The organism is Candidatus Symbiopectobacterium sp. NZEC151 (genome assembly GCF_025962655.1).
GTDB lineage: Bacteria > Pseudomonadota > Gammaproteobacteria > Enterobacterales > Enterobacteriaceae > Symbiopectobacterium.
This window is the reverse complement of record NZ_JAGFPE010000005.1, coordinates 115,343-173,013: the sequence shown is the minus strand read 5'-3', so window position 1 is coordinate 173,013 and position 57,671 is coordinate 115,343. Positions and strand designations below refer to the sequence as shown.

Sequence of the window (57,671 nt, the reverse complement as noted above, 5' to 3'; positions counted from 1 at the left end):
GAGGAACGCAAACACTATGAAGCACTGATGGCAGAATATCCCTCGACCCGGGAAGAAGACGCGCAGCTGGCTAATTACTGGATACAAAAAGAGCGCACCCGGGTAGGAAATTACCCCGCTTTCGCCGGATATGAGTCGCTACAACTCTTCACCTATACTGCGGGGGATAGGTTATCCGACAGCGAGACGTTTGCCCATAATCAGTGGGTAGAAAATTTCGCCACGATGACAAAGCTTCCCAAGAATGTTATAGAAGGCTTTGGGATTGCCATGGCTGCGGTCGGTGGCAGAGGTAAGGTTAAGACCCGCATTGGGAGCCCAAATCCTTCTACTAAAAAGGTGACGCAGCCAGCCGTTGATGGTAATACGCCGGGTAAGAAAGTTCCCTATATACCTAATGCAGGCGCTGTTGGTAATATCGGGGAGTTCTTTAAGCAGCCGGGTTTTGGTAGTCAAGTAAAAGAGTTAGCCAGTAAGACCAGTAAGCAATTTCAAGGACAGAGTGTTTACAAAGCAGAAAATTCAATTGGTGATTTCATTAAAAAAGGCGACCAATTTTATTTAGATGCCAGACATAGAAACCACATTGAAGTTTTTGATATGACAGGAAAAGAAGTAAGAGCGGTGCTTAACCTAGATGGGTCATATAATGATGCAAAAACCAAGGCTGCCAGAGCTGAAGGACGGAGATTACCAAAATGATTGATATCATTCTGCTAGATCAATTTAAAGATATTTATTTAGAAGTGTTAAAACAAAACATTGGAAAAGAGTTTGATAAAGATAGCCTTTATTTATCAGAAAATGACTCAATCGTTAAAAGCATTGAAGATGATGTAGCAAAGCTTAACTTAACTATCAAATTATTTTTTAAAGCAAAAGAAAATAATGATGAATTAGCAATGCAAGCAGCATTGTTACGTATATCAACATTTTTATCTGGAATCTATGGGGTTCTTTATCAAACAAGAGAAGATATTGATCTTTTTTCAAGAATTCCCAATATAGAAAATTTCCCTGAAGATTATAAAATACCAGACCATTACAATTACCCGATTAAGTAATAATGATGAAGATCCCGACCATCGAGTCGGGATTTTTTTCTCCATAACTATTACACTCATGTAAAATCAAACCATCTGGAATGGTGAGTAAATTTCAGACACGCAACAAATTAACAAATATTTCTAAACGTGAGGTGGTCATCGCGATCCCGAAAACGACATAACCCAAGCAGTGGGAACAAACCAACAAGGCCATAGTCTATGGTTCTGAGAAAAATGTGAAAGTTAAAATCACGGTGGTGAAAGAATGAATCAGGCACAAGAGCAGGGGCTTAATGCTGGCGCGCTATTTAATAACGATTTCTATTGCATTGAAACATATTCAGGTTATGGATTATTACGAGATGACCCTGAAACCAAAAGTCATCTCCTTATGCCAGAATGCAGTAATGAAGTGCTCGGAATTACCCTACTGACTGCATTATCAGCCAGCAGGGTTGTCGACCCTGATGATCATCATTTCTTCGATCGTGATAACGCAAGTATTTCATTCGACCAATGGGTGGGGGAGATGATGAATACTTATAGTTACAAAACAAAGAGGGCCCTGTTTAAAAACATGCTTCGGTGTGGCATTTGCCAACTCAATGGCATGCTCACCATAAGACCTTCCGTACATGACAGGCTCGATGGCTGGTCTGGAAATGGCATTGCGGAATCCGATTACGTTATCATTCCTGATAATAGCACTCATGAAGAAATCGGAGCCGCATTGCGCCTGGCCTTTTCACGCTGTAAAAACAAGATGTAATAACGGGTTATTCTGAGTATCAAGGGTATATGTGGCTTTCTTTAGCCACATATACCCATCATGCTTCACGTTGCAGGCAGCCAACTGCACGCAGAAGACACAACGACGGGCATACTGGCAATAGAATTGATGAGGTAACCATCCCAGCCCCTCCTTTCACCCTATGGCATTAAAAAAGGAATTCGTCATTATAAATCCTTTCACTGTATTTAGGGATCGAAAGATGAGCATCGCAAGCATGTCAGAAATAGTATCCTGTGTTACCGGTGTAGGCACTGATTCGGCCAAAGACAAAGCCATCGCTCCCCGCACACTATTAGAATACATTATGAATTTCTTTAGTTTTGGCGGTCTACGTGACACCAATGAAAGAAAGCACGATGCATTTATTCAGGCATTAACAAGCACCCTTGTCGCCGAGAGAGAAATACCCGAAATAATGACGGTCAACCATTCGGGATACACCATCACCTTCACCTCTCCTGGAAAAAACAACGAAGGCGCGCAGATAAATGTTCAGGTTGAGAAGAACGGTAAAAAGGCGCAGGGGAAAATTCAATCGTCCATCTATAAAAACGTATGTAAGTCTCTGGTATTTCGCGCCCAACATCACCTACCTCTTCCCTCATCCCCGTTGACCAATGAAGGAAAAATTGATTTACGCAATGTTAATTTAGCCACAACCTCATTAGCTAACAACAATCTCACTAACATGGATTTGAGCGGTGCGCAACTGGCAAAAACTGACTTATCCGGCGCAAATCTGACGGGATCATTGTTAGTAGGCACAAATCTGTACAAGGCTAACTTATCGGGTGCCAACTTGGCTGGAGCCTCTTTTTCCCGGGCGAACTTGTCCAAAACGGATATGGATAAGGCAACGCTCGGTGCAACCGACTTCACAGAAGCAAACCTTCAAGATGCAAAATTAGTGGCGGTGACCGGCTTTGATACCAATTTCTCACATGCCAAAGCACACAATATCATCCTGAATAGGGCTGATTTAGAGCGCGCCAATTTTTCTAACGCCAATCTGAGCAGAGCAAGTGTGGTCGACGCGAAACTCCCCAATGCCAATTTCCGATACGCAAATCTAACGAGAGCAAGATTAGACAAATCAGACCTGAAGAATGCCAGCCTGACAAACACCAAAATGTCACATACGAGTTTAAAAGATGCGATATTGACGGGCACTTTGCTTGAGCAAAACAAACAAGCGCCCATATTTACTCGTACTCCGACTTAAGCTGTCAAATAAAACGTATTTGCTAATAGAGAGACCAAGGTCGTGATTGCCCAACGCACACACGACCTTGTTTAAATCACTGTTTATCCTCCCCCGGAAACACAACCCCCCACTGCCGCCGCAATTCATCCATCTGCGCCATAATCGCCTGGCTCTCATCGAGCGGCATCAGCTCACATTCGGTTTTTCCTGCGCGCAAACATGCCATCACAGCGGCGGCCTGGTAGTTATAGCCATTGCCTTCAAGCGGGGAGGTTACCGTTATAGGTGCTTCGCCGATCACCGCCAGCGTGGCGGAGGTCGCTTTGGAGAATTCGGGAATAACGATGGTCCCTTTATTGCCGATAATCCGCGCTTCTTTTTGCGTTGGGGTGTTGATCGAGCAGGACAACACCGCCACTTGTCCATCCGGGTAGAGCAGCGTCATGGCCGAAAGGTCATCCACACCGGTTTCGTACAGGCTGGCAACGCCGGTGATCGTGGACGGAACCTGCTGGAAGACCCAGGATGCAAACGAAATAGGGTAAACCCCGACATCCATTAATGCGCCGCCGCCGCGATGCAAGCCCACTTTGCGATCCTCGGCGGGCCCTTCACGGCGAAAACCGAAATCGGCGCTGACCATACGCACCGGGCCGATAGTATCGGCATCAAGCCATTCACGGACTTGTCTATAAACCGGGAAGAAGCGCGTCCACATGCCTTCCATCAGAAAAAGATTTTTTTCACGCGCGACGCGGATAACCTCTGCGGTTTCATGACGATTCAGGGTAAACGGCTTTTCGCACAGCACTGATTTACCGTGATTCAGACATAACAAGATATTGTCTTTATGGGCGCTGTTGGGGGTGGCAATGTAGACCACGTCGACATCGGGATCGCTCACCAACGCCTCATAGCTGCCGTAGTATTTCTGCGCGGGAAAATGCTCGCCAAACTGTTCGGCATGTTGCAAAGAACGAGAACCTACGGCATAAAGCTCCGCATCGCTTAACTGGCCCAGCCCTTGTGCGAAGCTTTTCGCAATAGTGCCGGTGCCCATGATTGCCCATTTGATGGTTGCCATCTCTTTTCCTCTATCAACCTGCTCTATTTTTAAAATGCCGGTTTTTAAAATGCCAGTTTTTAAAATACCGTTTTGATTTTCGATGTATAGCAGGAAAAGTAAAAAGTGTTAGCGTGCTAGCTTTTGTCGGGGATAAAACAGAGATAAAAAAAATCCGGCGTCTGAGCGCCGGATTTTCATGCCTGCAAACCTGAAAACTTATTTTTTCTTCGCTTTCGGGTTCGGCAGGTCGGTGATGCTGCCTTCGAACACTTCAGCCGCCAGGCCAACAGATTCGTGCAGCGTCGGGTGGGCGTGAATGGTCAGCGCGATGTCTTCCGCATCACAGCCCATTTCGATCGCCAGACCGATTTCACCCAGCAGCTCGCCGCCGTTGGTACCGACAATCGCGCCACCAATAACACGGTGCGTTTCTTTGTCGAAAATCAGTTTGGTCATGCCGTCTGCGCAGTCAGACGCGATAGCACGGCCAGACGCCGCCCACGGGAAAGTAGCCGTTTCGAAACTGATACCTTTCTCTTTCGCTTCTTTCTCTGTCAGGCCAACCCATGCCACTTCCGGCTCGGTGTAGGCAATGGACGGGATCACTTTCGGATCGAAGTAGTGTTTTTTGCCCGCGATAACTTCAGCGGCTACGTGACCTTCATGCACGCCTTTGTGCGCCAGCATCGGCTGACCGACGATGTCGCCGATAGCGTAGATGTGCGGCACGTTGGTGCGCAATTGTTTGTCAACGTGGATAAAGCCGCGCTCGTCAACTTCCACGCCCGCTTTGCCGGCATCGAGGTTTTTACCGTTCGGTACACGGCCGATAGCCACCAGCACCGCGTCATAACGTTGCGGTTCAGCAGGGGCTTTCTTGCCTTCCATCGAGACGTAGATACCGTCTTCTTTGGCTTCTACCGCCGTCACCTTGGTTTCTAGCATCAGGTTGAATTTCTTGCTGATGCGCTTGGTGAAGACTTTAACGATGTCTTTATCCGCAGCCGGGATCACCTGATCGAACATTTCAACCACGTCGATCTGAGAACCCAGCGAATGGTACACGGTGCCCATTTCCAGGCCGATAATACCGCCGCCCATCACCAGCAGACGTCCCGGAACGCTTTTCAGTTCCAGCGCATCAGTGGAATCCCACACGCGCGGGTCATCATGAGGAATAAACGGCAGTTGAATCGGACGAGAACCGGCGGCGATGATCGCGTTATCAAAGTTGATCACGGTTTTGCCTTCGGCACCGTCAACTTCCAGCGTATTGGCACCGGTAAAATTACCCAGACCGTTGACCACTTTCACTTTACGGCCTTTCGCCATACCGGCCAGACCGCCCGTCAACTGGGTGATAACCTTCTCTTTCCACAGACGGATTTTGTCGATGTCGGTTTGCGGTTCGCCAAACACGATACCGTGCTCCGCCAGCGCTTTGGCTTCTTCGATAACTTTTGCTACGTGCAGCAACGCTTTAGAAGGGATACAGCCCACGTTCAGACACACACCACCCAGCGTGGAGTAGCGCTCTACCAGTACGGTTTCCAGCCCCAGGTCCGCGCAGCGGAACGCCGCAGAGTAACCCGCAGGGCCAGCACCCAGTACCACTACCTGAGCTTTAATTTCTGTACTCATCATGACCTCTTAATTGATTTCCGGCGGGTCTGTGACGTCATTATTATTGAGTCTTAACGCCCTCTTCCACCGGGACGTGTCTTTTGCCACTGTAGTTTACAAAATGGTTAACAATTTTGAAACAACAAGCGACTCACGATTTGTCCTTAATCACTGACAGCTGTAGCAAATAACAGCTTATCAGAAAAAAGCCGACCGTAAGGCCGGCTTTTTCGATTACATCACCAGGCGGCGGATGTCAGACAAGGTGTTGTTGATGATGGTGATAAAGCGAGCACCATCAGCACCGTCAATGACACGGTGGTCGAAGGACAGAGAGATCGGCATCATCAGACGCGGCGTAAACTCTTTACCATTCCAGACCGGTTCCATCGCAGACTTGGACACACCCAGGATAGCCACTTCCGGCGCGTTGACGATCGGCGCGAAGTGCGTGGTGCCGAGGCCACCGATGCTGGAGATAGTGAAGCAGCCACCCTGCATTTCGCCCGCAGTCAGCTTACCGTCACGTGCTTTCTTGGAGATAGCCATCAGTTCGCGAGACAGCTCGATGATGCCTTTCTTGTTCACGTCTTTAAACACCGGAACCACCAGACCATTCGGCGTATCAACGGCAACACCGATGTTGATGTATTTCTTCAGCGTCAGACGTTGAGCATCTTCAGACAGCGAGCTGTTGAAACGCGGCATCTGCTCAAGCGCAGTGGCAACGGCTTTCATGATGAACACCACAGGGGTGATCTTCACGTCCAGTTTACGTTTTTCTGCTTCCACGTTCTGCTGTTTACGGAACGCTTCCAGATCGGTGATATCGGTTTTGTCGAAGTGCGTAACGTGCGGGATAACCACCCAGTTACGGCTCAGGTTGGCACCCGAGATCTTCTGGATGCGGCCCAGTTCAACTTCTTCCACTTCACCGAACTTGCTGAAGTCCACTTTCGGCCACGGCAGCAGACCCGGCAGAGAACCGCCGGTTGCAGCGCCCGCAGCAGGTGCAGATTCAGCGCGTTTAACCGCGTCTTTCACGTAAGCCTGGATATCTTCGCGCAGGATACGGCCTTTACGACCGCTGCCTTTCACTTTCGCCAGGTTTACACCGAACTCACGCGCCAAGCGGCGGATAACCGGCGTTGCGTGAACGTAAGCATCGTTTTCAGTAAATTCGCCTTTGGCATCTGCCTTGGCAGCAGCCGGTGCCGGTGCTGCGGCTTTCGCCGGTTGCGCTGCCGGTGCGGCTTCTTGTTTGGCGGCCGGAGCAGCAGGCGCAGCGCCTTCTACTTCAAACACCATGATCAGCGAACCGGTTTTCACTTTATCGCCGGTGCTGACTTTGATCTCTTTCACGGTGCCCGCGAACGGTGCCGGAACTTCCATAGAGGCTTTGTCGCCTTCTACGGTGATCAGCGATTGCTCAGCGGCAATTTTGTCGCCGACTTTCACCATCACTTCAGTGACTTCAACTTCGTCGCCGCCGATATCCGGTACGTTCACTTCTTTCGGACCAGACGCCGCAGCGGCAGGCGCAGCCGCCGGAGCCGCTTGCTGGGCCGGAGCCGCCGCGCCAGCAGCGCCTGCGACTTCAAACACCATGATCAGCGAGCCGGTTTTCACTTTGTCGCCGGTGTTGATTTTGATCTCTTTCACCACACCAGCGAACGGTGCCGGGACTTCCATGGAAGCCTTGTCACCTTCTACCGTGATCAGTGACTGCTCAGCGCTTACGCTGTAGCCCACTTTCACCATGATTTCGGTAACTTCAACTTCATCGCCGCCGATATCCGGCACGGCCACTTCTTTCGCCGCGCTGGCTGCTGCCGCAGGGGCAGGCGCAGCGGCTTTGGTTTCCGCCGGAGCCGGTGCCGCTGCCGCCGCACCCTCTGCTTCGAAGACCATGATCAGTTTGCCCGTCGCCACTTTGTCGCCGACAGCCACTTTAATCTCTTTCACCACGCCAGCCTGAGGAGAAGGCACTTCCATGGAGGCTTTGTCGCCTTCCACGGTGATCAGCGACTGTTCAGCTTCTACTTTGTCGCCCACCTTCACCATCACCTCGGTGACTTCAACTTCATCTGCACCGATATCCGGTACGTTGATTTCGATAGCCATTACTCTTTCCCTCTTATGCCAAGCGCGGGTTAACTTTTTCAGGATCGATGTTGAATTTCTTGATGGCTTCAGCCACCACAGAAGCGTCAACTTCACCGCGTTTAGCCAATTCGCCCAGTGCGGCAACTACTACGTAGGACGCGTCCACTTCGAAGTGGTGACGCAGGTTTTCACGGCTGTCAGAACGACCGAAGCCATCAGTACCCAGTACGCGGTAATCGCTGGCCGGAACGTAAGTACGTACCTGCTCGGCGAACAGTTTCATGTAGTCAGTGGACGCAACAGCCGGTGCATCGTTCATCACCTGAGCGATGTACGGTACGCGCGGCGCGTCGGTCGGGTGCAGCATGTTCCAACGTTCGCAGTCTTGACCATCGCGCGCCAGCTCCGTGAAGGAGGTTACGCTGTAAACATCGGAACCGATGCCGTAGTCGTTGGCCAGAATCTGTGCCGCTTCACGAACGTGACGCAGAATAGAACCCGAGCCCAGCAGTTGAACCTTGCCTTTCGCGCCCGCTACCGTTTCCAGTTTGTAGATACCCTTACGGATACCTTCTTCCGCGCCTTGCGGCATGGCTGGCATGTGGTAGTTTTCGTTCAGCGTGGTGATGTAATAGTAGACGTTTTCCTGCGCTTCACCGTACATGCGCTCCAGACCGTCATGCATGATCACAGCCACTTCGTAAGCGAAGGACGGGTCGTAGGAAATACAGTTCGGGATAGTCAGCGACTGAATGTGGCTGTGACCATCTTCGTGCTGCAAACCTTCGCCGTTCAGCGTGGTGCGGCCAGAAGTCCCGCCGACCAGGAAGCCGCGCGCCTGTTGGTCACCCGCTGCCCAGCACAGGTCGCCAATACGTTGGAACCCGAACATGGAGTAGTAGATGTAGAACGGGATCATCGGCAGGTTGTTGGTGCTGTAAGACGTTGCCGCCGCCAGCCAGGATGAACCTGCACCCAGTTCGTTGATGCCTTCCTGCAAGATCTGACCTTTCAGGTCTTCTTTGTAGTAAGCCACCTGCTCACGGTCCTGCGGGGTGTACTGCTGGCCGTTCGGGCTGTAGATACCGATCTGGCGGAACAGACCTTCCATACCGAAGGTACGCGCTTCGTCAGCGATGATCGGAACCAGACGATCTTTGATCGACTTGTTCTTCAGCATCACGTTCAGGGCACGCACAAAGGCGATGGTAGTAGAGATTTCTTTGGTTTGTTCTTCCAGCAGAGAGCTGAAGTCTTCCAGCGTCGGCAGTTCCAGTTTTTCGTCGAAATTCGGCTGACGAGACGGCAGGTAACCACCCAGAGCCTGACGGCGCTCATGCAGGTATTTGTATTCATCAGAATCTTTGTCGAAAGTGATGAGCGGCAGTTTTTCGATGTCAGCATCAGCCACCGGCACATTGAAGCGGTCGCGGAAGTAACGCACGCCGTCCATGTTAACTTTCTTGACCTGGTGAGCGATGTTTTTGCCTTCTGCCGCGTCACCCATCCCGTAACCTTTGATGGTGTGCGCCAGAATAACGGTCGGTTTACCCTTGGTGTCTTGCGCTTTTTTCAGTGCAGCAAAGACTTTCTTCGGATCGTGACCACCGCGGTTGAGGGCCCAAATCTGATCGTCGCTCCAGTCAGCAACCAGCGCAGCCGTTTCCGGGTATTTGCCGAAGAAGTGCTCACGCACGTAGGCACCGTTTTTGGATTTGAACGTCTGATAATCGCCGTCAACGGTTTCGTTCATCAGTTGGACCAGTTTACCGCTGGTGTCTTTACGCAGCAGTTCGTCCCAACGCTCGCCCCACATGACCTTGATCACTTGCCAGCCAGCACCACCGAAGATGCCTTCCAGCTCGTTGATGATCTTGCCATTACCCGTAACCGGTCCGTCCAGACGTTGCAGGTTACAGTTGATGACAAACACCAGGTTGTCCAGTTTCTCGCGGGTCGCGATGGTGATAGCACCCTTGGATTCCGGCTCATCCATTTCACCGTCGCCCAGGAAAGCATAAACGGTTTGTTTGGAGGTGTCTTTCAGACCACGGTTTCCGAGATACTTCAGGAATTTAGCTTGATAAATGGCACCGATCGGGCCCAGACCCATAGATACGGTCGGGAACTGCCAGAAGGTCGGCATCAATTTCGGGTGCGGGTAAGAGGAGAGCCCCTGACCGTGTACTTCCTGACGGAAGTTGTTCATCTGATCTTCGGTCAGACGCCCTTCCAGGAAGGCACGCGCGTAGATACCCGGAGAGATATGGCCCTGGAAATACACCAGATCGCCGCCATCCTGTGCACTGCGTGCACGGAAGAAATGGTTAAAGCACACTTCGTAGAAAGTCGCGGAAGACTGGTAGGACGCCATGTGGCCGCCCAGATCCAGATCCTTCTTGGACGCGCGCAGCACGGTCATGATGGCGTTCCAACGAATAGCGGAACGAATGCGGCGCTCAAGGTCCAGGTTACCCGGATAGGCGGGTTCGTCTTCCACAGCAATGGTGTTTACGTAGTTGCTAACGGCACTGCCTGCCCCTACGTTTACGCCACCCTTGCGCGCTTCTGACAATACCTGATCGATCAGGTACTGCGCACGTTCAACACCCTCTTCACGGATAACCGATTCGATCGCCTGTAGCCAGTCGCGAGTTTCGATCGGATCCACGTCATTATTCAAACGTTCTGACATGGTGTATTCCTTATCTGTTTCTAATCAGTTAATTTTCTGGAGCCTGTCTTGCTGTACTCTGCCATTGTCGTCATAGCATCGACGGCTGTCATGTCATCGACGGTTGTCAAAGCACAGTAAGACAGGTCCAATCTCGTCATTTACGCGTTCAACGCCCCAATCAGAGCGCTCAATCCTTGCGTTGCTGGAGCCGACGTAGCGAACGCTCTCTTCGGCTATGTTCCCGGTTAAGATCCAGCAGTACTTCCTCAATAAACGCCAGATGACGATGCGACGCTTCGCGTGCCTTTTCAGGTTCGCGAGCGACAATCGCCTCAAAAATCCCGGCGCGATGACTGCTTACCTGGGCCAGAACTTCTCGGCTCAGATACAACAATTCAAAATTCTGTCGCACGTTCTGTTCCAGTAACGGTCCCATACAACGTAGCAAGTGTAGCAAAACCACATTGTGCGTTGCTTCTGTGACAGCCACTTGATAATGCATAACGGCTTCTGACTCTGCGACCAGATCGCCCGAGGCACGTGCCTGCTCAATCTGGGTATGGCACTCGCGGATGCGCTGGAAATCTTCTTCAGTACCACGCAACGCCGCGTAGTAGGCAGCGATGCCTTCCAGCGCATGGCGGGTTTCCAGCAGATCAAATTGAGATTCAGGATGGGTGCTCAGCAGTTCCGACAACGGGTCACTCACGCTTTGCCACAGGTTGTTCTGGACAAAGGTCCCCCCTCCCTGACGACGCAGTAGCAGGCCTTTTGCCTCCAGACGCTGGATGGCTTCTCGCAAAGAAGGACGGGAGACATCAAACTGTTTCGCCAGTTCGCGCTCCGGGGGGAGTTTCTCGCCGGGGCGCAAGGTTCCTTCGAGGATCAAAAACTCCAGCTGTTGTTCAATCACATCTGACAGTTTGGGCTGACGGATCTTGCTATAGGCCATGGTAAGTGTTTCTCTGCGAAGTGCGCGGAGTCAATTGGTAATACCAATTTCAAAAACGTGACGCTAAAGTAACAAAGTATTCACCTTCTGTCCATACGGACGTTGCGCTAAATCATGTTCTCCACCAGATTTTAACAATTGCACGATCCGATTAGGTCAAAACCCTATACTCATTAGGAAGTAGCGGCTTCAACCCTATAAATGTTTTAACTTTTATGAAACGAAAACCTGTCAATGCTGAACCGTTCAACCCACAATTAAATGAATAAAAATCCATAATTAATGAATTTAAAATCAAAGGTAAGTCATGGGACTGGAACGGGCGATACTTACTGTTAACATTCTCTCTTTTTCGAACGGTGATATTTTCAGCAACAAAAACCTATACACAACATCATCACCCTTCTCACTTTTTCCGATAAAAATCAGCTGTCACCCATCGATTTTACTCTCTCGATCTGACGATTGACATCGTTAATCGCAGTGTCACAGATCATGGATTTCATCCTGAGATTGCTCAGGTGTTCTGCGGTCTTTTCTGCCCGCCGGGTGTAAGTGCTGTGCTTTGCATCATACCCATCAATAGTCTGGACGATGTCTTTCATCAACGCCGTTCGGCAGCGTTCGGCCAGAGACACCCCATCACGGGTCCCTTTTTTCAAGGCATTTTGATACTCTTTCAACACAGCATATGCATGACAATAATCGATGAGGGTGCTCTGCCATTTCTTCCCTTGTATACTGGGTATTTCCCTTTCAATGTGTTTTCTTCGGCCACAAACGCGTTGCGTGCCAAAATATTTTTTGGCGTAAGCATCCGCCGAAAGGTGACTTTTCCATGTGGTAGGCCCACATCCAAGATCTTTAGCGCTGTAAATTTTGTTATCCACCGCCAATCGCAGAACATAATCCAGGTCAGACATTTTTTTCTGCGCATGGTGCGTAATTTCACGAAGCTGGTTATAAAGGTAAGCGACATTTTTCTTGGTTTCTGACAAATTATCGTTTGCTTTCTTTATTACCGTCTCAGCATCATCATCGCGCAATACGTTTAACTGCAAATGACACGCCTCACGTTTATGTTTGAATAAATCAGCGTTATCCACATTAAGGGCTCTGATCCCTGAGTGTTTCAAAATCTCTTTTTCAATTAATGATTTTTCAATTTTTATCTGATTTTGATTATTCCTATAACGACTGATGTAGTGCTCTCTCACATTGGGGTCCTTGGTGACCCGTTTTTTTAACGCCTCGGCTATTTCCACCAATTTTTCTTTTTTCTTGTCATAATGTTTAGATTGCTGTTTCATCAGTTTTTCGTGCAAAGGCGCAAGCCTTTTATCCACATCATGCTGGTCTCTGATGTTCATTCGTTTAAATAAATCAATGCCATTAGTGGCGAATTCTATTTTTTTCGCCACTTTCCCCATGTTGTCTAACGCCTCATGGCTTATTCTATCCTGACGGACAAGGGATAGGTAGGTAGACATAAATATATTGACATCCACAGGCTCAAATTTAATAGGCATAGCGTCGATATAATCCTGCTAAAAAGAATATTAGAAAAGCCATGATGTAATGTTATCGGCACATTGTATTCCATAAAGCGTTCATTAAATTTGGCATTTTTTATTAATCTTAAAACCAATAAAGCAGTCAGATAAATTACACCGACTTTAGCACCGCGAAGGCATCCTCCCTTTGACGTCTCGCTGGTCGCAGAGAGTGTGTCATATCGACCTGACGTCAGAACAGACGTAAACCGTTTCCATGCTGGTCTAAAAATGTACACAGGCAATATTTTCGTGGGGCCGATCGACAAATCGCGACAAGAAATCAGTGCAATCTCTTCCGCTTACCACTATTCTCTGACAAACGGTAGTCACCTGCGTATTTTCATCTGGTGAATGCCGTAAAAATAACATTACACAAACGTAAAATGACGCGAGCATCTGCATCGTGTCTGTTGCGCTCTGACAGAGGGTCACATTAATGGATGGTCAACAACACGACGGGACGCTGAAACGCGGCTTAAAAAACCGTCATATTCAGTTGATTGCCCTGGGTGGTGCCGTTGGCACCGGGCTGTTTTTAGGGATTGCTGCCACCATCAAAATGGCAGGTCCTTCCGTACTGCTGGGCTATGCCATCGGCGGTATTATCGCGTTTTTTATCATGCGCCAATTGGGAGAGATGGTCGTCGAAGAACCTGTTGCAGGCTCTTTTAGCCATTTTGCCTATAAATATTGGGGCGATTTCGCCGGGTTTGCTTCCGGCTGGAACTATTGGGTGCTCTACGTGCTGGTCGCGATGGCTGAACTGACGGCCGTGGGTATCTATGTGCAGTACTGGTGGCCCGATATTCCCACCTGGGTTTCTGCCGCCGTCTTTTTCCTGGTGATTAATGCCATTAACCTCGCCAATGTCAAAGTGTATGGTGAGATGGAGTTCTGGTTTGCCATCATCAAGGTCGTGGCAATTATCGGCATGATCGTGTTTGGCGGCTGGCTGCTGTTAAGCGGTCAGGGCGGACCGGAAGCCACGGTGACCAACCTGTGGGCGCAGGGCGGGTTCTTCCCCAATGGCGTCAACGGCCTGGTGATGGCAATGGCGGTAATCATGTTCTCGTTTGGTGGCCTGGAACTGGTGGGTATCACCGCAGCAGAAGCGGATAACCCGGAAACCAGCATTCCGCGCGCCACCAATCAGGTCATCTACCGTATTCTGATCTTTTATATCGGCTCGTTGGCCATTCTGCTGTCGCTCTACCCTTGGGGAAAAGTCGTGGAAGGGGGTAGCCCTTTTGTCATGATTTTCCACAACCTGGACAGTAATGTCGTGGCAACCATACTCAACGTTGTGGTGTTGACAGCAGCGTTATCGGTATACAACAGCTGCGTGTACTGTAACAGCCGTATGCTTTACGGCCTTGCCAAACAAGGTAATGGCCCGAAAGCGCTGTTGACCGTCGATAAACGCGGTGTACCCGTTATTGCCATCGGCATTTCTGCCGCCGCAACGGCGCTGTGCGTCCTGATCAATTACCTGATTCCGGGTAAAGCGTTCGAACTTCTGATGGCATTGGTGGTGTCTGCACTGGTGATAAACTGGGCAATGATCAGCCTGGCGCACCTGAAATTCCGCAAAGCCAAAGAGCAAGAAGGCGTGCAGACCAAATTCAAAGCGCTGCTCTATCCGCTGGGCAATTATATTTGCCTGCTGTTCCTTGCGGGCATTTTAGTGATCATGTTCTTAACCCCGGGAATTCAGATTTCCGTACTGCTGATACCCGTATGGCTGGTCGTGCTTGGCATCGGTTATGCCGTGAAACAGAAAAAACAACGGGTCGCAACCACCCGCTAAACGATATGACAACGGCACCTTCGGGTGCCGTTGCGATTCATCAGCTTAGCCAGCGCAGAATGAGTTATCGAAAGAAAGAACGCGTGCTGAGGGGGATGTTTATCGGAGTAACAGTGCCAGAACAGGTGTAACTGTATACGAAAGCTCAGGCCGAGACTGTACTTTAGTACATCTGGTATTCAGAAGTGAAAAGATTTATCGTTGCTGAATAAGAAAATCGGATAAAAAAAGTGATCCTCCGAAGAGGATCATACGCCAAATTGGCCAACACCAGGGAAAATTTTCGGCTAGTATTGCGAACAACACATATGCTGTCAATGGTTGGCTACTCGCAGTGAAATCAATTAGGAATTTTGATACACTTCATTTATCTTAAAAAAGGTAGCAAGAAATTTTCATTGTCAACAGTTTCTTATTTTAATGATACCTGCCTAAATCCTCACATATCATAAAAATCTCTTCTTTTGATAGACATACCTCACGGTAAGATAACCCGACTTGTTCAGCCTAAAGCATTACGTTTAACATCCGTAACACACCATCACGGATCATAAGAACGACATCCGAATGTTGTTATTGACAACACATGATAAATTAATGAATTTTTACCACAAAGAAAATAACGCGGATAGCATCAACATACCGCAATCAAAAACGGTCTTCTCAAATAGAGAAAATGAAATCTTATATTGGGCAAGCATTGGGAAATCATATCAAGAAATCGCTATTATTCTTGCGATCAAACCCATTAGACCTATTACGCCCTCTCACAATAGCTATCCCCTGAATAATTCGAGTGATAAGAGGGCATCAAGTGAGTGACGAACTGTCTGGAACAGCGCTGAACAAGACTTAGGCTGAACCGGAGCATGCACCTCGCAGATGAACGTCATCAATGGCTATGCACCTTGTGATATACCCCACCAGATTCAACTCAAAGCAACGTACCGTAAATCGTTAGCGCAGCCACCACCACCACCATCACCACAGACACTTTCTTCGCCAATATTACGGCAGCGCGCGGTGCATCAATCGGATCGGTGTGAGATTCGCGCACCAGAGAAAATTGTGCCAGCTGTGTAACAACCCAATAGGGAGAATGGTGCACATCTCCTAGCGATGCCAGCCAGGCAGGAAGCGCTTTTTCACCATGGCCTAGCAGCGCGTAGGTGATACCCGCCAAACGTGCCGGGATCCAATCCAACCAGCGCAACAAGGCATCTACGCCCGATTGTGCACGGACCAAAGGGGTATGATGCCGCGCCAGACAGGTTTGGCGAGCGCGTAAAATCGCATAGCCAACCAGCGCTATCGGCCCGTATGGCCCAGCGACCACAAACCAGAACAGCGGTGCCAGATAAAAGCGAAAGTTGAGCCACAGTAGTGCATTTTGCAATTCGCTCAGTTTTTCCCGCTCGGTGGCATCCAGCGGTAAGCCATGAATCAAGGCCAGCTCTTCTGCTAGCGCCTGCATCGCATCCTGTTCACCGCGTTGTGCTGCGCCAAGGTAATTCTGATAATGCTGCCGCACCTCGCCTGCACCAATACACAACAGTACGATAGCGATCCAGAGCAACAGCCCCACCAGCCCGAACAGCACCCCCTTCGCCAGCCACAACAGTGCAGCGGTTGCGGCCATCCCCAGCAACACTAACAGCAACGTCTGCAATAAAGAGGGCGCAGAGAGGCGGCGAAAAATCGTTTCCAGATGCGAGTCTATCTGCCAGCGATCGTTTTTTTTAAACAAACGCTCCCACGTCAGGGCCAGCAGCAAGGTAAACAGGGTCATGAGCGCTCACTCCTCTTATCGTCAATTTCCGGCACCTGGATCAATTGGTGATAATGCTGCCAGTCAAAGGCCGGACCGGGATCAGTTTTACGCTGAGGGGCGATATCACTGTGCCCGGTTATGCACTGTGGCGTAATGGGGTACTGGTTCAACAACAACCGAGTAATACAGGCCAACTGTTGGTATTGCTTCTGAGTAAAAGGTAGCGTATCAGTGCCTTCCAGTTCGATGCCAATGGAGAAATCGTTACACCGCTCACGGCCGGCAAACTGAGACACCCCAGCATGCCAGGCGCGTTTATCAAAAGGGACGTACTGCACAATACCGCCATCACGGCGAATCAGGCAGTGTGCTGACACCCGCAAATGGCTGATGTCACGAAAATAGGGGTGTGCCTGGGGATCGAGCGTTGCGGTGAACAGTTGGTCAATGTAGGGGCCGCCAAATTCTCCCGGCGGTAAGCTGATATTGTGTATCACCAGCAATGAAGGAGGCTCTTCGTCAGGGCGCGCATCGCAATGGGGGGAAGGCACCCGTTTTACGCCTGTTAACCAACCCGCTTCCAACTGCATACCACACGCTCCCCAATAAATGGTGTCATGCCATTATTACTCAGCTTTGGTTATTTTCCTAGCAAGGCATCTATAGAATAACCATTAACTCATTAAAATATAATAAATTTATTAAAAACCACTTATTTCTGCGATATCGATTCCAGATTTAACAAGAATCATGCAACCCGGGCCATTCTCTACGATCCGGCCTTCCAGTTATCCACATCTGCGCTCGTCCTCCCCTCGAGCCTCTTCTACCTTTATGCCAAACCTGCTGACTGAAAAGGACGATGATGAACACAGAACGCGGATTCACCCTGGTTGAGTTGATGATCGTTATCGCGATTGTCGCCATTCTCGCCTCGATTGGCATTCCGGCTTATCAGGGATACCTGCAAAAGGCTGCCATGACCGACATGCTGCAATCGCTGGCACCGTATCAAACTGCGGTCAATTTGTGCGCGTTGGAAAACAGCAGCGTTGCGCCTTGTAACGCAGGGAGCCAAGGCATTCCCGTCGCAAGAGGTTCACGCTATGTCAGCGATCTCAGCGTAACACAAGGCGTCATCAGCTTGACGGGGCAGTCTGCCTTGCAAGGGTTAAACCTGACCTTGATACCACGTTGGGATAGCGGCACCAGTTCCGTCATTTGGCGCCGACACTGTCAGGCGGCCACGCAGGCTGAGAGCTTGATAGTCGCTTGCGAACGGGTATTTCGTTTCGATGATGCCGCGGAGTAAACATGAGCACATATGCCCCGTTGGATCAAGAGCTCAAGCGCCTGTGCCAACGCTATCAGGCACGGCTGCTGGCATTGGATGAACAAACGGTCACCATCGCCATTAACGGGGATGTGGCACCTGCATTGCTGACAGCACTAAAATTTGCCAGTAATCGCCGTATCGTAGTGGAACGCTGGTCACAAGCGAGACTGGAGCAGGCTTTCCACCCCGCGCCACAGGCGGCAGAAAGCGACGCCGTGTTCAGCGTGACACCTACCACCGAGCCGACAGACGAAGAGACGTCCGTTATCCACTTTATCAATCAAACGCTGGCGCAGGCCTTTCAGCGGCGGGCTTCAGATATCCATTTTGAACCTATGGCGGATAACTATCGTGTTCGAATGCGTATTGATGGCGTGTTGCATATTTGCACATCCCCCCCGTTAGACTGGGCCGCACGCCTTACCGCACGACTGAAAATCATGGGGCAACTCGATATTGCAGAGCGCCGTCTGCCGCAAGACGGTCAGTTCTCGTTTGCGCACAATGCACAGTCGCTCTCTTTGCGTATTGCCACACTGCCCGTACTGGAAGGCGAGAAAGTGGTACTGCGCGTATTACAAACCTACCAACAGATGCTTACTCTCGACAGTCTGGGTTTATCGCCGACGGCATACGCCTGCCTGACACAGGCGTTACAGCAGCCGCAGGGCATGATCCTGGTGACCGGCCCCACCGGAAGCGGCAAAACCGTGACGCTGTACAGCGCAATATGCTGGCTTAATGAAAACCAGCGCAACATTTGCAGTGTGGAAGATCCGGTGGAAATCCCGTTGCCGGGCATCAATCAAACCGCATTAAACCTTAAGGCAGAGCTAGATTTCAGCCGCATTTTGCGTGCCTTGCTGCGTCAAGATCCTGATGTTGTCATGATCGGCGAAATACGCGATAGCGAAACAGCAGAAATTGCCGTGAAGGCGGCACAAACCGGGCACCTGGTATTATCGACGCTACATACCAATTCCGCGATTGAAACCCTGACCCGGCTCGGGCATTTGGGCATTCCCGGCTATTTGCTCGCGGGGGCGCTGACGCTGCTCATTGCCCAACGTCTGGTACGGCGTCTCTGTCCGCACTGTAAAACACCCGCATCCCAGCCATTAATGTTCCCCGATACGCTATGGGCAGCCCCCGTTCCGCATTGGGAGGCGCAAGGCTGTGAACACTGCATGAACGGTTATTATGGACGAACCGCCCTCTACGAGCTGCTGCCACTCACCCCAGCGCTACGACACGCATTGAGTCGTGGGGCCAGCACGCAAGACCTCGCGGTACTGGCCAATGACACGGGCTATGACACGCTCTGGCTATCTGCCTTGCAAAGGGTTTCCCAAGGGGAGACATCCGCCGCCGAAATGTATCGCGTCATTGGCGCATCACCACACTCTCATTGAGCCTGAGGCCATGTCACAAAAACTCTATTCCTGGCTTGCCCTCACGTCACACGGCGAATTACAGCGCGGGGAAAGCATCGGCAATGCGCGTCAGCACGTTTATCTCCGTCTGGCTCAGAAGGGATTCCAGCCGTTACGTTTACGCTACCGGCAGACCCTCACGCAACGGTACTGGAAAGCGGCGGCACGCATCGTCTTGTTTAAACAGGTTGCCGCATTGCTACAGGCTGGCCTGCCGCTGCTGAATGCACTGCGACTGCTCGCCGAACAGCATGAACTGCCGGGATGGCGATGCCTGATTAACACATTGGCCGATGACATTGCCGAGGGCGAATCCTTTTCTGACGCCCTGCGCCACCACCCACAGGTGTTTCCCACGCTTTATCCCACGCTGGTTGCCGTCGGGGAGATGACCGGTAAACTGGATGTGTGTTGCCAACAGCTAGCGATGCAGCAAGAGCAGCAGCTTCAACTGCAAAAGAAAGTGAAACAAGCGCTGCGCTATCCCGGTTTTGTTCTGGGTGTTAGCGTTACGGTGAGTATCATCATGCTGGTATGGGTATTACCCGAATTTGCCAGCTTGTACGAGACATTTGAGGCACCGCTACCGCCGCTGACGCAGCACGTTCTGGCACTGGCGGATGTGGTTGCACATCACGCCCTGCTGTTACTGATACTGCCGGTGAGCATCGTACTGGGGTATCCGGTGTGCCGCGCGCGCTCCATGGCACTACGCCGGCTGGAAGAACGTTTTTTGCTGAAAATCCCGCTACTCGGCGCACTGATGCGAGGAGAGGCATTGAGCTACCTTTTCACGCTGCTCGCGTTGACGCAACGCGCTGGGCTTACGCTGCCTGCCGGTCTGACCGCTGCCGCCACCCTTCCCTATTTTGCCTACCAGGAAGCACTACAGCCGATTCTGCGCAATATAGAACAGGGAGACTCACTGCAACAGGCGATGACACCGTATAGCGGGTTATTCCCGCCCCCTTGCACGCAACTGATTCGCGTAGGAGAAGAAACCGGCGCGCTGGACAACATGTTTAGCCAATTAGCGCACTGGCACCAACAGCAAACGGCACAGCGCGCTGAAACGCTAACCCACACGCTGGAACCGCTGCTGATCGTAGTGGTGGGGGGCATTATTGGTACGCTGGTCATCGCCATGTATCTGCCCATCTTCCAATTCGGCAATCTGATGGCGAATGCATAACGCCTTCGCCATCTTCGTGCCGTCTGCTGCCGGGCGTGCTCGCGCTAGGCGTTGCCGTTGTAAATGCGGTTTTCCTGTTCCGCCACACGAATAAACGTGGTGCGTTTGGTGAGTTCTTTCAGGCGAGAAGCCCCAACGTAAGTGCATGCCGAGCGCAAACCGCCCAGAATATCACGAACGGTATTATCGACCGGGCCGCGCAGCGGCAGCTTGACCGTTTTCCCTTCTGCGGCACGATACTCTGCGACACCGCCGGAATGGCGCTCCATCGCAGAGGCAGAACTCATACCGTAAAACAGCATCATTTTCTCGCCATTCTCTTCTACCACCCGGCCTTCACACTCATCGTGGCCCGCCAGCATGCCGCCGAGCATCACAAAATCTGCGCCGCCGCCGAAGGCTTTTGCCACATCACCCGGCATCGAGCAACCACCGTCGCTGACGATCTGCCCGCCCAAACCGTGCGCAGCATCGGCACACTCGATCACGGCAGAAAGTTGCGGATAGCCCACACCGGTTTTCACCCGCGTGGTACACACGGAACCAGGGCCAATGCCTACCTTGACGATATCCGCGCCAGAGAGAATCAGCTCTTCCACCATTTCACCGGTAACCACATTACCGGCGCAAATGACCTTATCCGGCCAGGCTTCACGCGCTTTTTGCAGGAAATTAACGAAGTGCTCAGAATAACCATTGGCAACGTCGATGCAGATAAATTTGAGCTCTGCCGACAGCGCCAGAATCTGTTTCACCTTGACGAAATCCGCCTCCGACGTACCGGTGGATACCATCACATGGCGCAATACCGTTTCAGGCGCTTCTTTAACGAACTGCGCCCACTGCTCCACGCTGTAGTGCTTATGCACCGCAGTCAGTACGTCAAACTCCGCCAGCGCACGCGCCATACGAAAGGTGCCAACAGTATCCATATTGGCCGCAATCACCGGTACACCAGACCAGGTGCTCTGAGCATGAAGGAAAGTGAATTGGCGCTCCAATTCCACGTCAGAACGACTTTTCAAGGTAGAACGCTTGGGGCGAATAAGGACATCTTTGAAACCGAGCTTCAGATCTTCTTCAATACGCATGACGGTTATCTTCCTGGTTATAGCGGCGAGTATGCCAGCAATGCGGCCACGTAAAGTACAAAGGGAGAAGGCCATTCCCAGTTACCTCATCATACGCAGTAATAATGCAACAACAAGACTGCGAATTTCCCTTTATTTGGGCTAGAATCCCATAAATTTACCTGCTCATTTTCACACAAGGCATTATGACCTATATCGTAGCCTTAACAGGTGGCATCGGCAGCGGCAAAAGTGCGGTCGCCGATGCCTTCGCCACCTTCGGGATCCCGATTGTCGATGCCGATATCATCGCTCGCCAGGTGGTAGAACCCGGTGCGCCAGCGTTATCTGCTATTCAGGCGCATTTTGGTAACGATATGCTCAATAGCGATGGCACCTTGAATCGAGCCATGCTTCGCCAGCGCATCTTTTCCTCAACAGAGGATAAAACGTGGCTAAATGCCTTACTGCACCCCTTGATTCATGCAGAAACGCGGCGACAATGGCAACAGGCGAAAGGCCCCTATGTGCTGTGGGTGGTGCCGCTGTTGGTCGAGAATGGGCTGCAATCTCTGGCGCAGCGTGTTGCGGTTGTTGATGTGGAAAGAAACACGCAGATGGAACGCCTGCTCGCGCGCGACAAGGTAAATCGCCAGCAGGCTGAGAACATACTCGCGGCACAGGCAACGCGTGAACAGCGGTTGGCCTGTGCTGATGACATTATTGATAACAACGGTCGCCCCGGGGCGTGGATGGAACAGGTTACCGCGTTGCATCAACGCTACCTCGCCCTTGCCGCCGACAACGACCGACAGGACAAGTAACAATGAGCGATGCCCTTTCCACCGTGTTGTTTGAATATCCGCTAAATGAAAAGACGCGTACCTGGCTACGTTTGGAAACGCTGCTGCAACAGTTGCATGAAAATCACAGTTGGGCAGATATGGGCAGTGCGCTCGCCTTCTTCCGCGCCGTGGTCGATTTGCTCGACGTGCTGGAACGCGGAGACATTCGTACTGAACTGCTTAAAGAGCTGGAGCGCCAGCAACAAAAGCTGCTGCAATGGAGCGATGTGCCCGGCGTCGATCATGACCGCATCCATGTACTGCGCCAGCGTTTGAAGCAATTCGCGGCCGTGCTGATGTCCGCACCGCGCATGGGGCAATTTTTGCGTGAAGACAAGCTGATTGGTATGGTGCGGCAGCGGTTGAGCATTCCAGGCGGTTGTTGCAGTTTTGATGTGCCGACGCTGCATCTGTGGCTGCATCAGTCGCAGGCGCAGAAGCAACAGGTGATCGATACCTGGCTACACTCACTGTCACCGCTAAAGAACTCGCTCGATCAAGTGCTGGAGCTGATACGCCACTCTGGTACGTTTCGGGCACAAACCAGCTTGAACGGATTCTTTCAAGATAACGCGGTGGATGCCGATCTGATTCGTTTGCAATTGGCTATCGAGCATCAGCTCTACCCTCAGGTATCAGGCCATAAATCGCGTTATGCGATTCGCTTTTTGCCATTAGACAGCGAAAATGGTCACGTGCCCGCGCGCCTGTCATTTGAATTAGCCTGTTGTTAACCAATATTGCTGTAGGAATAAACCATGGATAACGAAACCTTCACTGTTAGCTGCCCCACCTGCAAAAAGTCGGTGGAGTGGGGAGAACATAGCCCTTACCGCCCATTTTGCAGCAAACGCTGCCAGCTTATCGATCTCGGCGAATGGGCAGATGAAGAAAAACGCATCCCGAGCAATGAAGATATTTCGGACAGTGACGAATGGAGTGAAGAACCTCGCCATTAACTAACGCCTGACGATTAATCAGCGGGGTTGTTGCACCGGTTTAACAATGCGTTTCCTTCAGCCAGCGGATCATCTCTGCGTTGGCAGGAGGAAATTCATCTTCCAGCAGCGACGCGGCTTTCAGCCAGCGAGAAGGCTGCCCCTCACGCCCATAGGGTTCGCCCTGCCAGCGTTCAACCATAAAAAAGTGCAGCGTGATGATGCGCTCCTCGGTTTCCACGGTTTTGCTGTTCAGCGCAGTCGGTGCCAGCGCTTCTATCCCCGCTTCTTCACGCAGTTCGCGAATCAACGCCTGTTCAGCGGTTTCTCCCTGCTCCACTTTCCCACCGGGAAACTCCCACATCCCCCCCATGTGCACGCCCTGAGGGCGACGGGCAATAAAAAACTCGCGTTGCGCATTACGAATAATGCCTACCGCAACGTTCAGATGTTTACGCACGGCTTACTCCTTCAAATTCCAGCCAGATAAAAGGCGGTCATTGACCGCCTCTTCGTTATATCACAGTTATACGCGCCACAACTCAAACCGCAGATGCGTTCACCACGCTCATTTTGCAATTCGCATTATTTAGCGTTTAGATGACATCAGTGTTGCAAGCTGCCATGGCACTGCTTGTATTTTTTACCGGAACCGCACGGGCACGGATCGTTACGACCAATCTTGCGATCGCCCTGTCCGGCTGCCGCTGCCGCCGCGCTGATTTGATCGTCGCTTTGGTGGCTCAGCTGTTGCTGACGCGCCAGGCGTTCCGCCTCTTCGCGACGCTGTTGCTCTAATGCTTCAACTTCTTCCGGCATTCTAACCTGCACCTTGCTCAGCGTGCCGATCACTTCGTATTTCAAGGACTCCAGCATGTTGGCAAACATGGAGAAGGATTCGCGTTTGTACTCCTGCTTCGGATCTTTCTGCGCGTAGCCACGCAGGTGAATACCCTGACGCAGATAATCCATGGCCGCCAGATGCTCTTTCCACAGGGAATCCAGCGTTTGCAGCATCACGCCCTTCTCGAAGTTGCGCATCACATCGACACCGACTACTTCTTCTTTGCGCTGGTAGACATCGACGGCCTGTTGCAGGATGCGCTCACGCAGGGTTTCTTCATGCAGCGTGTGCTCTTCATCCAACCAGGCTGAAATCGGCAACTCGAGATCGAAGTCGTTTTTCAGACGCTGCTCCAGCCCTTCGATATCCCACTGCTCTTCCAGCGACTGCGGCGGAATGTGGTTATCAATCGCCAGCTTGAACACGTCTTCACGGATGCTGTTGATGGTTTCGCTGATATCCGCCACGTCCAGCAATTCATTACGCTGGGTGTAAATGGCACGGCGCTGATCGTTAGCCACGTCATCATATTCCAGCAACTGCTTACGAATATCAAAGTTGCGGCTTTCTACCTTACGCTGGGCGTTGGCGATCGCTTTGGTTACCCACGGGTGCTCAATGGCCTCACCCGGTTTCATCCCCAGTTTACGCATCATGTTGGAGACGCGATCGGAGGCAAAAATACGCATCAGCGCATCTTCCATCGACAGGTAAAAACGGGAAGAACCGGCATCCCCCTGACGACCGGAACGGCCACGCAGCTGGTTATCGATACGGCGTGACTCATGACGTTCCGTACCGATAATGTGCAAACCACCGGCGGCCAGTACTGCATCGTGACGCACCTGCCATGCGGCTTTGGCATCGGCAATCGTGGCTTCATCCGGCTCTTCCAGCAGCGCCAGCTCAGCCTGCAAGCTCCCGCCCAGCACGATATCGGTACCACGGCCCGCCATGTTGGTGGCAATGGTCACCGCGCTTGCCTGACCGGCCTGCGCAACGATATCCGCTTCCTTGGCGTGGAATTTGGCGTTCAGGACGTTGTGTTTGATGCCTGCTTTGGTCAGCGCTTCTGACACCACTTCCGATTTCTCGATGGAGATAGTCCCCACCAGCACCGGCTGGCCCTTCACGCTGCGCTCTTTAATGTCTTCGATGATCGCGTCGATCTTTTCCTGCTCGGTCATGTAGACCAGATCGGGTAAATCTTTACGGATCATCGGGCGGTTGGTCGGCACCACAATGGTATCGAGCTTATAGATAGAGCTGAATTCAAACGCTTCGGTATCGGCCGTACCGGTCATCCCGGCCAGCTTTTCATACAGGCGGAAATAGTTCTGGAAGGTGATCGACGCCAGCGTCTGGTTTTCATTCTGGATCTTCACGTTCTCTTTGGCTTCCACCGCCTGGTGCAAACCATCTGACCAGCGACGCCCCTGCATGGTACGACCGGTGTGCTCATCCACGATGATCACTTCGCCGTCTTTCACGATGTAGTCAACATCGCGAGTGAACAGCACATGGGCGCGCAGCGCGGCGGTAACGTGGTGCATCAGCATGATATTGGTTGGCGAGTAAAGCGACTCCCCATCATCCATGATGCCTTGTTTTACCAGCAGCTCTTCCACCAGCACCAGGCCGCGCTCGGTCAGGTTAACCTGACGCGCTTTTTCATCCACCGAGAAGTGTCCTTCACCTTGGAAGGTATCTGAATCTTCTTTTTCCTGACGAATCAGGTGCGGGATGATTTTGTTGACGCGAATATAGAGATCGGAGCTGTCTTCCGCCGGACCGGAAATGATCAGCGGGGTACGCGCTTCATCGATCAGGATGGAGTCCACTTCATCCACCAGCGCATAGTAAAGCTTACGCTGCACGCGCTCTTCCGGGCTGAATGCCATGTTGTCGCGCAGATAGTCAAAGCCGTACTCGTTGTTGGTACCGTAAGTGATATCGGCCGCATAGGCTTCACGCTTGGCCGGTGCAGGCATGCCCGGCAGGTTGATACCAACCGTCAAGCCCAGGTATTCAAACAGCGGGCGGTTATTCTCGGCGTCACGCTGTGCCAGGTAGTCGTTCACCGTCACCACATGCACACCACGGCCCGTCAGGGCATTGAGGTAGGCAGGCAACGTTGCGGTCAGGGTCTTACCTTCACCGGTACGCATTTCTGCGATGCAACGCTCGTTCAGCACCATGCCGCCCATCAACTGTACGTCGAAATGGCGCATACCAAACACACGTTTACTGGCTTCACGCACCACCGCAAACGCCTCAGGCAGCAACGCTTCGAGGGTTTCCCCTTTCTCAAGACGCCCACGGAATTCAGCGGTTTTCGCCTTCAGTTCATCATCCGACAGCGCTTCGATGGCCGGTTCCATACGGCTAATCACTTCAACCACTTTACGCATACGGCGCAGCGTACGATCGTTACGGCTGCCAAAAACTTTAGTCAGGATACTGGTTAACATAATGATTTTATTCTCACGTAAGCCGCTGTATCAGCGACGATACGATAGCTACTCATAATTCCTTTCATCGCGATCCGGAGATCGGCGAGAGAAGCGGTGTTCGCGTTTGCATTCAGAACAGTGACCATTGTCCCTGTTCGTCGTTATACGCCAAGAAAACGCGAGTGAAACGGCGTGTCAGGCGGAGCGTGCAGGCCCGGCGCGGATGCCACGGACTTGAGACAACCACAGCCCGGCATGATAAGGAGAAGCGGCAAAAACCAGGGTGCCGCGCGGTAAGGGATGCAACGCCGAGGGGGTTTCCGGCAGCGTCAACAGCGCATTGAGCGTATCCAGGATTACCAGCGGGTGCGCACTCAACGCCGCCTCAGCCTCCGGCAACGCGTGTGCCTGAGGCACCGTCAGCGCAAAGGAGAGATGGCGAATAACCGTGCGGATGGCATGCTGATGCCAATAATCGATACCAAACGAGGTGCGGCGATGCACCTCTTTCAAACTGGCCAGCTCGGTCAGGCTAAAAGCGACGGGATTCTGGCGGCTGATGCTGGCCGTCGCGTTTGACGCAGAGGCATGCTCGTTGGTTTCGTTAAGGCTGGTCGGCAGACCAAGGCTGGCCGCGACCATCCCCAACAGGAGATGTGGCCAAAAATAACGTCTGCCAAATTGTCGCCAACGATTTAGAATACCCATGACGAGTTTATTTGCCCACCGGAGCCTGATACCTATGCGTGATAGCCGCCCCCAATCACTGGAGTCCCTGTTCGATAGCGTGTCAGGGGGAAATAAAGGCCCCTTGCACGAGGTTCAACAGCGCGCTATCGCCTTGTTAAAACTTAATCGGGCCGTGAAAGGCTTACTGCCTTCTCAACTGCACCCATGGTGTCGCGTCGCGAATTACCGACAAGGCCACCTGATTCTGGAAACTGCCAATGCAAGCTGGTTAATGCGGTTACGTTATGAGCAACCCTCGTTACTCTCAGCATTGCGCGCTCAGATATTACCATCATTGGCATCGATCGACATCAGGATTAATCCCGCGCTGGCCGCAAAAGGGGATGAAACGGTATCGGGAAAGGATAATTTGCGCGCAGAAAGCAAAAACTCAGATACGCCGCCCCGTCAACTGAGTGAACAAAGCGCCGAGACGATCCGGCATTTAGCCAGTCACAGTCCGGAAAAATTGAGGAAGATATTAGAAAGGCTGGCTTCACTCGCCGGAGAGGGTACGAGTAAAACCAGCCAACAGAAAAAATAACCTATTACATTCGCCTGAGCGACGGCCCTAACGCCCGATGTCGGTTACGCCAGCACCGTAGAAGGCGCTTTGAACGCCAGCGGCACTTCGCGCTCGTTTTCAAAGGTGACGTATTCCCACGCTTCCTGTTTAGCCAACACCGCCTGCAACAATTTGTTGTTTAGCGCATGACCAGACTTGAACGCAGAGAACGCACCGATGATGTTATAACCGCACATGAACAGGTCGCCGATGGCATCCAGCATTTTGTGACGCACAAATTCGTCTTCAAAACGCAGACCATCTTCGTTCAGCACACGATAATCGTCTACCACGATAGCGCAATCCATACTGCCGCCCAGGCACAGGCCGCGGGATTGCAGGTATTCGATATCGCGCATGAAGCCGAAAGTACGCGCACGGCTGATCTGGCGAATAAACGCATCCGCTGAGAAATCCAGGGAATAGCGCTGTGAACCGGCATCAATCGCAGGGTGGTTAAAATCGATGGTGAAATCCAGGCTGAAACCGTTATACGGCGTCAGTTCTGCCCATTTGTCACCGTCTTCAACCCGCACAGGCTGTTTGATGCGTACAAACTTTTTGGCGCAGTTCAGCTCTTCGATACCGGCATCAAGCAACAGGTAAACGAACGGGCTGGCACTGCCATCCATAATTGGAATTTCCGGGGCATCAACATCAATGACGATGTTATCGATACCCAACCCCGCCAAGGCGGCGTTCAGGTGTTCCACCGTTGAAATACGTACGTCATGCTCGTTTACCAGGCAAGTACAGAGCATGGTATCACGCACGGATTTGGCATCAGCCGGAAAATCAACCGGTGGATTCAAGTCAGTGCGGCGATAGATGACCCCGGTATTCGCCGGTGCAGGTCGCATCGTCAGCGTGACTTTCTTGCCGGTATGCAAACCGACGCCCGTCGCCTGTACGATACGCTTTAATGTACGTTGTTTGATCATCGTATTATCTCGCAATGTTACTGAACCAACCGTCCTAGCTTACACCAGGATCGGCGGGACAGTTTAGCACAAAGAGCGGAGATTCCAATCACAAGGCGGAGGTTAGTCCGCTTGTTTGCGCAAAAATGCGGGAATATCCAAATAGTCAGGCTCTTTGTTGGTTTGTACCGTTTGGTCATTAACCACCTTGGCCGCCGGTTTTTCCTGCGTCAGCGGGGTCATACCGTGCTGCTGGTAACGGTGATCCATAACCGGTTGGCTGGCTTGCTTATTGGTCACCAGCGTAATTTCCGGGCGCTTGTCCATGCCGATACCGGTCGCCACCACGGTGACGCGCAGTTCGTCGTTCATGTCCGGATCCAACGAGGTACCAATCACCACGGTGGCATTGTCGGACGCGAACGCACGGATAGTGTTACCCACGGTTTCGAACTCATCCAGACGCAGGTCAAAGCCCGCCGTGATGTTAACCAGCACGCCGCGTGCGCCAGACAGGTCGATATCTTCCAGCAGCGGGCTGGAAATCGCCATTTCTGCCGCTTCTTCGGCACGGTCTTCACCGCGCGCCACGCCGGAGCCCATCATGGCATAACCCATTTCTGACATCACAGTGCGCACGTCAGCAAAGTCCACGTTCATCAGGCCAGGACGAGTAATCAGCTCTGCGATACCTTGGACAGCGCCTTTCAGTACATCGTTCGCTGCACCGAACGCGTCCAGCAAAGAAATACCGCGACCCAGCACTTTCAGTAGCTTGTCGTTAGGGATGGTGATCAGCGAATCCACGTGCTTGGACAGCTCGGCAATCCCCTGCTCGGCAAACGCCATGCGTTTTTTACCTTCGAAGTTGAAGGGCTTGGTCACTACTGCAACCGTCAGGATACCAAGATCCTTTGCCACTTCAGCCACGACAGGCGCAGCACCGGTACCGGTACCGCCACCCATACCGGCGGCGATAAACACCATGTCCGCGCCATCAAGCGCAGCGCGCAGCGCTTCACGGTCTTCTTCCGCCGAGTTGCGACCCACTTCCGGGTTGGCGCCTGCGCCCAGCCCTTTGGTGATGCCGCTACCAATCTGAATAGTCTGACCCACCGCGGTCTTGCGCAGTGCCTGCGCATCGGTGTTCACCGCGAAGAATTCGACGCCTTCGATGCGCTCGCGCACCATATGTTCGACGGCGTTACCGCCGCCACCGCCGACGCCGATGACTTTAATCACCGCGTCGTTGGTTAACTCCATTGGTTCAAACATAGTTTCTCTCCGTTTTGTGCCTGTACCGCGAGACCGTCAAGTGTGCCACACGATCTCTGATAAACATTAAAATTCCTTTCTCAGCCAGCTACTGATGCGTTTAAACCAATTGCCCACTGAGCCACGTTTTTCTACTTCGTGCTCACCGCCCAGGTGAGACTCTTTTCCGTAATGCAGCAGCCCAACCGCCGTTGAGTAGAAGGGCTCCTGCGCATAATCCGTTAAGCCTGTTATATTCAGTGGCTGACCGATGCGCACCTGCGTGTGGAATACGCGCTTGGCGCAGTCAACCAACCCGTCGATCTGAGCGGCACCGCCCGTCAGCACAATGCCGGCGGCTAAATGGTGCTTCACGCCCTGCTGACGTAATTGCTCCTGCAATTGCAAAATTTCATCGTTCACCAAATTGAGCAATTCGGTGTAACGCGGTTCAATCACTTCAGCCAGCGTCTGCCGTTGCAGACTGCGTGGCGGCCGACCGCCTACGCTCGGCACTTCCAGATTTTCGTCTTTGCTGACAATCGCGCCCAGTGCGCAACCGTGGCGTACCTTGATGGCTTCCGCATCCGTGGGCGGCGTGCCAAACGCATAAGCGATATCGCTGGTCACCACGTTGCCCGCGTAAGGGATCACTTTGGTGTGGCGCAGTGCACCGCCGGTATACACCGCGATATCCATGGTGCCGCCGCCGATATCCACCACGCAAACGCCCAATTCACGCTCATCTTCCGTCAGCACGGCGTAGCTGGAAGCCAGGCCGGCAAAAATCAGTTGGTCCACTTTTAAACCGCAGCGCTCTACGGCTTTGACAATATTTTTCGCCATATCGTTATGGCAGGTGATCAAATGCACCTTTGCCTGCATGCGCACGCCGGAAAGACCAATCGGGTTCTTGATCCCTTCCTGATAATCAATCGCGTACTCTTGCGGAATGACATGCAAAATACGGTGTTCATCGCGCACGCGCACGGATTTCGCCGTGTGCACCACGCTCTCGACGTCATCCTGCGTCACTTCTTCTTCCGAAATCGGCACGATACCGATTTCATTCTGGCAACTGATGTGCTTGCCCGACAGCGCCAGATAGACGGAAGAAATTTGACAATCCGCCATCAGCTCGGCCTGGTCGATGGTCCGCTGTACGCATTTTACAACGGACTCCAAATCGTTAACGCCGCCTTTATCCATCCCGCGTGACGGACAACTGCCCACGCCGATGATATTGACCATGCCATCGGGCAGAACTTCCCCTACCAGCGCAGCCACTTTTGCTGTACCGATTTCCAGCCCAACTACCAGTTTTCTGTCCGTCGACTTGATCATTGTTGTTTAGCCTGTGCCTGATTCTGTTGCTGATTACCGTTCTGTTTTTGATCAACGTCTTTTCGCTGAGCATTTCCCTGCTGCTGATCCAGCAGAGGCGGTGCCCACCCTACCGCGGCACCGGTGTCGTAACGTAAGTCCACGTAGCTGACACGTTTGTTGTCGTTCTGCGCCTGCCGCTGCAACAGCGGGTAAAGCTCAAGAAAACGTTCCAAACGCCGGGCCCGCTCATCACGCCCCAATTCCAGACGGATGTCATCTTCCAGCCCCAACTGCCACGAATGCCGTGCACTCATCGCCACCATTTTTAATGTCAGCTTACTGCTCGCCAACACCTGATTCATGGTGCGGTAGCCTTCCAGCACATCGTTTTCACTGCCTTCTGGCCCGTACAGTAGCGGCATTTTGCGATTACCGACCCGCTCGGCGGGCACGCTGAAGGAATTTCCTTCTGCATCCACCATCAGCAGGTCATTCCACCGCGCTACGGGCACATATTCAACCAGATGAATCTTTAATTCGTCAGGCCACTGCTTACGCACGCTGGCCTGTTTGATCCACGGCAGACGTTCAATCTGCTGTTGGATAACATCGACATCCTGCGTCATAAAGGTGCCCGGCGCACCCAGCGACAATATCGCCTGGCGAATATCATCATGGGTGGTGTAGTGCCGCTCACCGGTCACCACCAAGCGGGACAGCGGTAACCGACTGGCATCCTTCATCCACTGCAACACCATCCAGCCGCCCCACAGGATAGTGCCCAGTACCATCAGCAGGAACAGCAATCCGGCCAACTGCCCACCGTTACTGCGACGCCCGCCTGTTGGCTCTTCGTCGCGTCCGCGCAAATTCCGCGCCGCCTGCGACATATCAAACAGCCGAGGCCAGGATCTGCGCGACGAGCTGCGAGAAGCTCATCCCGTGCTGCCTGGCAGCCATCGGCACCAGACTGTGATCCGTCATACCGGGCGACGTATTCACCTCCAACAGGTAAAACGCACCGTCGGCGTCCAGCATCAGATCAACACGACCCCAGCCGCGACATCCCAACGCCGCGAAGGCCGCTTGCGCCAGCGCACCGATGGCCTGCTCCTGCTCAAGCGCTAACCCGCTGGGACAAAAATACTGCGTCTGGTCCGAGAGATACTTGGCCTCATAATCGTAAAACGTGCCTGCGGCCTGAATTCGAATTGAGGGCAGAACCGTGTCGCCTAACAATGCCATCGTGTACTCAGGCCCGCTCAGCCACTTCTCAACCAGCACATCGTCATCATGCACAAACGCGGTGTCCAGCGCCGTCACCAGTTCCTCTTGCTGCGTCACTTTGCTCATGCCGACGCTGGAACCTTCACGACTCGGCTTCACCATCAGCGGCAACCCGAGGTGCGCACAGGCGGTCTGCAATTGCTCGGGCGTTAACGCGTTATACTGTGCCCGCGTCAACGCAACATAAGGGGCTATCGGCAATCCCAGCGACTGCCACACCAGCTTGGTGCGCCACTTATCCATGGTCAGCGCCGATGCCATCACACCGCTGCCGGTGTAAGGCAACTGCAAAAACTCCAATACCCCTTGCAGCGTGCCGTCTTCACCGCCGCGACCGTGCAGGGCGATAAACACCTTGTCAAACCCTGCCTCTTTCAGGCGAGTGACCGGAAAATCACGCGGGTCAACGGCTTCGGCATTAATTCCCGCCGCTTTGAGCCCGGCAACCACCGCCTGCCCGGAACGCAGTGACACGTCACGCTCCGCCGATGTTCCTCCCAGCAGCACTGCGACTTTTTCCGCCATACTCACTCCGTAACCAGAGGTTGTAAGCGGGTATCCGCCAGTTTACGCGCCAGCTTGCCTACATTGCCCGCGCCTTGAATCAACACCAGATCGCCATCCTGTAGCGTCGGCGCCAACAGCGTTGCCAGCATATCCGGATCGGTAACCAGAATCGGATCGACCTTGCCGCGTCCACGAATAGTACGGCACAGCGAGCGACTATCGGCCCCGGGAATAGGACTTTCTCCCGCCGAGTACACATCCAGCATCAGCAACACATCCACTTGCGACAGCACGTGGGCAAAATCATCATACAGATCGCGTGTGCGAGTATAACGGTGCGGCTGAAACACCATCACCACGCGTTTTTCCGGCCAACCGGCACGGGCGGCTTTGATCGTCGCATCCACTTCTGTTGGGTGGTGGCCGTAATCATCCACCAGCATCACGCTGCCTGCGTTGCCATTTACCGCATCCAGCGGGAACTCTCCGAGGAAATCGAAACGGCGTCCGGTTCCCTGGAAGCTGGACAGCGCGCGCAGAATTGCTGCGTCATCAATGCCCTCTTCCGTCGCCACGGCGACCGCTGCCGCCGCGTTCAACGCGTTATGGCGACCCGGTGCATTCAGCGTAACCTGCAACAGCGGCTTACCCTGACGCGCCAGCGTAAAGTGTCCCTGCGCACCGGACTGGCGGTATTCCGCCACGCGCACATCGGCATCATCGCTAAACCCGTAGGTAGTGATATGCCGCCCCACGCGCGGCAGCAATTCGCGAATCACCGCATCGTCCACGCACATCACCGCACGGCCATAAAACGGCAGATTGTGCAAAAAGTTGATGAACGTCTGCTTTAAATTTTCAAAATCGCCCTGATAGGTATCCATATGATCTGCTTCGATGTTGGTGACAATCGCCACCATCGGTTGCAGATGCAGGAAGGACGCATCACTCTCGTCCGCTTCCGCAATCAGATAACGACTGGAGCCCAGGCGCGCATGCACACCTGCGGCTTTCACCAACCCGCCGTTGACAAAGGTCGGGTCCAAACCCGCCTCGGCATAAATACTGGCGACCATCGCGGTGGTCGTGGTTTTACCGTGCGTTCCGGCAATCGCGATGCCATGGCGAAAACGCATTAATTCGGCCAGCATTTCAGCGCGACGAATCACCGGAATACGCGCCTCGTGAGCCGCAACGATTTCCGGGTTGTCCGCGCTAATCGCGCTGGATACCACTACCACGCTGGCATCTTTCACGTTCTCAGGGCGGTGATGAAAATAGATCTGCGCCCCCAACGCGGCCAACTGCTGTGTCACCGCGTTCGGTGCCAGGTCAGAACCGCTGATGTGGTAACCTTCGTTCGCTAACACTTCGGCAATACCGCCCATGCCAGCACCGCCGATGCCGACAAAATGGATGTGCCGCACGCAATGCATTTCGGGCACGATGGAACGCAGTTTTGCCAATTGCTGTGTATTCACTTTTTCTACCGCTACCTTTTCACTTGTACTTCATTCACTTGTCATGAGGAGACAACCTTTCCCTCACGCATTTTATTCTGTCAGACGCACCTTAGTGCGCTGCGGCGGCCACTTCGGCGGCCACGCGTTCGGTGGCATCCGGCCTCGCCATGGAACGAGCACGCTGTGCCATGTCGCGCAACGTGGCGCGATCCCAACCGGACAGCACATCGCTCACTGCATCGACACTCAGTGCCGACTGCTCAATAATTTTGGCCGCACCTGCCTGTTCCAGCGGCAGCGCATTCCAATATTGCTGCCGGTCTTTGTGCTGAAAGGGCACAAACAGCGCGGGCAATCCGGCAGCGGCAATCTCACTGACGGTCAGCGCACCGGAGCGACACACCACCACATCGGCCCAGCTATAGGCTTGCGCCATGTCATCAATAAATTCGGTCACTTTATGCTGCGGTACGCCTGCCGTTTCATACGCCTGCTGCACCTCGGCCAACGCGCCTTTGCCGGTCTGGTGCCAGACAGTGACGTTAGCCCCCAACCGAGCGGCGACGTCCGGCAACGTGCGGTTTAACACCCGTGCCCCTTGGCTTCCGCCCACCACCAGCACACGGATCGGGCCTTCACGCCCGGCCAAACGCGCATCGGGTGCAGGCAACGCCAACACATCGGTACGAACCGGGTTACCCACCACGTCAGCGTTGGGAAACGCGCCGGGAAAAGCCTGTAATACCTTGCGCGCAATGCGCGACAGCCAGCGGTTGGTTAACCCCGCAATGCCGTTTTGCTCATGCAGCACCACCGGGATACCGCACAGCCACGCTGCCAGACCGCCCGGTCCGGACACATATCCGCCCATGCCCAGCACCACGTCCGGCTGGTAGCGTTTCATGATCGCTTGCGCCTGACGTACCGCGCGATAAATCCGTAAGGGTGCACACAGCTGCGCCGCAATACCTTTGCCACGCAAGCCAGAAATACTAATAAAATCAATCTCAATGCCGTTTTTTGGCACCAAATCGGCTTCCATGCGATCGGCGGTTCCCAGCCAACGAACCTGCCAACCCTGCGCCATCAAATGATGGGCGACCGCCAGACCGGGGAACACATGTCCTCCGGTGCCGCCTGCCATCACCATCAAGCGCTTACCTTCGCCACTCATTTGGCACTCCTCGTGAACGCCTGCGCCTTGGTCAGGCGCGTCTCAAAATCGATCCGCAGCAATAATACAATGGCGGTCGACATGATGATCAAACTCGAACCACCGTAACTGATTAACGGCAGCGTCAGCCCTTTGGTGGGTAACATTCCCGCAGCAGCGCCGACGTTTACCAGCGTTTGGAAACTAAACCAGATGCCGATAGAACACGCCAAAAAGCCGGAAAATCGCTGATCGATCTCCAACGCGCGCTTGCCGATGGACATGGCCCGAAAAGCGACGAAGAATATCATTAACAACGCCAAAACCACACCGATATAGCCGAGCTCTTCGCCTAAAATAGAAAAAATAAAGTCGGTATGCGCTTCCGGTAAATACTCCAGTTTCTGCACCGAGTTTCCTAATCCTTGTCCCCACAGTTCACCACGGCCAAATGCCATCAGCGACTGGGTTAGCTGGTAGCCGCTGCCAAACGGATCTTCCCACGGGTTCCAGAATGACGTCACGCGGCGCATACGGTAAGGTTCCGCCACAATCAGCAAACCGACGGCAAACATGCCGCAGCCGATGATGGCGAGAAACTGCCACAGTTTGGCGCCGGCCAGAAACAGCATCGCCAGCGTGGTGATAAACAGCACCACCACCGTTCCCAGATCGGGCTGCGCCAGCAGCAGAACAGCCAGCACCACCATCACGCCCATCGGTTTGCAAAAGCCCCAGAAATTGTTACGGACTTCCTCTACCTTGCGCACCATGTAGCTGGAGAGGTAGCAAAACAGCGCCAGCTTTGACAACTCCGCAGGCTGCACGCGCAGCGGCCCCAGCGCAATCCAGCGCGAAGCACCGTTTACCGAACTGCCTACCACCAGCACCACCAGCAGCATCACCAGTGTGAGCAACAACAATATCGGGCTGTAACGCTGCCAGACTTCCATCGGCACGCGCATGGTGATCAACGCCAACGCAAATGCCAGACCGATGTAGAACGCGTCGCGCTTGGCAAAAAAGAACGGGTCGCTGGTCAGGCGCTGCCCCACCGGCATGGATGCCGAGGTCACCATTACGAATCCAAGGACCGCCAGACCGAACGTCAGCCAGAGCAGGGTGCGGTCATACATCACGATGCTCTGCACATCGCTTTCCCGCGTTCCCATGACCCAGCCTTTCAGTCGTTCAATCACTGGCAGCCCAATAAAACGCATCAGCCAAGCTCCTCCGCCAATCGGGCGAACTCATCGCCGCGCTGTTCGAAGCTCTTGAACTGATCGAGGCTGGCACAGGCCGGAGACAGCAGCACCAGATCGCCCGGCACCACGCGCGCGGCAATCACGCGCAGGGTTTGCTCCATGGTCTCGGTTTGTTCTGCTATCTCAGGGCGCAGCGCCGCCAGTTGAGCACCATCACGCCCGAAGCAATACAGGCGAATATTGTCACCCTGAACATAACGCAGCAGCGGCGAAAAATCGGCCGACTTGCCGTCGCCGCCCAACAACAAATGCAGCGTGCCTTTGACCTGCAACCCGCTGAGCGCCGCTTCGGTGCTGCCCACGTTGGTCGCTTTGGAATCGTTAATCCAGCGCACGCCGTTACGCTGCCATACACATTGGAAACGGTGCGGCAGACCAGTAAAGGTGGTGAGCGCCGTCAGCGCCGGTGCGCGAGGAATCCCTACCGCATCCGCCAATGCCAACGCTGCCAGCGCGTTGGTGTGGTTATGTTGCCCGACCAAAGAGATCTCTTTGGTATTCAATACGCGCTCGCCTTTCACGCGCAGCCAGGTTTCGCCCTGCTGGGTGTTGAGGTGATAGTCGCCCACATCAACGCCAAAACTGATGCAGCGCGTATCCGCCCCTTTAATCGGCATGGTCAGCGCGTCATCGGCATTCACCACGCACACCTGCGCATGGTCATAGATACGTAGCTTGGCGGCACGATACTGTTGGATACCAAACGGGTAGCGGTTGGTATGATCTTCCGTGACGTTAAGAATGGTGGCGGCCGCCGCACGCAGGCTGGAGGTGGTTTCCAACTGGAAACTCGACAGCTCCAGCACGTACAGTTGGCACGGCTGTTTGAGCAGCGTCAGCGCAGGCAAGCCAATATTCCCACCAACACCGACCGACCACCCCGCCGCTTTAGCCATTTCACCGACCAGCGTGGTGACCGTGCTTTTACCGTTGGAGCCGGTAATCGCCACAATCGGTGCCTGCGCTTCGCGGCAAAACAGCTCGATATCGCCCACAATTTCTACGCCTGCGGCGGCGGCATCGGCCAGCGCGGGCGTAGCCAGTGCGATACCGGGGCTGGCGACGATCAGATCTGCCGCTAACAGCCAGTCTTCATTTAACGAACCAAGGTGGCGATCAACCTCGGCAGGCAGTTTATCCAGACCGGGCGGACTAACACGGGTATCCACCACGCGCGGCGTCACACCGCGCGTCAGGAAGAAATCAACGCAGGAAAGCCCGGTGATCCCCAGGCCAATAATGACAACGTTTTTACCCTGATAGTCCATCATACCGTTACCGTACCTTCAGCGTTGCCAGGCCAATCAGCACCAGCATCAGCGAAATAATCCAAAAACGCACAATCACGCGCGGCTCTGGCCACCCTTTAAGTTCATAGTGATGGTGAATCGGTGCCATGCGGAAGATACGCTGTCCGCGTAGCTTGAATGAACCGACCTGAAGGATCACCGACAGGGTTTCAACCACGAACACCCCGCCCATAATCACCAATAAGAATTCCTGACGCAGCAGGACAGCAATGGTGCCTAACGCGCCGCCGAGCGCCAGTGAGCCAACATCGCCCATAAATACCTGTGCCGGGTAGGTGTTAAACCACAGGAAGCCCAGACCCGCCCCCACAATTGCCGTACAGACAATCACCAGTTCACTGGCATGGCGGATATAAGGGATATGCAGATAACCGGCAAAATTCATGTTACCCGTTGCCCACGCCACCAGCGCGAAACCGGCGGCGACAAACACGGTCGGCATGATAGCCAGACCATCCAGCCCGTCGGTAAGGTTGACCGCATTGCTGGTGCCGACGATGACAAAGTAGGTCAGCAAAATGTAGAGCAGGCCCAGTTGCGGCATCACATCTTTAAAGAACGGCACCACCAGCTGCGTGGCCGGAGTGCCTTTGCCGATGGCATACATGGTAAAAGCCACCGCCAGTGCAATCACCGATTGCCAGAAATATTTCCAGCGCGCGATCAGCCCTTTGGTGTCTTTACGCACCACTTTGCGGTAATCATCGACAAAGCCGACGATACCGTAGCCCAGCAACACCAGCAGCACACACCACACATACGGGTTAGACAAGTTGGACCACAGCAGCACCGACACAATGATCGCCGCCAGGATCATGACGCCGCCCATGGTCGGCGTGCCGCGTTTGCTGAAATGAGATTCAGGCCCTTCATTGCGCACTACCTGCCCGATCTGCAATTTTTGCAGCCAGGCGATCAGGTGCGGTCCCATCCACAAGGAGATCACTAACGCGGTCAGCAGGCTGACAATGGCGCGAAACGTCAAATATGAGAAGACGTTAAAGCCGGAATAAAATTTGACCAAATGTTCGGCCAGCCACACTAACATGCTGCATTCTCCTGTAATGCGTGTACCACATGCTCCATCGCAGAACTCCGGGAGCCTTTAACCAAAACAGTGATCGTGTCATGCGCAGACAGCAACGTTTGCAAACGCGCTACCAACCCCGCCCGATCGGAAAAATGTTCACCACGCTCACTGGTGAGACTGATAGCCTGGCTCAAGGTGCCAATGCTCAACACCGCGTCAATGCCAGCATCACGCGCTACTTCGCCCACCTGCTGATGGCACGCCTCGGCATCCTCACCGAGTTCACCCATGTCGCCCACCACCAGCACACGGTAGCCCGGCATCTCTGCCAGCGTGTGCACCGCCGCAGTCATCGATCCCACATTGGCGTTGTAGCTGTCATCCAGCAGCAGTTTGTTTGCCGCCAGCATGATGGGGAACAAGCGGCCCGGCACGGATTGGAGCTGCGCCAGCCCGTCTTTCACCTGCTGCAACCCAGCGCCGACCGACATCGCCAATGCGGCAGAGGCCAGCGCGTTCGCCACGTTATGGCGACCCGGCAACGGCACATTAACCTCCAGCGAGCCAAACGGCGTATGGAGTTCAAACAGAGTGCCCGCGCCTTGATGGCGAATATCAGTGGCGTAGTAGTCGGTGTTCTCACCCTGCTGCGGCGAAAATTGCCATACCGTTTTGTCACGCAGCACGTCGTGCCAGCGCGTCAGGTCATTGCTGTCGGCGTTAATCACCGCAATACCCTTGGTGGGCAAACCGTTGAAGATCTCCCCTTTGGCGCGCGCCACGCCTTCCAACGATCCAAACCCTTCCAGATGCGCGGCCGCCAGGTTATTCACCAGCGCGCTATCCGGACGCACCAGATTGGTGGCATAGGCAATCTCACCGATATGGTTGGCCCCCAGCTCAATCACCGCAAAGCGATGCTCAAGGGTGAGGCGCAGCAGTGTTAACGGCACGCCAATGTCGTTATTGAAATTGCCGTCGGTATAGAGCACGTCGCCACACTGGCGCAAAATCGCTGCCGTCATCTCTTTGACGGAGGTTTTGCCGGAAGAGCCGGTCAAAGCCACCACGCGCGCAGAGGATTGACGGCGCATCCAGGCACCCAGTTCGCCCAGCGCCAGACGGGTATCCCCCACCAGCAACTGCGGCACGTCTATAGGTAAGTGCTTACTGACCAACAGAGCCGCCGCGCCGCCGCGTACTGCCTGATGGGCATAATCATGCGCATCAAACTTTTCACCTCGCAGGGCGATAAACAGGCAGCCCGGCGTCAATTTTCGGGTATCGGTGCACACTGTTTCCACTGCCACATCGTCACCGAGGAGCGTGGCATTTAACGCCGTGGCCAGTTGCTGCAACGTAACGCGAATCATGCGATAACCCCCAGCAAACGCGCGGCAGTCACGCGATCGGAATAATCGAGACGCTGTTTGCCCACCAGTTGGTAATCTTCATGGCCTTTACCGGCAATCAACACAATATCGTCCACTTTCGCCTGCATAATGGCGCTGGTCACCGCTTCGGCACGACCGTGCACCGCCAGTACCCGTCCGGCATCCACCAGACCGGCAAGAATATCTTTCACGATAGCCTGCGGCTCTTCGCTCCTGGGGTTATCGTCGGTCACCACAACGCGATCGGCCAGTTGTTCCGCGATGGCCCCCATAAGTGGGCGCTTACCTTTGTCACGATCGCCGCCGCAACCGAATACGCACCACAGTTGACCGGAGCAATGCGGACGCGCCGCCGCCAGCGCTTTTTCCAGCGCATCCGGCGTGTGGGCGTAGTCGACAATCACGGTTGGTTTACCCGGCGCTTTAAACACTTCCATGCGGCCGCAAACCGGCTGCAATTGTGCGCCGGTTTCCATTAATCTATCCAGCGGATAGCCCAGGGAAAGTAATGTTGCCAGCGCCATTAGCAGGTTACTGACGTTAAATTCACCCATAAGGCGACTTTCCAGGCGACCGTTGCCCCAGTTGGAATCAAAGGCGATCGATGCGCCTTCGTCGTGATAATCGACGGCGGTTGCTTTCAGCCAGCGGCCACGGCAGCCGGGCACCAGGTTATTGTGCAGCGTCACCGCCACGGCATCCGGCAACTGAGTCAGCCAGCGCTGTCCTACCTCATCGTCGGCGTTAATGATCGCCTGACCCACTTTATGCTCTGAAAACAGCGACCACTTGGCGGCCTCATAGCTTTCCATATCGCCGTGGTAATCCAGATGATCGCGGCTCAGGTTGGTGAAAACCGCCGCCGCGAACGGCAATGCCGCAACGCGATGCTGTACCAAGCCGTGCGAGGAAACTTCCATCGCGGCGAAGGTCGCGCCTTGTTCAACCAACTGATGCAGGACGTGCTGTACGTCGACTGCCGAGCCGGTGGTGTTTGCCGTGGGATTAACGCGCCCTAGCAGACCATTACCTACCGTGCCCATCACGGCGCTGGTCTCGCCCAGCAGTTGACTCCATTGGGCCAACAGCTGTGTGGTGGTGGTTTTGCCGTTGGTGCCGGTCACGCCGACCAGCCGTAATGTGTCCGCGGGCTGCTGATAAAAACGCCCCGCCAACGCCGACAGACGTTGGTTCAAGTTACTCAGATACACAACCGGAACGCCGTGCATTTCACGCACGGAGCCATCAGCAGCTTCACCGTCTGCCTCTGCAATCACGGCCGCAACCCCTTGCGCAATGGCCTGGGGAATATAACGACGCCCATCCGCGCTGTGGCCAACCACGGCCACAAACAGATCGCCCGCCGCAGCAACACGGCTGTCCAGCGTCATTTCCCGCAGTTGGCGCGGTGGGACATCTTGCACCCACGGTGCCAGTAAATCGCACAGATTACGATCTGCCACCTGAAACCTCTTTATGGTTAATCACAAAATCATTTTTATCGCTGACGGGCAGCGCATCCGGCTCAATGTTCATGGTGCGCAATACGCCGCCCATGATGGCGCCAAATACCGGCGCGGAAACGGAGCCACCGTAGTAATTGCCTGCTTTGGGATCGTTAATCACCACCACCAGCGCAAAGCGCGGGTTGCTGGCAGGCGCTACACCTGCGGTGTAGGCAATGTATTTGTTGATGTATTTGCCATCCGGTCCGACTTTTTTCGCCGTACCGGTTTTAATGGCAACACGGTATCCCTTGATCGCCGCTTTGGTTCCGCCGCCGCCGGGCAGCGCAACGCTTTCCATCATGTGCACCACCGTTCGCACGATGGGCTCGGCAAAAATGCGTTCCCCCGGCACCGGCGGATCGACTTTGGTGATAGAAAGTGGACGATAGACACCATAGCTACCGATAGTGGCGTAAACGCGTGCCAGTTGCAGCGGCGTCACCATCAATCCATAGCCGAAAGAAAAGGTGGCCCTCTCTATGTCAGACCACCGTTGTTTTTGAGGATATAAGCCACTGCTTTCTCCGACCAACCCCAAATTGGTCGCTTTTCCCAAGCCAAAACGCGAGTAGGTGTCTACCAGCGCTGAGGAGGGCATCGCTAACGCCAGTCGTGAAACACCGACGTTACTCGACTTCTGTAGTATCCCGGTCAGGGTCAGTTCCGCGTAGCGGGCAACGTCTTTGATCTCATGACCGTTGATGTAATAGGGCAAGGTATTGAGCAGGCTGTTTTCTTTGACCACGTTGCGCTGCAATGCCGTCATCACCACCATCGGTTTTACCGTCGAACCCGGTTCGAAAATATCGGTAATGGCGCGGTTACGCATGACATCCATCGGCGTTCCCGACAGGTTGTTCGGGTTGTAGGAAGGGCTGTTAGCCATCGCCAACACTTCACCGGTGTTGACATCCACCAGTACGGCGGTGCCAGCTTCCGCATTATTGAAGGCCACGGCGTTGTTCAGTTCGCGATAAACCAACGCTTGCAGGCGCTCATCGATGCTCAACATCAGGTTGTGTGCGGCCTGACTGTCAACGGAAGAAATATCCTCAATCACGCGGCCAAAACGGTCTTTACGCACCGTGCGCTCACCCGGTTGCCCGGTCAGCCAACGATCGAAGCTTTTCTCAACGCCCTCGATCCCCTGCCCATCGATATTGGTGAAACCGATCAGGTGAGACGTTACCTGACCCGCTGGATAGTAACGGCGTGATTCCTGACGCAGATAAATGCCCGGCAGCTTGAGTTTGTGAACGTATTCACCAATAGCGGGGTTCACCTGACGCGCCAGATAGACAAAGCGCCCTTTGGGATTGGCGTTGATTTTCGCCGCCATCTGATCGAGCGGCAAATCCAGCGCATCAGAAAGCGCTTTCCAGCGGGTATCGAGCGACACGCCGCCGTGTTCATTCAGCTCTTTCGGATCGGCCCAGATGGCGTTAACCGGCACGCTGACCGCCAACGGACGCCCGGCGCGATCGCTGATCATACCGCGCGCGGTGGGCACTTCCTGCACGCGCAGGGAACGCATATCCCCTTCACGCACCAGTTTATCCGGGTTGATCACCTGCAAATAGGCGGCGCGCAACATCAGCCCCACCATCGCCAACAGTATGCCTGAACAGAGCAACGCAAAACGCCAGCTTACAAAGCTGGCCTTATCTTCCTGTCGTTTCAACTTTCCTGTGCGCGCTGCTTTCATGCCAAATGAGTACCTATGCTCTCATGTTCAACCAGACTCACTGTTTGACTACGATATTTTCCTGCGCCGGGTCCACGTGACCCATGTGCAGTTTTTCCGTTGCGATACGTTCCACCCGACTGTGATCGCCCAAGGCGTTCTCTTCCAGAATCAGGTTGCGCCATTCGATATCCAACGCATCGCGCTCCAACAACAACTGCTCACGCTGCGCGGTCAGCAGGCGCGTTTTGTGCGCCGTCGTCACCACCAGCACCGCAGAGACCAATGCACCAATCAGCAGCAGCAGCGGCAATTTGCCGTGACGAAGGATGTCCTGGCCGATAATCCCCGCCAGGCTGTGCCGCTCATTGCTTATCATTCCGCTAGCCGTTCCGCGATACGTAACACGGAGCTACGCGCTCTCGGGTTTTCTGCCACTTCGGCTTCCGGCGGCATCATCTTGCCCACCGTTTTCAGCGTTTGACCGCCTTGCGCACGCAGTTGCGCTTCGGTTAACGGTATCCCGGCAGGCACCTGTGGCCCACGGCTGTGATGGCGCATAAAACGCTTCACAATACGATCTTCCAGCGAATGAAAACTGATGATCGACAAGCGGCCTTGCGGAGCCAGCGCCGTTAGCGCGCCGTTCAGCGCCTGCTCGATCTCATCCAGCTCACTGTTGATATAGATGCGGATCGCCTGAAAACTGCGGGTTGCCGGGTGCTTGTGCCGCTCTTTCATCGGGCTGGCCGCCGCAATCAGCGCCGCCAACTCGCGCGTGCGCGTCATCGGTTCTGTGCTGTTGCGTTCAACAATGGCGCGCGCAATGCGCTTGGCAAACCGCTCTTCGCCAAAGGTTTTCAACACCCAGGCAATGTCGTCGACTTCTGCCGTTTGCAACCATTGTGCCGCTGACTGGCCGCGTGTCGGGTCCATGCGCATGTCCAACGGGCCATCACGCATAAAGGAAAAACCGCGTTCAGGATCGTCCAACTGCGGCGAAGAAACACCTAAATCGAGCAGCACGCCGTCGATACGCCCGGTTAATCCCAGGGTCTCCACGTAGCTTGCCAGTGCGGAAAAAGGTCCGTGAACAATAGAAAAGCGTGAATCTTGAATCGCCTCGGCGGCGGCAATAGCCTGAGGATCGCGATCGATAGCCACAAGGCGCCCTTCCGGTCCGAGACGGGAAAGGATCAGTCGCGAATGGCCACCACGGCCAAACGTACCGTCGATGTATGTGCCGTCAGCGCGGATATTGAGGCCATTAACCGCTTCGTCCAACAGCACAGTGGTGTGTTTATAATTTTCTGGCATGTATTTTTTTCAGCATGACTACAGTGATAAATCTTGCAATCTCTCCGACAACGGAGCCTCAGAGGATTGCTCAGCGTCTATATCGTCCTTGACCTGTTGATACCAGGCTTGCTCATCCCACAGTTCAAACTTGTTGAACTGGCCGACCAGCATCACTTCTTTCGTCAGGCTCGCATGTTGCCGCAGCGTGCTGGCAATCAGCAGACGCCCGGCATTGTCCATCTGGCACTCACTGGCATGACCCAACAGCAACCGCTGCACGCGGCGCTCCGCAGGATTCATGCTCGACAGACGCGACAACTTTTGTTCAATGATTTCCCACTCAGGCAGGGGGTAAAGCAGCAGACAGGGCTGATGGAGGTCAATGGTGCAAACCATCTGACCTTGCGTTGTCTCTGACAGCGTTTCCCGATAACGGGTAGGAACGGCAAGCCGACCTTTACTGTCGAGATTAATCAGCGTAGCCCCACGAAACATGCTCGAGTTACCCCTTCATGACCCTTTTCACCACTTTATCCCACAAATTCCCACATTGATGAGTTTACGGAGGGTATGAAAACCTTGTCAAGCCAGAGCGGGCGCGCTTTGGAATTATTTCTGCCTCAAGACGGACATGAATGGCATAAAATGGAATAACAGACGGAAATAAAGGGAGATTAACGCCATGAAAATTTGAGGAAAAATTATTTCTGGATAAACAATCAGAAAGAAAGAGTAATAATTTCTCATTTTTACTTAAATTTACCATTAATCATAAAACGCTTGTGAAACCGTCGCCGTATTCCTCCTTCTTCACCCACGCCCGGCGCTTGCCCGCAGCGCACTCCAGACCGATACCGGTCACATTTTTACCCAATGCTATCGCGCATCCCATTCCACTGTTACAACAATGTCAGCACGCTATTCTATTTTCTTTTTAGCAATGATGCTGCCAATTTTTCTTTATTTAAGGTTACGAAAAACAATTGAGGCTTTTTACCGTTAACCACTAAGTTCGTCGGTTAATTATTATATTATAAGAGTATTCCTAAAACCCTCGCGTTTCGCGCTGTTATTTGGGTTAACAGGGGACAATTTGTCCATCGAAAAATAGTCGCCAAACCAGAAAACACAACCAATTGTTTATAAACATAATTCCTCCGACTGCCGCGCTTAATAAACCGCCATGCCACCTTTTTTCTATAAAGTAGCGCCCATAAGAAAAAAGCATGAAAAAATAAAAATTTATCGCTACTTACAACTTCAACATCCAGTGAAGTACACTACTCACATAAAATACACCGACATAATTCACTGCATTTAATCCAATTAACTGCATAACGGAGTCTCTCTGCATGTTCTCTCCTGAATCCCGATTGCGTAGTGCGGTAGCGGATACATTCGCTATGGTAATCTACTGTTTTATAACGGGTATGCTAATTGAGACCTTGCTGTCTGGCATGAGCTTCCAGCAGTCGCTTTCCTCACGGCTGGTGTCGATCCCCGTTAACATCGTGATTGCCTGGCCCTACGGCCTATACCGCGATCGTATCCTGCGTCTGTCTCAGCGCTACGTCACGCACGGTACCTGGGTGAAAAATCTGGCAGACCTGTTTGCCTACGTCAGCTTTCAATCGCCGGTGTATGTTGCCATTCTGTGGTTTATTGGTGCCAACCCGCAGCAGATCGTTGCGGCGGTAACCAGCAATGTGTTGATATCCATGGTGATGGGTGTCGCCTACGGGTACTTTCTCGATTACTGTCGCCGTCTGTTTCGCGTTGCGGTGCCGGGCTGAAATTCAGGCCGCCACTAAAACGCAGGCAACAAAAAAGCCATCCTGATAACGGATGGCTTTTTTATTAGGAATAATCCCAAACTAACGACGACTGAGTGAACCACGCCGGTAGAGACTGCGCCGAATGCGGGTCAAACCGGGCTTGGGCTTCTTCGGTTCATCCAAACTTGCCAGCACCAACTCCAGCACCCGTTCAGCCACTTCACGATGGCGCTGCGCCACCGAAAGCACCGGGCATTCGAGGAAATCGAGCAGTTCGTTGTCACCAAAGGTGGCAATCGCCAAATTGTTCGGCAGCCGTCCGCTCTGCTTGAGGGTAACATCCATCACCCCTTGCAACAGCGGAAACGAGGTGGTGAACAGCGCCTGCGGCATCGGGTGATGCAGCAAATACTCTTCAAAAGCCGCTGCTGCCGCTGAGCGTTCGTAGCTGTTGGCATAGAGAAAATTCACCTGCCGCGGATCCTCTGCCCACGCCATCCGAAACCCCTGCTCGCGCAGGAAACTGACAGAAAGCTCCGGCAGCGCGCCGAGATAGAGCACCGACTCCGCCGGGATCTTGCGCAGTTCCTGCGCCAGCATTTCCGCATCCTCGCAATCCGCCCCGACGACGCTGGTGAAGTGCTCGCGATCCAACGCGCGATCCAGCGCAATAATCGGCAAGCTGTCCCCGGCCCAACGCTGATAGAACGGATGCTCCGGAGGCAGCGCCGTCGACACGATAATGGCATCAACCTGGCGTTGCAGCAGATGCTCAATGCAGCGCATTTCGTTATCCGGCTGATCTTCAGAGCAGGCAATCAGCAGTTGATAACCGCGCTGACGCGCCTGACGCTCCAGATAATTGGCAATTTTGGTATAGCTGGTGTTTTCCAGATCCGGAATCACCAGCCCGATAGAACGGGTACGCCCAGCGCGTAATCCAGCAGCCACCGCATTGGGATGATAATTGTGCTCACGCACCACCGACATCACTTTTTCTACGGTTTTATCACTGACGCGGTATTGTTTGGCCTTGCCATTGATAACGTAGCTGGCGGTAGTGCGTGAAACGCCCGCAAGGCGCGCGATTTCATCCAGTTTCACGTTAGCCCCTTTAAATAAGCTGGAAAATAAAAAATAAGGATGTCCATATTTTAAGCATGGATATCGTATAGATCTAACCGCAGAAGCTGGAAATCAGCAACCGCTTTATTGTTGTTCAGGGTTATATACCCTAAATAATTCGAGTTGCAGGGAGGCGGCAAGTAAATGAATCCCGATGAGCTTACTCAGGTAAGTGATTCGGGTGAGTGAACGCAGCCAACGCACCTGCAACTTGAAGTATGACGGGTATAGAGAGAAAAATAAAAGGCCCGCCACTACGACGAGCCTCTTTATCATAGATCAGCGCAGGAGAATTTAGCGCATAATCTTATCGCCGCGTGACACGCCGACAATACCGGAGCGCGCCACCTCGACAATTTCTGCCACGTCACGCACTGCGCTCAGGAACGCATCCAGTTTGTCACTGGTGCCCGCCAATTGCACGGTGTAGAGCGTGGCTGTGACATCGACAATCTGCCCACGAAAAATGTCGGTGCTGCGCTTCACTTCTTCCCGGCCATAGCCAGTCGCCTGCAATTTCACCAGCATGATTTCACGCTCAACGTGCGACCCCTGCCCCAGTTCGCTCACGCGCAGCACGTCAACCAGCTTGTGCAGTTGCTTCTCGATCTGCTCGATAACCTTAGCATCGCCCACCGTCTGAATGGTCATACGCGATAGCGTTGGATCGTCGGTCGGTGCCACGGTCAGGCTTTCGATATTGTACCCACGCTGGGAGAACAGGCCGACAACGCGCGACAATGCCCCAGATTCGTTTTCCAATAACACAGATAAAATCCGGCGCATAATCAGGTCCTCTCCGTTTTGCTCAACCACATTTCATCCATGCCGCCACCGCGCACCTGCATAGGATAAACGTGCTCACTGCTGTCGATGGTGATGTCCACGAACACCAGGCGATTTTTCACCGCCAGCGCTTCGCTCAGCTTGCTTTCCAATTCCTGCGGCGACGTAATGGCAATACCAACGTGCCCATAGGCTTCCGCCAGTTTGACAAAATCCGGCAGCGATTCCATGTAGGAGTTGGAATGCCTGCCTGAGTAGATCATGTCCTGCCACTGCTTCACCATGCCGAGGAAGCGGTTATTGAGGTTAATCACCACCACCGGCAAATCATATTGCAATGCCGTGGACAGCTCCTGAATGTTCATCTGGATACTGCCGTCACCGGTCACGCAAATCACCGTCTCTTCCGGCAATGCCAGCTTGATACCGAGTGCCGCCGGCAGGCCGAAGCCCATGGTGCCAAGGCCACCGGAGTTGACCCAGCGGCGCGGCAGATCGAACGGATAATACAGCGCGGCAAACATCTGGTGCTGCCCGACGTCCGACGCCACATAGGCTTTGCCGTCGGTCAAACGGTGCAGGGTTTCAATCACCGCCTGCGGCTTGATCTTGTCGCTGTCTAACGGGTATTTCAGGCATTGGCGCGCACGCCACTGCTCAATGCGCTGCCACCAGTCGCGCAACGCGTCAAAATTCTGCTGCGTCTCACCCTGATCCAGCAGTTCCAGCATCAGCGCCAGCACCTGGCGTGCATCGCCGACAATGGGAATATCCGCATTGACCGTTTTCGAAATGGAGGCCGGATCGATATCGATATGCAACACCGTGGCATTCGGGCAGTACTTCGCCAGATTGTTGGTGGTGCGATCGTCAAAACGCACGCCGACAGCAAAGATCACGTCGGCATTGTGCATCGCCATGTTGGCTTCGTACGTGCCGTGCATGCCGAGCATGCCCAGACACTGACGGTGGGTACCGGGAAAACCGCCCAATCCCATCAGAGAGTTGGTCACCGGCAGGTTCAAACGCTCTGCCAGTTGGCGCAGTTCTTCATGGCACTCCGCATTGATAACCCCACCACCCGCATAAATGATCGGTGACTGGGCGCTTAACAAGGTTTGCAGCGCACGACGAATCTGCCCCTTATGCCCTTGAATCGTCGGGTTGTAGGAGCGCATGGTAACCGCGTCGGGATAGAGGTACGGCAGTTTGTTGGCCGGGCTCATCACGTCTTTCGGCAAATCCACCACCACCGGACCAGGACGCCCGCTTGCTGCCAGATAGAACGCCTTCTTCAGCACCGTGGGCACATCTTCGGCCTGTTTGACCAGAAAGCTGTGCTTCACCACCGGACGAGAAATACCGACCATGTCGCATTCCTGAAACGCGTCATAACCGATAAGCGAGGTGGCTACCTGACCAGACAGCACCACCATCGGGATGGAGTCCATGTAGGCCGTGGCAATACCGGTAATGGCATTGGTGGCACCGGGACCCGAGGTGACCAGCACCACGCCGACATCGCCGGTGGCGCGCGCGTAACCATCCGCCATGTGCACCGCACCCTGCTCGTGGCGCACCAGGATATGGTCAATGCCGCCCACGGTGTGTAGCGCATCGTAAATATCCAATACCGCCCCGCCCGGATACCCGAACACATATTTCACGCCCTGATCGATCAACGATCGAACCACCATCTCGGCGCCTGACAACATCTCCATGGGATTGCCTCTTTTCGTTCTGAGAGCGGCATCGCGGCACTGCTATCGCAGCGCGACACGCGTCATTTTCTTATCCAGAATTTGAATATAGCCGATAACCATAACGTTAGACGATGGCACAGGCAAACAAGGGCGAAGCGCGGCACAAACAAGTGGAAACGGGTTTACACCGCCAGAAGGGATTCAGCTAAGATAAAACGCTGAACGGCGTCATCGCGGATAGTGATTATTCCGCGATGACGGTCAATGGCAGCGGGAAATTTTCAGCAAAAAAGTTAAAAATGAGGTTGCAGACAAACCGCCGTACTCCCACCGTCATTCCCGCGCAAGCGGGAATCTCTTGCCGAAGAAACGCGTTTATCCTTACAGAGATCCCCGGCTTACGCCGAGGATGACGAGGGGGTAAGTGACTTTGTCATCAGTCTGAATTCGTGTCTCTCACACGCGGTAAGTCATTCGGGGTTATTCGCCATACATGGCATCGATTTCCAGCTGATAGCGCTGGGCGATGATCTTACGTCGCAGTTTCAATGTCGGCGTCAACTCCCCGCTCTCCATGGAGAAAGGGGTCGCCAGCAAGGTAAAGCGTTTGACCTGCTCGACGCGCGACAGCTCTTTTTGCATCTCGCGCAGGCGCTGTTCAAACAGCGCAATAATGTGACTGTGACGTAACAGTTCGAGCCTGTCGTGATACTTAAGGTTGGCCGATGCCGCGTACTCTTCCAGCGCTTCAAAGCAAGGCACAATCAACGCAGACACGTATTTGCGCGCATCGGCAATCACCGCCACCTGCTCGATAAAGCGGTCTTGCCCCAAGGTGCCTTCCAGATGCTGCGGCGCGATATATTTTCCACCGGAGGTTTTCATCAGGTCTTTCAGACGCTCGGTGATATACAGGTTACCCTCGGCATCCAGCTTCCCGGCATCGCCGGTTTTCAACCAGCCATCGGCGGTGAAGGCTTCAGCGGTTTCCTGCGGGCGGCGGAAATAACCGCGCATCAGCGTAGCACCGCGCACCTGAATTTCGTTTTCGTCGCCAATGCGCACGTCAATGCCCGGCAGTGGCGTGCCGATCGAGCCCAGCCGTACCTTATTCGCTTCCCAGCACGATACCGTGGCACAGGTTTCCGTCATGCCATAACCGTAAATGATGCGCACGCCCATCGACTGGAAAAACAGAATGATATTGTCATCCAGATGCGCGCCAGCCGCAGGCATAAAGCGAATTTTACCGCCCAGCAGGGCGCGCAGCTTGGTCAGCACCAGACGATCGGCGACGCGATGCAGCAGCGCCTGCAACGGCGAGCGTGATTTTCCCGCGACGCGCGTCAGAAACGTCTTACGCCCCTGTGCGATGGCCCAGTTAAACAGCGTGCGACGGTGCCAGGGTGCCTGTGCCACTTTTTCGTGGATGGCGCTGTACACTTTCTCGTAGAAACGCGGCACCGCACACATCACGGTTGGCGAGACGGCCTGCATCGCATTGCGTACCAGATTGGTGTCGGTCAGATAGACGTTTTGCGCACCGGTGTGCATGATGTAAAACGCCCAGGCGCGCTCAAACACATGGGACAGCGGCAGGAAACTCAGAGAGATATCGTCCTGCGACACGCACAGGCGCTCATCGTGCAGCTTCAGCACCATCGCCATGTTGGCGTAGTCCAGCATCACCCCTTTCGGCTCACCGGTGGTGCCGGAGGTGTAGATCAACGTAAAAAGATCGTCCAGCGTACGCGCATCAATGCGCTGTTGCAGCGCAGGCTGCCAGTAGGCATCATCCACATCAGTTTCAAACGCCGCCAGCGTCAACGCCAACGGGCAGTGATGCAGGTTCACATTATCATCAATAACAATGATGCGCTTAAGCTGCGGGCACTCCGGCAACAGCGCCAATACCGCGTCATACTGTGGCTGAGAACCGACAAAAATGGTGCGGATATCCGCGTCATTGATGATAAACGCAGCCTGTGTCGCCGTGTTGGTGGCATAAATCGGCACGGTAACGCCACGCACGTACAGCGTCGCGAGATCCGCCAGCGACCAGTTGAGCGAATTATGAGAGAACAACGCGACGCGCTCTTGAGCCTCAATCCCCAGCGAGAGCAGTGCACAGGCAATGCGACGGATACGCACACCGGCCTGAAACCAGGTGAGCTGCGTTTCGCCAGAGGCAGACCATTCACGCAGTGCGGTACGGCCGGAACAATGGGCAATCTGGTGTTGGATGCGTTCAACCAAATGGTATTGCGACAAATGGGTAGACATAATAAAAATGAGCCTGGGAAATTTCAGCGTACAACTGTTTATTATTTTGGCGCAGTCTACTGATCTTGCCAGAAACCGCAACGATCTTTCACGTTGGCATCACGGAAGGTTGACGCCACGCACATCTGCCCCCATTGCGCCTCCTGCATGACTGCGGCAACGCAAACGGTTTCGTAGCGACCGGGCAAGGGCACAACACCGTTGCCACAAATGCTTGACATACCCACAAGAATCAAGTACCAATAATGGCACGAGCGATGTCATCCCCGCAGATAAGCGGTGCATGGCGAATTTTACAGCTAATCGGATCAGACGAGATATCATGTTCAAACATACTTTTCTACTAGGCCTACTACTACACGCATCAACATTGCGCGGTATGCCTGTGGGTGAAAGTCAGAACTGATTTCACGTTACACAGAACGAAAAACCCGCGCCGATGCGCGGGTTTTTTTTTACCCGTTCGGCGCTCGAATAAACACGATAAGGAATCTTTCCAATGAGCCAGCAGGTCATTATTTTCGATACCACATTGCGTGATGGTGAGCAGGCATTACAAGCCAGTCTGAGTGTAAAAGAGAAACTGCAAGTGGCCTACGCGCTGGAAAGATTGGGCGTGGACGTGATGGAAGTCGGTTTCCCGGTCTCTTCACCGGGCGATTTCGAATCGGTACAGACCATTGCACGTCAGATTAAAAACAGCCGCGTGTGTGGTTTGGCCCGCTGCGTCGATAAAGATATCGATGTCGCCGCCGAGGCGCTGCGCGTTGCCGAAGCCTTCCGTATTCACGTATTCCTGGCTACCTCCACCCTGCACATTGAATCCAAACTGCGTTTGTCGTTCGAGCAGGTGATTGAGAAAGCGGTTCACTCCGTCAAACGGGCGCGTAACTACACCGACGACGTAGAGTTCTCCTGCGAAGATGCAGGCCGCACCCCTATCGATAACCTGTGCCGTATCGTTGAAGCCGCGATTAACGCCGGTGCCACCACCATCAACATCCCTGACACCGTGGGTTACACCACGCCGTATCAGTTCGGCGGCATTATCACCACGCTGTACGATCGCGTGCCGAACATCGACAAAGCGATTATTTCCGTGCACTGCCATGACGATCTGGGCATGTCGGTCGCCAACTCCATCACCGCGGTGCAGGCTGGCGCACGTCAGGTAGAAGGCACGTTGAACGGTCTGGGCGAGCGCGCAGGCAACACCGCGCTGGAAGAAGTGATCATGGCGATCAAAACCCGTCAGGATATGCTGAACGTCCACACCACTATCAATCATCAGGAAATCTATCGCACCAGCCAGTTGGTGAGCCAGATTTGCAACATGCCGATCCCCGGCAACAAAGCGATTATCGGCTCTAACGCCTTCGCCCACTCTTCCGGTATCCATCAGGACGGCGTGCTGAAAAACCGTTCCAACTACGAAATCATGACGCCGGAATCCATCGGTCTGAAAGAAGTGCAGTTGAACCTGACCTCCCGTTCTGGCCGCGCGGCGGTGAAACACCGCATGGAAGAGATGGGCTATCAAGAAAGCGATTTTAATCTGGACCAGTTGTACACCGATTTCCTGAAGCTGGCCGACAAAAAAGGTCAGGTTTTCGACTACGATCTGGAGGCATTGGCCTTTATTAACAGCCAGCAGGAAGACGAAGAGTTCTATCGTCTGGATGCTTTCAACGTGCAGTCTGGCTCCAACACGATTGCCACCGCATCAGTGCAATTGGCCTGTGGTGGCGAGGTGCAAGCCGAAGCCGCTACCGGCAACGGGCCGGTCGATGCCGTTTATCAGGCGATTAACCGCATCACGGGCTACGGCATTGAACTGGTGAAATATCAGTTGTCCGCCAAGGGCCAGGGACGCGATGCATTGGGGCAAGTGGATATCGTCGCCGCTTATCAAGGCCGCCGCTTCCACGGCGTGGGCCTGGCGACTGACATCGTCGAATCCTCCGCCAAGGCGATGGTCAACGTATTGAACAACATCAAACGCGCACAGTTGGTAGAACAAGAAATTCAGCGTTTGCAGCACCACAACAAACAACAAAATAGCCAGGAAACAGTGTGATGACAAAGAGTTACCATATCGCCGTCTTACCCGGTGACGGCATCGGCCCGGAAGTCATGGCGCAAGCCCATAAAGTGTTAGACGCGGTTCGTCAGCGTTTCGGTTTGCGTATCACCACCAGCGAATATGACGTCGGCGGCATCGCCATCGACCGTCAGGGCACACCGTTGCCCCCCGCCACCGTCGCTGGCTGCGAGCAGGCTGACGCCATTCTGTTCGGCTCGGTTGGCGGCCCGAAATGGGAGCATCTGCCTCCGGCTGAGCAACCGGAGCGCGGCGCGCTGCTGCCGCTGCGTAAGCATTTCCGTCTGTTCTGCAACCTGCGCCCGGCACGTCTGTATCAAGGGCTGGAAGCGTTCTGCCCGCTGCGCAGCGACATCGCCGCCAACGGTTTCGACATTCTGTGCGTACGTGAACTGACCGGCGGTATCTACTTCGGCCAACCGAAAGGCCGTGAAGGCAGCGGCCAGCACGAACGCGCCTTCGACACCGAGGTGTATCACCGTTTCGAGATCGAACGCATCGCCCGCATTGCCTTTGAGTCGGCGCGCAAACGTCGCAGCAAAGTTACCTCCATCGATAAAGCCAACGTGCTGCAAAGCTCCATCCTGTGGCGTGAAATCGTCACCGAAGTCAGCAAAGACTACCCGGACGTGGCGCTGGCGCACCTGTACATCGACAACGCCACCATGCAGTTGATCAAAGACCCGTCCCAGTTCGACGTGATGCTGTGCTCCAACCTGTTTGGCGATATCCTGTCTGACGAATGTGCGATGATCACCGGCTCGATGGGGATGCTGCCCTCCGCCAGCCTGAACGAACAAGGTTTCGGTCTGTACGAACCGGCGGGCGGCTCTGCGCCGGATATCGCGGGCAAAAATATCGCCAACCCTATCGCACAGATCCTGTCGCTGGCACTGCTGCTGCGCTACAGCCTGGAAGCCGATGACGCAGCCGATGCCATCGAAAACGCCGTCAACACCGCGCTGGCCGAAGGCTATCGTACTGGCGATCTGGCGGGCAATGACACCAAAGCCATCAGCACCGATGAAATGGGCGATGCCATTGCTCGTTTTGTGGCGCAAGGGGTGTAACCATGAGCAAGACCTTATACCAGAAGCTGTTTGATGCCCACGTGGTGTACGAAGCGCAGAACGAAACGCCGCTGCTGTATATCGACCGCCATCTGGTGCATGAAGTCACCTCGCCGCAGGCCTTTGATGGCTTGCGCGCCATGGGACGCAAACTGCGCCAGCCGGGCAAAACCTTTGCCACCATGGATCACAACGTATCCACCCAGACCAAAGACATCAATGCCTGCGGTGAAATGGCCCGCATCCAGATGCAGGAACTGATCAAGAACTGCGCCGAGTTTGGCGTTCAGTTGTACGATCTGAACCACCCGTATCAAGGCATCGTCCACGTTATCGGGCCGGAACAGGGCATGACCCTGCCGGGCATGACCATTGTGTGCGGCGATTCCCATACCGCTACCCACGGTGCCTTTGGTTCACTGGCATTTGGTATCGGCACCTCCGAAGTAGAACATGTGATGGCGACGCAAACCCTGAAACAGGGCCGCGCCAAAGCCATGAAAATTGAAGTAACAGGCCAGGCCGCGCATGGCATCACCGCGAAAGACATCGTGCTGGCGATTATCGGTAAAACCGGTAGCGCAGGCGGTACCGGTCACGTGGTGGAGTTCTGTGGCGACGCCATCCGCGCGTTGAGCATGGAAGGCCGCATGACGCTGTGTAACATGGCGATTGAAATGGGCGCAAAGGCCGGTTTAGTCGCACCGGATGAAACCACGTTTGCCTACCTGAAAGGCCGCCAGTTCGCGCCGAAAGGGGCCGATTGGGACGCTGGCGTGGCGTACTGGAGCACGTTGAAATCCGATGCGGATGCGGTGTTTGACACCGTCGTCACGCTGGATGCTGCCGATATCGCACCACAGGTAACCTGGGGCACCAACCCCGGTCAGGTTATCGCCGTGAACCAGAATATCCCCGATCCTGAATCCTTTAGCGATCCGGTTGAGCGCGCTTCTGCCGCCAAAGCGCTGGCGTATATGGATCTGCAACCGGGCATCAAGCTGACCGATGTCGCCATCGACAAAGTGTTTATCGGTTCCTGTACCAACTCGCGTATCGAAGATTTGCGCGCTGCCGCCGCCATCGCCAAAGGGCGTAAAGTGGCCGCAGGGGTGCAGGCTATCGTGGTGCCCGGCTCTGGCCCGGTGAAAACTATGGCGGAACTGGAAGGTCTGGATAAAGTGTTTATCGAAGCGGGCTTCGAATGGCGTCTGCCAGGCTGCTCCATGTGTCTGGCAATGAACAATGACCGCCTGAACCCCGGTGAGCGCTGTGCATCCACCAGCAACCGTAACTTTGAAGGCCGTCAGGGGCGTGCGGGCCGTACTCACCTGGTCAGCCCGGCGATGGCTGCTGCCGCCGCCGTGACAGGGCATTTCGCTGATATCCGCGAATTACCTTCGTCCGCGAATTAATAAGGAG

49 protein-coding genes (1 of these 49 cut by a window edge) are annotated in these 57,671 nt (G+C 53.9%); 16 read left to right on the top strand and 33 right to left on the bottom strand.

What is annotated here, in order from left to right:
- The 4 genes from J5067_RS16195 to J5067_RS16180 all read left to right on the top strand — a co-directional run.
- Positions 1-702: the 3' end of a DUF637 domain-containing protein gene (locus tag J5067_RS16195; protein ID WP_264651549.1), read on the top strand. The gene continues 4,470 nt to the left of window position 1, outside the view; the window shows 702 of its 5,172 coding nt (coding positions 4,471-5,172); the start codon falls outside the window, past its left edge; it ends in the stop codon at positions 700-702.
- The gene (locus J5067_RS16190) at positions 699-1,064 is read left to right on the top strand and encodes a hypothetical protein (protein WP_264628120.1); all 366 of its coding nucleotides are present in this window, start codon (positions 699-701) and stop codon (positions 1,062-1,064) included. The genes J5067_RS16195 and J5067_RS16190 overlap by 4 nt, the downstream gene beginning before the upstream one ends.
- 247 nt (positions 1,065-1,311) lie before the next feature.
- Positions 1,312-1,815: a contact-dependent growth inhibition system immunity protein gene (locus tag J5067_RS16185; protein ID WP_264628119.1), complete on the top strand. Its 504-nt coding sequence runs from the start codon at positions 1,312-1,314 to the stop codon at positions 1,813-1,815.
- A gap of 223 nt (positions 1,816-2,038) precedes the next feature.
- Positions 2,039-3,061, top strand: a complete 1,023-nt coding sequence (locus J5067_RS16180; protein ID WP_264651548.1) for a pentapeptide repeat-containing protein — start codon at positions 2,039-2,041, stop codon at positions 3,059-3,061.
- A 76-nt stretch (positions 3,062-3,137) separates the two neighbouring features.
- On the opposite strand, the gene J5067_RS16175 is transcribed toward J5067_RS16180, so the two are convergent.
- The 6 genes from J5067_RS16175 to J5067_RS16150 form a co-directional block, all read right to left on the bottom strand.
- Entirely contained in the window at positions 3,138-4,127 is a 990-nt protein-coding gene (locus J5067_RS16175) for a Gfo/Idh/MocA family protein (RefSeq protein ID WP_264651547.1), read from the bottom strand.
- 198 nt (positions 4,128-4,325) lie between these two features.
- Complete coding sequence (gene lpdA, locus J5067_RS16170; RefSeq protein ID WP_264651624.1) at positions 4,326-5,750, bottom strand: dihydrolipoyl dehydrogenase; 1,425 nt, start codon at positions 5,748-5,750, stop codon at positions 4,326-4,328.
- Positions 5,751-5,966: 216 nt separating this feature from the next.
- Entirely contained in the window at positions 5,967-7,856 is a 1,890-nt protein-coding gene (aceF, locus tag J5067_RS16165; RefSeq protein WP_264651546.1) for a pyruvate dehydrogenase complex dihydrolipoyllysine-residue acetyltransferase, read from the bottom strand.
- 13 nt (positions 7,857-7,869) lie between these two features.
- Positions 7,870-10,533 (bottom strand): pyruvate dehydrogenase (acetyl-transferring), homodimeric type, encoded by a 2,664-nt coding sequence (aceE, locus tag J5067_RS16160; RefSeq protein ID WP_264651545.1) that lies wholly within the window; start codon positions 10,531-10,533, stop codon positions 7,870-7,872.
- 169 nt (positions 10,534-10,702) lie between these two features.
- Positions 10,703-11,467 carry a pyruvate dehydrogenase complex transcriptional repressor PdhR gene (gene pdhR, locus J5067_RS16155; protein ID WP_196907846.1) on the bottom strand — a complete coding sequence of 255 codons (765 nt, stop codon included), beginning with the start codon at positions 11,465-11,467 and terminating at the stop codon, positions 10,703-10,705.
- A gap of 425 nt (positions 11,468-11,892) precedes the next feature.
- Entirely contained in the window at positions 11,893-12,996 is a 1,104-nt protein-coding gene (locus J5067_RS16150) for a hypothetical protein (protein WP_264628133.1), read from the bottom strand.
- Positions 12,997-13,459: 463 nt separating this feature from the next.
- Between J5067_RS16150 and J5067_RS16145 the strand changes: the two genes are divergently transcribed.
- Positions 13,460-14,830 (top strand): amino acid permease, encoded by a 1,371-nt coding sequence (locus tag J5067_RS16145; RefSeq protein ID WP_264644591.1) that lies wholly within the window; start codon positions 13,460-13,462, stop codon positions 14,828-14,830.
- 934 nt (positions 14,831-15,764) lie between these two features.
- Here J5067_RS16145 and ampE read toward each other — a convergent pair.
- Positions 15,765-16,619, bottom strand: a complete 855-nt coding sequence (ampE, locus tag J5067_RS16140; protein ID WP_264651544.1) for a beta-lactamase regulator AmpE — start codon at positions 16,617-16,619, stop codon at positions 15,765-15,767.
- A complete protein-coding gene (gene ampD, locus J5067_RS16135; RefSeq protein WP_264651543.1) occupies positions 16,616-17,191 on the bottom strand; it encodes a 1,6-anhydro-N-acetylmuramyl-L-alanine amidase AmpD in 576 nt (191 codons plus the stop codon). Before ampD ends, ampE begins: the two co-directional genes overlap by 4 nt.
- Positions 17,192-17,466: 275 nt before the next feature.
- Between ampD and ppdD the strand changes: the two genes are divergently transcribed.
- Genes ppdD through hofC form a run of 3 tightly spaced genes read left to right on the top strand, consistent with a single transcriptional unit; the run spans position 17,467 to position 20,562 of the window.
- On the top strand, positions 17,467-17,913 hold the full coding sequence (gene ppdD / locus J5067_RS16130) for a prepilin peptidase-dependent pilin (RefSeq protein WP_319801683.1): 447 nt from the start codon (positions 17,467-17,469) through the stop codon (positions 17,911-17,913).
- Between the two features lie 2 nt (positions 17,914-17,915).
- Entirely contained in the window at positions 17,916-19,349 is a 1,434-nt protein-coding gene (gene gspE / locus J5067_RS16125; RefSeq protein ID WP_264651542.1) for a type II secretion system protein GspE, read from the top strand.
- Between the two features lie 10 nt (positions 19,350-19,359).
- Positions 19,360-20,562 (top strand): protein transport protein HofC, encoded by a 1,203-nt coding sequence (hofC, locus tag J5067_RS16120; RefSeq protein WP_264628064.1) that lies wholly within the window; start codon positions 19,360-19,362, stop codon positions 20,560-20,562.
- A gap of 44 nt (positions 20,563-20,606) precedes the next feature.
- Here hofC and J5067_RS16115 read toward each other — a convergent pair whose 3' ends face one another.
- Positions 20,607-21,653 carry a GMP reductase gene (locus tag J5067_RS16115; RefSeq protein WP_264644584.1) on the bottom strand — a complete coding sequence of 349 codons (1,047 nt, stop codon included), beginning with the start codon at positions 21,651-21,653 and terminating at the stop codon, positions 20,607-20,609.
- A 185-nt stretch (positions 21,654-21,838) separates the two neighbouring features.
- On the opposite strand from J5067_RS16115, the gene coaE reads away from it, so the two are divergent.
- The 3 genes from coaE to yacG are packed head-to-tail and all read left to right on the top strand — an operon-like array spanning position 21,839 to position 23,436.
- Positions 21,839-22,456, top strand: coding sequence for a dephospho-CoA kinase (gene coaE / locus J5067_RS16110; RefSeq protein WP_264644583.1), 618 nt, complete (start codon positions 21,839-21,841; stop codon positions 22,454-22,456).
- A gap of 2 nt (positions 22,457-22,458) precedes the next feature.
- The gene (zapD, locus tag J5067_RS16105) at positions 22,459-23,211 is read left to right on the top strand and encodes a cell division protein ZapD (RefSeq protein ID WP_264644582.1); all 753 of its coding nucleotides are present in this window, start codon (positions 22,459-22,461) and stop codon (positions 23,209-23,211) included.
- A gap of 24 nt (positions 23,212-23,235) precedes the next feature.
- Complete coding sequence (yacG, locus tag J5067_RS16100; RefSeq protein ID WP_264644581.1) at positions 23,236-23,436, top strand: DNA gyrase inhibitor YacG; 201 nt, start codon at positions 23,236-23,238, stop codon at positions 23,434-23,436.
- Between the two features lie 40 nt (positions 23,437-23,476).
- Here the strand turns inward: yacG and mutT are convergent, their stop codons facing one another.
- From mutT to secM, 3 genes are all read right to left on the bottom strand, one after another.
- The gene (gene mutT / locus J5067_RS16095; RefSeq protein ID WP_264644580.1) at positions 23,477-23,875 is read right to left on the bottom strand and encodes an 8-oxo-dGTP diphosphatase MutT; all 399 of its coding nucleotides are present in this window, start codon (positions 23,873-23,875) and stop codon (positions 23,477-23,479) included.
- A gap of 146 nt (positions 23,876-24,021) precedes the next feature.
- Positions 24,022-26,730: a preprotein translocase subunit SecA gene (gene secA / locus J5067_RS16090; protein WP_264651541.1), complete on the bottom strand. Its 2,709-nt coding sequence runs from the start codon at positions 26,728-26,730 to the stop codon at positions 24,022-24,024.
- A 177-nt stretch (positions 26,731-26,907) separates the two neighbouring features.
- Positions 26,908-27,420, bottom strand: coding sequence for a secA translation cis-regulator SecM (secM, locus tag J5067_RS16085; RefSeq protein ID WP_264644578.1), 513 nt, complete (start codon positions 27,418-27,420; stop codon positions 26,908-26,910).
- A 34-nt stretch (positions 27,421-27,454) separates the two neighbouring features.
- Between secM and J5067_RS16080 the strand changes: the two genes are divergently transcribed.
- A complete protein-coding gene (locus tag J5067_RS16080) occupies positions 27,455-27,985 on the top strand; it encodes a DUF721 domain-containing protein (protein ID WP_264644577.1) in 531 nt (176 codons plus the stop codon).
- Positions 27,986-28,029: 44 nt separating this feature from the next.
- Here the strand turns inward: J5067_RS16080 and lpxC are convergent, their stop codons facing one another.
- The 16 genes from lpxC to mraZ all read right to left on the bottom strand — a co-directional run bounded on the left by lpxC (position 28,030) and on the right by mraZ (position 45,901).
- A complete protein-coding gene (lpxC, locus tag J5067_RS16075; RefSeq protein WP_264644576.1) occupies positions 28,030-28,947 on the bottom strand; it encodes a UDP-3-O-acyl-N-acetylglucosamine deacetylase in 918 nt (305 codons plus the stop codon).
- 102 nt (positions 28,948-29,049) lie between these two features.
- A complete protein-coding gene (ftsZ, locus tag J5067_RS16070) occupies positions 29,050-30,201 on the bottom strand; it encodes a cell division protein FtsZ (protein ID WP_264623700.1) in 1,152 nt (383 codons plus the stop codon).
- A 66-nt stretch (positions 30,202-30,267) separates the two neighbouring features.
- Positions 30,268-31,524, bottom strand: a complete 1,257-nt coding sequence (ftsA, locus tag J5067_RS16065) for a cell division protein FtsA (protein WP_222158190.1) — start codon at positions 31,522-31,524, stop codon at positions 30,268-30,270.
- The gene (ftsQ, locus tag J5067_RS16060; RefSeq protein ID WP_264644575.1) at positions 31,521-32,396 is read right to left on the bottom strand and encodes a cell division protein FtsQ; all 876 of its coding nucleotides are present in this window, start codon (positions 32,394-32,396) and stop codon (positions 31,521-31,523) included. The genes ftsA and ftsQ overlap by 4 nt, the downstream gene beginning before the upstream one ends.
- Before the next feature lies 1 nt (position 32,397).
- The gene (locus J5067_RS16055) at positions 32,398-33,318 is read right to left on the bottom strand and encodes a D-alanine--D-alanine ligase (protein WP_264651540.1); all 921 of its coding nucleotides are present in this window, start codon (positions 33,316-33,318) and stop codon (positions 32,398-32,400) included.
- Between the two features lie 2 nt (positions 33,319-33,320).
- Positions 33,321-34,781, bottom strand: coding sequence for a UDP-N-acetylmuramate--L-alanine ligase (gene murC, locus J5067_RS16050; protein ID WP_264651539.1), 1,461 nt, complete (start codon positions 34,779-34,781; stop codon positions 33,321-33,323).
- Between the two features lie 91 nt (positions 34,782-34,872).
- Positions 34,873-35,937 (bottom strand): undecaprenyldiphospho-muramoylpentapeptide beta-N-acetylglucosaminyltransferase, encoded by a 1,065-nt coding sequence (murG, locus tag J5067_RS16045; RefSeq protein WP_264644572.1) that lies wholly within the window; start codon positions 35,935-35,937, stop codon positions 34,873-34,875.
- Entirely contained in the window at positions 35,934-37,136 is a 1,203-nt protein-coding gene (gene ftsW, locus J5067_RS16040) for a cell division protein FtsW (RefSeq protein ID WP_264644571.1), read from the bottom strand. The genes murG and ftsW overlap by 4 nt, the downstream gene beginning before the upstream one ends.
- Positions 37,136-38,452, bottom strand: a complete 1,317-nt coding sequence (murD, locus tag J5067_RS16035) for a UDP-N-acetylmuramoyl-L-alanine--D-glutamate ligase (protein ID WP_264644570.1) — start codon at positions 38,450-38,452, stop codon at positions 37,136-37,138. The genes ftsW and murD overlap by 1 nt, the downstream gene beginning before the upstream one ends.
- 4 nt (positions 38,453-38,456) lie before the next feature.
- Positions 38,457-39,539, bottom strand: a complete 1,083-nt coding sequence (gene mraY, locus J5067_RS16030; protein WP_264651538.1) for a phospho-N-acetylmuramoyl-pentapeptide-transferase — start codon at positions 39,537-39,539, stop codon at positions 38,457-38,459.
- Positions 39,533-40,894: a UDP-N-acetylmuramoyl-tripeptide--D-alanyl-D-alanine ligase gene (gene murF, locus J5067_RS16025; protein WP_264651537.1), complete on the bottom strand. Its 1,362-nt coding sequence runs from the start codon at positions 40,892-40,894 to the stop codon at positions 39,533-39,535. The genes mraY and murF overlap by 7 nt, the downstream gene beginning before the upstream one ends.
- Positions 40,891-42,378, bottom strand: a complete 1,488-nt coding sequence (gene murE, locus J5067_RS16020; RefSeq protein WP_264651536.1) for a UDP-N-acetylmuramoyl-L-alanyl-D-glutamate--2,6-diaminopimelate ligase — start codon at positions 42,376-42,378, stop codon at positions 40,891-40,893. Before murE ends, murF begins: the two co-directional genes overlap by 4 nt.
- Positions 42,365-44,128: a peptidoglycan glycosyltransferase FtsI gene (locus J5067_RS16015; RefSeq protein WP_264644566.1), complete on the bottom strand. Its 1,764-nt coding sequence runs from the start codon at positions 44,126-44,128 to the stop codon at positions 42,365-42,367. Before J5067_RS16015 ends, murE begins: the two co-directional genes overlap by 14 nt.
- A gap of 37 nt (positions 44,129-44,165) precedes the next feature.
- On the bottom strand, positions 44,166-44,486 hold the full coding sequence (ftsL, locus tag J5067_RS16010; protein WP_222158201.1) for a cell division protein FtsL: 321 nt from the start codon (positions 44,484-44,486) through the stop codon (positions 44,166-44,168).
- The gene (gene rsmH, locus J5067_RS16005) at positions 44,483-45,424 is read right to left on the bottom strand and encodes a 16S rRNA (cytosine(1402)-N(4))-methyltransferase RsmH (protein WP_264644565.1); all 942 of its coding nucleotides are present in this window, start codon (positions 45,422-45,424) and stop codon (positions 44,483-44,485) included. The genes ftsL and rsmH overlap by 4 nt, the downstream gene beginning before the upstream one ends.
- Before the next feature lie 18 nt (positions 45,425-45,442).
- Entirely contained in the window at positions 45,443-45,901 is a 459-nt protein-coding gene (gene mraZ / locus J5067_RS16000) for a division/cell wall cluster transcriptional repressor MraZ (RefSeq protein WP_264644564.1), read from the bottom strand.
- Positions 45,902-46,758: 857 nt separating this feature from the next.
- Between mraZ and J5067_RS15995 the strand changes: the two genes are divergently transcribed.
- Positions 46,759-47,199: an L-alanine exporter AlaE gene (locus J5067_RS15995; RefSeq protein ID WP_264644563.1), complete on the top strand. Its 441-nt coding sequence runs from the start codon at positions 46,759-46,761 to the stop codon at positions 47,197-47,199.
- Positions 47,200-47,280: 81 nt separating this feature from the next.
- Here the strand turns inward: J5067_RS15995 and cra are convergent, their stop codons facing one another.
- From cra to J5067_RS15970, 5 genes are all read right to left on the bottom strand, one after another.
- A complete protein-coding gene (gene cra / locus J5067_RS15990; RefSeq protein ID WP_264644562.1) occupies positions 47,281-48,285 on the bottom strand; it encodes a catabolite repressor/activator in 1,005 nt (334 codons plus the stop codon).
- A gap of 315 nt (positions 48,286-48,600) precedes the next feature.
- Complete coding sequence (gene ilvN / locus J5067_RS15985; protein ID WP_264644561.1) at positions 48,601-49,092, bottom strand: acetolactate synthase small subunit; 492 nt, start codon at positions 49,090-49,092, stop codon at positions 48,601-48,603.
- A 2-nt stretch (positions 49,093-49,094) separates the two neighbouring features.
- Positions 49,095-50,813, bottom strand: coding sequence for an acetolactate synthase 3 large subunit (gene ilvI / locus J5067_RS15980; RefSeq protein WP_264644560.1), 1,719 nt, complete (start codon positions 50,811-50,813; stop codon positions 49,095-49,097).
- Positions 50,814-51,275: 462 nt separating this feature from the next.
- Positions 51,276-53,078 (bottom strand): long-chain fatty acid--CoA ligase, encoded by a 1,803-nt coding sequence (locus tag J5067_RS15975; protein ID WP_264651535.1) that lies wholly within the window; start codon positions 53,076-53,078, stop codon positions 51,276-51,278.
- 56 nt (positions 53,079-53,134) lie between these two features.
- Positions 53,135-53,299 (bottom strand): hypothetical protein, encoded by a 165-nt coding sequence (locus J5067_RS15970; RefSeq protein ID WP_264644558.1) that lies wholly within the window; start codon positions 53,297-53,299, stop codon positions 53,135-53,137.
- Between the two features lie 278 nt (positions 53,300-53,577).
- On the opposite strand from J5067_RS15970, the gene leuA reads away from it, so the two are divergent.
- The 3 genes from leuA to leuC are packed head-to-tail and all read left to right on the top strand — an operon-like array spanning position 53,578 to position 57,664.
- A complete protein-coding gene (leuA, locus tag J5067_RS15965) occupies positions 53,578-55,155 on the top strand; it encodes a 2-isopropylmalate synthase (RefSeq protein WP_264651534.1) in 1,578 nt (525 codons plus the stop codon).
- Complete coding sequence (leuB, locus tag J5067_RS15960) at positions 55,155-56,249, top strand: 3-isopropylmalate dehydrogenase (protein ID WP_264644556.1); 1,095 nt, start codon at positions 55,155-55,157, stop codon at positions 56,247-56,249. The genes leuA and leuB overlap by 1 nt, the downstream gene beginning before the upstream one ends.
- Before the next feature lie 2 nt (positions 56,250-56,251).
- Positions 56,252-57,664, top strand: coding sequence for a 3-isopropylmalate dehydratase large subunit (gene leuC / locus J5067_RS15955; RefSeq protein ID WP_264644555.1), 1,413 nt, complete (start codon positions 56,252-56,254; stop codon positions 57,662-57,664).
- Positions 57,665-57,671: the final 7 nt, after the last annotated feature.

Bases quoted from the DNA above. Each gene is read 5' to 3' on its own strand.
- ftsA (WP_222158190.1), bottom strand. From the start codon at position 31,524: ATGATCAAGTCGACGGACAGAAAACTGGTAGTTGGGCTGGAAATCGGT.
- ampE (WP_264651544.1), bottom strand. From the start codon at position 16,619: ATGACCCTGTTTACCTTGCTGCTGGCCCTGACGTGGGAGCGTTTGTTT.
- pdhR (WP_196907846.1), bottom strand. From the start codon at position 11,467: ATGGCCTATAGCAAGATCCGTCAGCCCAAACTGTCAGATGTGATTGAA.
- murF (WP_264651537.1), bottom strand. From the start codon at position 40,894: ATGATTCGCGTTACGTTGCAGCAACTGGCCACGGCGTTAAATGCCACG.
- J5067_RS16190 (WP_264628120.1), top strand. From the start codon at position 699: ATGATTGATATCATTCTGCTAGATCAATTTAAAGATATTTATTTAGAA.
- secA (WP_264651541.1), bottom strand. From the start codon at position 26,730: ATGTTAACCAGTATCCTGACTAAAGTTTTTGGCAGCCGTAACGATCGT.
- ftsL (WP_222158201.1), bottom strand. From the start codon at position 44,486: ATGATAAGCAATGAGCGGCACAGCCTGGCGGGGATTATCGGCCAGGAC.
- J5067_RS16015 (WP_264644566.1), bottom strand. From the start codon at position 44,128: ATGAAAGCAGCGCGCACAGGAAAGTTGAAACGACAGGAAGATAAGGCC.
- J5067_RS15970 (WP_264644558.1), bottom strand. From the start codon at position 53,299: ATGTCAAGCATTTGTGGCAACGGTGTTGTGCCCTTGCCCGGTCGCTAC.
- ftsZ (WP_264623700.1), bottom strand. From the start codon at position 30,201: ATGTTTGAACCAATGGAGTTAACCAACGACGCGGTGATTAAAGTCATC.
- J5067_RS16150 (WP_264628133.1), bottom strand. From the start codon at position 12,996: ATGCCTATTAAATTTGAGCCTGTGGATGTCAATATATTTATGTCTACC.
- ilvN (WP_264644561.1), bottom strand. From the start codon at position 49,092: ATGCGCCGGATTTTATCTGTGTTATTGGAAAACGAATCTGGGGCATTG.
- leuA (WP_264651534.1), top strand. From the start codon at position 53,578: ATGAGCCAGCAGGTCATTATTTTCGATACCACATTGCGTGATGGTGAG.
- ilvI (WP_264644560.1), bottom strand. From the start codon at position 50,813: ATGGAGATGTTGTCAGGCGCCGAGATGGTGGTTCGATCGTTGATCGAT.
- lpxC (WP_264644576.1), bottom strand. From the start codon at position 28,947: ATGATCAAACAACGTACATTAAAGCGTATCGTACAGGCGACGGGCGTC.
- J5067_RS16115 (WP_264644584.1), bottom strand. From the start codon at position 21,653: ATGCGTATTGAAGAAGATCTGAAGCTCGGTTTCAAAGATGTCCTTATT.
- rsmH (WP_264644565.1), bottom strand. From the start codon at position 45,424: ATGCCAGAAAATTATAAACACACCACTGTGCTGTTGGACGAAGCGGTT.
- ftsQ (WP_264644575.1), bottom strand. From the start codon at position 32,396: ATGTCGCAGGCGGCGCGGAATTTGCGCGGACGCGACGAAGAGCCAACA.
- gspE (WP_264651542.1), top strand. From the start codon at position 17,916: ATGAGCACATATGCCCCGTTGGATCAAGAGCTCAAGCGCCTGTGCCAA.
- J5067_RS15975 (WP_264651535.1), bottom strand. From the start codon at position 53,078: ATGTCTACCCATTTGTCGCAATACCATTTGGTTGAACGCATCCAACAC.
- hofC (WP_264628064.1), top strand. From the start codon at position 19,360: ATGTCACAAAAACTCTATTCCTGGCTTGCCCTCACGTCACACGGCGAA.
- mraY (WP_264651538.1), bottom strand. From the start codon at position 39,539: ATGTTAGTGTGGCTGGCCGAACATTTGGTCAAATTTTATTCCGGCTTT.
- ftsW (WP_264644571.1), bottom strand. From the start codon at position 37,136: ATGCGTTTTATTGGGCTGCCAGTGATTGAACGACTGAAAGGCTGGGTC.
- yacG (WP_264644581.1), top strand. From the start codon at position 23,236: ATGGATAACGAAACCTTCACTGTTAGCTGCCCCACCTGCAAAAAGTCG.
- J5067_RS16185 (WP_264628119.1), top strand. From the start codon at position 1,312: ATGAATCAGGCACAAGAGCAGGGGCTTAATGCTGGCGCGCTATTTAAT.
- coaE (WP_264644583.1), top strand. From the start codon at position 21,839: ATGACCTATATCGTAGCCTTAACAGGTGGCATCGGCAGCGGCAAAAGT.
- murG (WP_264644572.1), bottom strand. From the start codon at position 35,937: ATGAGTGGCGAAGGTAAGCGCTTGATGGTGATGGCAGGCGGCACCGGA.
- secM (WP_264644578.1), bottom strand. From the start codon at position 27,420: ATGGGTATTCTAAATCGTTGGCGACAATTTGGCAGACGTTATTTTTGG.
- mraZ (WP_264644564.1), bottom strand. From the start codon at position 45,901: ATGTTTCGTGGGGCTACGCTGATTAATCTCGACAGTAAAGGTCGGCTT.
- leuC (WP_264644555.1), top strand. From the start codon at position 56,252: ATGAGCAAGACCTTATACCAGAAGCTGTTTGATGCCCACGTGGTGTAC.
- J5067_RS16055 (WP_264651540.1), bottom strand. From the start codon at position 33,318: ATGGCGGAAAAAGTCGCAGTGCTGCTGGGAGGAACATCGGCGGAGCGT.
- J5067_RS16080 (WP_264644577.1), top strand. From the start codon at position 27,455: ATGCGTGATAGCCGCCCCCAATCACTGGAGTCCCTGTTCGATAGCGTG.
- murD (WP_264644570.1), bottom strand. From the start codon at position 38,452: ATGATGGACTATCAGGGTAAAAACGTTGTCATTATTGGCCTGGGGATC.
- zapD (WP_264644582.1), top strand. From the start codon at position 22,459: ATGAGCGATGCCCTTTCCACCGTGTTGTTTGAATATCCGCTAAATGAA.
- ampD (WP_264651543.1), bottom strand. From the start codon at position 17,191: ATGCAGTTGGAAGCGGGTTGGTTAACAGGCGTAAAACGGGTGCCTTCC.
- lpdA (WP_264651624.1), bottom strand. From the start codon at position 5,750: ATGAGTACAGAAATTAAAGCTCAGGTAGTGGTACTGGGTGCTGGCCCT.
- J5067_RS16145 (WP_264644591.1), top strand. From the start codon at position 13,460: ATGGATGGTCAACAACACGACGGGACGCTGAAACGCGGCTTAAAAAAC.
- J5067_RS15995 (WP_264644563.1), top strand. From the start codon at position 46,759: ATGTTCTCTCCTGAATCCCGATTGCGTAGTGCGGTAGCGGATACATTC.
- aceE (WP_264651545.1), bottom strand. From the start codon at position 10,533: ATGTCAGAACGTTTGAATAATGACGTGGATCCGATCGAAACTCGCGAC.
- aceF (WP_264651546.1), bottom strand. From the start codon at position 7,856: ATGGCTATCGAAATCAACGTACCGGATATCGGTGCAGATGAAGTTGAA.
- ppdD (WP_319801683.1), top strand. From the start codon at position 17,467: ATGAACACAGAACGCGGATTCACCCTGGTTGAGTTGATGATCGTTATC.
- leuB (WP_264644556.1), top strand. From the start codon at position 55,155: ATGACAAAGAGTTACCATATCGCCGTCTTACCCGGTGACGGCATCGGC.
- J5067_RS16180 (WP_264651548.1), top strand. From the start codon at position 2,039: ATGAGCATCGCAAGCATGTCAGAAATAGTATCCTGTGTTACCGGTGTA.
- J5067_RS16175 (WP_264651547.1), bottom strand. From the start codon at position 4,127: ATGGCAACCATCAAATGGGCAATCATGGGCACCGGCACTATTGCGAAA.